Raw genomic sequence first — 57,269 nt, 5'->3', positions numbered from 1 at the left:
AGCCTGAGAGCCAGTCCGTGTGTCAGGCGACGAAGCCCCGACCAGATTCTGCTGCGAATGAACTGGTCTCGTTACCGAGACAGAACCCGACCCAGGTCTCGACTCCTGGATCCAAACTGAGATCCGGAGTGCTGCTTCTGCATCTCACCAGTCGAGTTTCGGGAAGAGAGAAGGGCGGTGCGCGACTTCGCCAGCCGCGCACCGCAGTCGTCAGTTTCCGAACCGGGCTAGCAAAGCGGTCACCGCATCCTTGCCTAACTGGTTAGCGGCCAAGGGACTGTCGCCGGTGAGCAGGTTGCGATCGCTGGTGGTCGTGCCTGCCATGTCGTCATTGATGATTTCGACGCCTTCTTTCTTCAGAGCCTCTCCCAGACGCCAGGGCATCTCACCGGGCAGGTAGCCGATGTCGAGGTTCGCTCCGAAGTCTAATGAGTCCGGGAAGGCGGTGATCTTGTGCCCCGAGAAGGGGTTGGAGTCGCGGCCGATGCTCCCGGCCAGGAGAGAGGCGGGGCCATGGCATAGGGTGATGATGAGTTTGTCGTTGTTCAGGAAGTGATCCAGTGCGGTCTGGACATCTTTGTCGAATGGGATGACGTTCATCGCGCCATGGCCACCTGGAATGAAGATGGCTGCGTATTCGTCCAGTCCACTTGAGATCACATTGGCCCTGAGTTGCACAGGTGACGAGCGTTTCGTGCCATTTGGAGGCTCTTCCGGTTTCAGAGTGCGTTGACCCGGGCCGATAGCTGCCCGGAGTGGAGCAGACAGCGCAGCACGTAGTGCTCGAAGTTCCTGAAGCCCAGACCAATGCCCCGCAGATGCTCGAGGCGTCCGTTGATCGCTTCGACCGGCCCATTCGACGCACCTCCACGGTCGAAGAACGCCAGCACCTGAGCCTGCTTCCGCCACAACGTCCTCCCCAGCTGAGCAAGCTCCTCAAGCCCTTTCGGCAGGCCTCTGCGCAGACTCTCGATCACTGCCTGCATGAGACGCCTGCCCGTCTTCCGATCGGGATGCTCGTACGCATCGATGACGTCCTGGTAGACCAGGTACGTCACTTCCAACGCGACGTGGTCATCATGCTCGGCCCACAACCGCTCCAGCCGGTCTGTTGCCCGCTTGTTCAGCAGGGATCGGCGGGTCAGCAGAGTCCGTCGCCCCCGGTACAGGAGATCCTTCTTCCGGCCACGATGTCCATGGATCTGTTGCTGCAAGCGTTGCCTGCAGGCAGTGAGCTTCTGCCCGGCCAGCTGCACGACGTGGAACGGGTCCATCACCGGCGTCGATTCCGGCAGCGACTCCATAGTCGCCGTGTGGTAGCCGGCGAACCCGTCCATCGTGACGACTTCGACTCCGGCACGGAATGCTGGGGAGCGCTCGTTCAGCCATGTGGTCACGACTCTGGCGGAGCGTCCAGCTTTCACATCCAGCAGACGTGCTCGACCGGTTCCGTCGATGAGCGGGGTCAGGTCGACGAAGATCGTCGCGAAAGAGTCTTCGCCTTGTCCGCGCACGTGTTTCTAGCAGTGCTCATCGATGCCCAGGACCCGGACGCCCGACAGATGGTCAGGATCTGCATAGACCAGCGACTTCGCCGCGTTGATGGCCAAGTGGTTGACGAGGTCCCAGCCGAGTCCGAGTGCCTTGCTGATCGCTTGGATGCTCATCTGATCGTGGATGAGGCGTTTGAGGATCCAGGTCGTGGCGCGTTTCGTGGTTTTCGCCCCGGGCTCGGCGGCTTCGAGTGGGTGCTGGAAGATCGAACGCCGGCACTGGGGGTGAACGCACTGATAGCGCGGCAGTCGTACGTGCAAACGGGTCGGGTGGCCGGTGATGGGAACGTCTGTCAGGTGACGGATGACGTGATCACGCAGTCGTCCTTCCGCCCCGCAGTCAGGGCAGAATCCCGCCGGTTCTCGTGGTGTGGCTTCGATGACGGTGACGTCGTCATCGGTGATGTGCGCGCCGGTGATGTGGATGCCGAGTTCGAGGGTGCGGCAGATGACATCGGCTACAGGACACGACTGGGCTGAGGAGGTAGATTGCATGGCAGGGCCTTGGGTGTGAGGGATCTTGGAGAATTTCCATCATCACCCAAGGCCCGCCTCTCATTCATCACCGACACACTGGGTGCAGAGACCCTGCTACGCACTCTGAAACCGGAAGAGCCGGCCGAACTCATCCGGAACAAGGGTGCCTGGAAAGGCATTGATGATGTCGAGCTCGCCGCGGCGGAGCGGGTGCACTGGTTCAACACGTACCGGCCTCACCGGAGCACTTGGTGTAGCGACTCCCTCTGCGTTCCGATCAGACTTTTTCAGTGCGCTGCCGCGGGCTGCGTAGCTCGTGCACGAGCCGATGGGGATGAACCCTGAGTGGTGGACACGCTGAGTCTGGCCCATAATGGGCCGGAGAATGCGAGTAGAAACCATGCCAATGAAGAAGTACTCCGATGAGTTCAAAGCCGACGCCGTCGCGCTGTACGAGACTCATCCCGATATGTCTTATTCCCAAGTCGCGGCCGATCTTGGCATCTCCCGTGGCGCGATCAAGTCGTGGGTGTTCCAAGCACGGAAGGAAGCCGGCAAGGTGTCCACGAGCTCGCCTGATCGGCCCGAGACACCCGAGGAAGAGCTGGCTCGCCTGCGGGTCGAGAACGATTCGTTGCGGGCCGATAAGCGGTCTCTGCGGTCGGATGTGGAGCGGCTGGAAGAAGAGCGAGCGATCCTGCGGAAAGCCACGAAATATTTCGCGGCAGAGACGACCTGGTGATCCGTTTCCAGTTCGTTGACGACCATCGAAACACCCATGAGGTGAAGCGGATGTGTTCCGTGCTGGGTATCCAGCGCTCAAGCTTTTACAAGTGGCGTGCCTCCCGGCCGGCACGGGCGGCCAGGCAGGCTGCTGATGATGCTCTGTGCGAGCGGATTGAGCACCACTTCGAATTCTGGGACCACACGTACGGGTACCGACGGATCACGGCCGAACTCGCCGATGACCCGCACGTGGACGAGCCGGTCAACCGTAAGCGGGTTGCCCGCCTGATGCGGAACAACGGCATGGTCGGTATCCACTTGCGTAAGCCGAAGACTACGACGATCTCGGACCCAGATGTGAGTATTCGGTGGTGTGAGCGCCACTGACTATTGTGGTTGAGCGCCACCCGATATTGCCTTTCAGCGCCACCGGGTCGTGGCGGTGAGCGCCAGGCCGTCACCCGACGCTCACCGACAATTGGTCACTGCGTGGCTGTACTGATGTGTTCGCGCATGTTCATCTCCCCAGTCGTGATCCAGATCGTGTTGTGAACGATACGATCCATGATCGCATCCGCGTGGACACCGGACCCGAGTCGTTGATGCCAGTCCTTCTTCGCATACTGGGTGCAGAACACCGTCGATGTCGTATCGTAACGACGTTCAAGGAGCTCGAGCAGCATCGAACGGACATCGTCATCGGGTTCGTCGAGCAACCATTCATCGATGACTAACAGCGTGAACGCCGAGTATTTGCGTAACCATTTCTCCCGACCGCCCGGCTTGTCCTGCGCAGTGGCCCACGATTCTTCAAGATCGGGCATGCGAATGTAGTAGGCACGGTAGCGATGCTGACAGGCCTGCTTCGCCAGCGCCGACCCCAGATACGACTTGCCAGACCCGGTGAACCCCTGGAACACAACGTTTTGCTGCCGGGTGATGAACGAGGCGGTTCCGAGTTGAGCGATGACGTCACGGTCGAGGCCGCGCTGGTCGATCAGCGCGATCCGACGCAGATCCGCATCGGGATATCGCAGTCCAGCCCGGCGGATGAGCCCCTCGACTTTCGCATGGGTGAACGCAGCATGAGCGTCATCGACAGCGAGCTGGATGCGCTCTTCGAATGGCATTCCCAGGGTGAGAGCGTCGTCTTGGGCATCGAGTGCGCTCAGCAGGCTTGTTGACCCCATTTCACGCAGTTTCCGTTTCGTTTCGTCATCGAGACGAGTCATCGTTGTCCTCCTGCGTAGTAGTCTGGCCCACGAACGAAACCGACCGTGGGCGTTGGTCCAGCAGCGGGCAGCCCGGACGGTTCAGGGCTTCGTCTGCGCTTGCTGGAAGGCGTGTCTTGCCCACTGTCGAGAATCGGCCGCAAATGCGCATACCGTGGTGATCGAATCCGACCCGATAACGCGATACCAGCGGCGGCTTCGACTCGTTTAGGAGAGAAGCGGCGCGACAGGCGCAGCACTGCCAGTGCCGCGTTCAGTCCCTGTTCCTCAACGGGCACGGACTCGAAGATCCGGTTGATCACCGTCGTCGTGTCTTGTCCGATACGAGCTGCCCATTCCCGCACGCGAGGCCCGTCCCATTGTTGATACCTCTCACCATGGGGCAGGTCGCCATCGTGTGTGTGATGGGTGTTGATGACTCCTGCCAGCGGAAGCAGGTGACTCGAAAGCCGCGTGTGCCCGTCGAAGATCTCGACTGTCGTTTCCGTGATCCGTAAGTCGACGCTGGAACCGACATGCGCATAGGGCACGGAGTAGAAGTTCTTCTCGAACACCACGTGCCCGTCTTTGCGGACTTTCCTCCCATAGATCCAGCGGCTGATCTCATAAGCAACCGCCGGCAACGGCCGCAGCAGGGGCCGTTCCTCGGCGTCGAAGACCGATGCCCGTGATCCAGGGCGTTTCTGAAACGGTTGGGCGTTGTAGGCCCGCATTCGTTCATAGATCGCCTCACGTAGCTGAGGCAGTGTTCGAAAGGTCTGTCCGCGCAGTGCCGCGATGACCTGGGTGGCGATATTGCCGACCGTGTTTTCAACACTGGCCTTGTCCTTGGGTTTCCTGACTCGGCCCGGCAGGACGGCTGCCGAATAGTGTGCAGCCAGCTCACGATAGGCATCATTGAGGATGATCTCTCCTTCCCGAGGATGGGAGATCACGCCGGTCTTGAGGTTGTCGGGCACGATCCGGGGCACGCTGCCGCCGAACCAGTCGAACATCGCTATATGCGCCCGCAGCCAGGTGTCCTGCTTCATATCCAGGGCCGGTTCAACAAACGCGTAGCGCGAGAACGGCAGGCAACCGACGAAGAGAAAGACTTTCGTGTGTGTCCCCGCGACCGGGTCGGTAAGCGTCATCGTTTTGCCCGACCAGTCGACTTCGACGCTTTGGCCGGCCTTGTGTCCGACTCGAGAGGCCAGGCCGGAAACGAGCACATGGTGCTGGTAGGTCTTGCAGAAGCGGTCATAGCCCATCGCCGGCGAGTCTGTGGTGGCGCAGGCGTCACGGTACTCGCTATGCAATAGTTTCAGCGTGACCCCGACGCGCGCGAGTTCGCGGTGGACTTCACTCCAATCAGGTTGGGCGTAGACACTCTCATGCTGGCCACGGCCAGGAAACAATCGAGCGTAGACATCGGCATCCGGCATCCCGGCTGCCTCGTCGTAGGACAGCCCCACGGCGTCAGCGGCAGCGATGACGGCGTCGACGGAATGTCTCGACATGCCCTGAGCGGCAATCTGGCGGCGAGAGAGTCCTTCAGATCGGAGGCGAAGCACCAACTTCGCTTTAATTTTGCGTACCATTCGTTTTGCTCCTTCTACCGCGTGAGTGGCCACGCGGTAGAAGGAGCCTAGAAACAGGTGGCGCTGAAGTCGAATATTCGGGGGCGCTCACGACGCCGGTCGACACCCAAGACAGGTGGCGCTCAAAGACGAGCGCAGTGGCGCCCAAGAAGCCGAATATTCAGCGACCATGGTCGTCAATATACGTCCTCGTCGTTTCAGGCGATGTGTCGTCGGTTCGGGGTGGTCCAGTCGATGGGCAGGGTCGGGTCGAGTGCTGATAATGCCCTGGCGGAGTCGGTCAACGCGGCGTTGAAGCGGGAGACGCTGCAAGGAGCGAAGCGGTGGGTCTCGGACCTCGAGTGTCGTCGTGAGGTGTTTCGGTGGTTGGTTCGATACAACTCGAGGCGGAGACATTCGAGTCTGGGTTATCGAGCACCGGTTGACTTCGAGGTCGATTACACATTTATGATGGGCATTGCCGCCTGATAGTACACATTGATGTGTCCACTTCCAGGGGTTCACGCCCGATGATTAGAGAACTCTCCATCAAACCTGGTGCTTGAGAGCCTAAAGTTTCGTCAATCGTTCAACCGCCAACCTGAGGTCAGTCATTGGACGGGGCCTTTGCGCGAAACGGTTGTTCGGGACCGAGCGCGCTGTTGCTGCATATATCGGTCAAAGGTGTCCCTCCATTGCGGACAGAGGCTGTAACCAGAATGGAGTACTTCCTCCACCGCGAGTTCGGTGGGGAACCCGAACGTGTCATACAAGGTGAAGATATCCTTCCCAGTCATCCCCGTTGGGCCTCGTCGGTGGAGTTCCTCCAAGCCCTTGCGAAGCGTGCGCAGGAACACGCGTTCTTCCTTCTCCAAAACCGTCATGATCGTCTTGTGCTGCGTGTCTAGTTCCGGATAATTGTCATTGTAGAGGACGGTGATTACCGAAACTGTGGTGGGCAGAAAGAGCTTTTGAATTCCGATTGCCTGCCCATACCGGATCGCCCGACGTACCAGTCGGCGCAGCACATACCCGCGTTCTTTGTTCGCCGGCCGCACCCCGGCCACGATCATGAACACTGCTGCACGCAGGTGGTCGGCAATCACACGCATGCCAACTGTCGCGTCCCGGTATGAGCGGCCGCTGAGCTTCTCCAAGTGTTCGATGATAGGGCGAAGGACACTGATTTGGAATATGTCCGGGTCGTCGTTCGCAGCCGCAGTGATCCTTTCCAAGCCGCCACCAAAGTCGACATTGCGGTGAGTCAGCTGGGTGAAGGTGCCGTCGGGTTGGCGTTGATATTGCATAAACACCTGGTTCCCGATCTCCATGAATCGACCACTTTCGCTAGCCGGATGTGGCAGACCATGGGTCGGGTCGTGGTGCTCAGGGCCGAAGTCGAAGAATACTTCACTGTCGGGCCCACAAGGGTCCCCAACCGGAGTGCCAGCCAGCCCCTTACCTCGGCTCCACCAGTTTTCCTCGTCGCCATAGAAGAAGATGCGTTCCCCGGGACTGATGCCACGGGCGTCCCCGTCGGATTGGGTCCCGATCACCGCGACCTGGGCTTCAATTCCGGCGTCGGCGAACACTTGCTTCCAGATCTGCGCCGCTTCCTCGTCACGTGGGACACGTGCCGAAACATCGCCGCCGAACACGGTGACATACAAACGGTGGGGATCCAACCCGACAATGCGGGTCAAGAAATCGAAGAACCAGCGGATCTGCTGCTCTTTGAAGTAGTCACCGAGGCTCCAATTCCCTAGCATTTCGAAGAACGAAGTGTGTCGATTGTCGCCGACTTCAACCATGTCCTGTGCCCGTACTGCTGGTTGGCAGTTCGCCAGCCGCAGACCCGAAGGGTGCGGCTCACCCAGTAGGTATGGCATTAACGGTTGCATGCCGCTGCCGGTAAACAAGGTGGTGCCATCTTCTTCCGCCACGAGGCCACTGCGTGGAATGACGGTATGACCGCGTCCCTGGTAGTAGTCAAGGAAAGCAGTGCGGATATGCTGTGCGCGCAAAGGCATAGGTGATCGCTTCCTGAAGTAGTTGAATAGGCAATTGCTCGGATCGAAAGGTTCTGCCCGCCGTGCGATCAAGTTCGGGACCGCCACTACCGGGACAGATCCGGCCCGAGGAGTGGCGAGGACTATCGACGGCCTCCTGGCTACAAAGGTCTTCAACGGCGGTGGGGAGTACCAGCTCGTCAGAGCCAGAATCTACCTTCACCCGCGCGGGTGGGCGTAAACGAGCTCGGTGAACCGTTGCACGTAGTTCTGGAGGAACTCCACAGTCGTCTCAGCAGCGATAGCCCCGTCCTCATCAAACAAGCTCGGCGACTGGCCGAGAAACACTTCCGGTTGGCCAGGGGTAGGCATGTCGAAGTAGGACAGGGCCAGGCGGAGGTTCTTCTGGGAGCTGTAGCCGCCCATGCGTCCGACGGAATGGCTGATGATCCCGGCCGGGAGGTTCTTCCACGCGACGTCGCTGTTGGGCTTGGAGCCGATGTCGATGGCGTTCTTCAGGCAGGCTGGGATAGTGCGGTTGTTCTCAGCGGTCACGAATAACACACCGTCGGAGGCTTTAATAGTCTCCCTGAAGTGCGTGTACGCCTCTGGGGTTGGTTTGTCGGAGACGTCGGGGTCGTCATAGTCGAAGTCGTAGAGCGGCAGGTCGCGGATTTCGACGATCTGCACGTTGTAGCCCTCGGGGAAGTATGTGATGGTCTCGTGGGCGATCTTGCGCGTGTAGGAGCCGCGGCGCAGGCTGCCGACGATCACGGAGATGTTCTTGGTCATGTGGTGCCTTTCGTTTGGGAACAGGTTGGTCGGTCGACGGGTCTCAGAAGTCCCAGTCGGCGTCGCTGGTGTCTTCGCCCTTCCCGATGACGTAGGAGGATCCGGACCCGGAGAAGAAGTCGTGGTTTTCATCAGCGCTCGGTGCCAGGGCGGCGAGGATTTCCGGATTGACTTCGGTCTCTCCCGGGCTGAAACGTGCAGGGTAGCCGAGGTTCATCAGTGCCTTGTTCGCGTTGTAGCGTACGAACACTGCCACGTCGTCCATCAGCCCCAGCGGCTCGTACAGTTCACCTGAGTAGGCGAGCTCTAGCTCGTAGAGGTCTTCAAGCAGCTCGTAGGTGAACTCGTGCATCTCGTTCTGCCGTTCAGATGCCTGATTCTCGATGCCGCGCTGATATTTGTAGCCGGAGTAGTAGCCGTGCACGGCCTTATCCCGCAGGATGAGGCGGATCATGTCTGCGGTGTTGGTCAGTGTGGCGTGCACGGAGAAATGCAATGGCAGGTAGAACCCTGCGTAGAGCAGCAGTGAGGACAGCAGAGTAGAGGAGACCTTCCGTTTGAGCGGGTCGTTGCCGTAGTAGTGTTTCAGTACCTTTTTGCACCGCTGCTGAAGCAGGTCGTTGTTTACGGCCCACCGGTAGGCGTCGTCGATCTCCGGAGTGCTCGTCAGGGTGGAGAACACCGAAGAGTAGGACCGGGCGTGCACCGACTGCATGAACGCGATGTTGGTGTAGACGGCCTCTTCGTGTTCGGTGCGAGCATCCTGGATCTGACAGATCTCGCCGACGGTGGCCTGCACCGTGTCAAGCATCGTCAGCCCCGTGAAGACCCGCATAGTGAGAGTTCGTTCCTTCTCGGTGAGCCGGCCCCAGGCGGGGATGTCGTTGGACAGCGGCACCTTCTCGGGCAGCCAGAAGTTCGCGGTGAGCCGGTTCCACACCTCGAGGTCCTTCTCGTCGCCGACGCGGTTCCAATTGATCGGTCGCAGCCGGGCCGCGGGGTCGTGGCGGTAGGCGGGCGGGGTCACCGAGGTCTCGGCGAGCGAGCGGGTGGGGTTAGTGGTCGTCATGCGGGTTCCTTAGGTATGGGCTGGATTGGGTCAGAGTGTGCAGGAGACGCAGTTCTCGATCTCGGTACCTTCGAGTGCTGGTTGGCGCAGTCGGATGTAGTAGAGGGTTTTGATGCCTTTGCGCCACGCGTAGATCTGCGCGCGGTTGATGTCGCGAGTCGTGGCAGTGTCGCGGAAGAACAGGGTGAGCGAGAGCCCCTGGTCGACGTGTCGGGTTGCTGCGGCGTAGGTGTCGATGATCTTCTCGTAGCCGATCTCGTAGGCGTCTTGATAGAAGCCGACGTTGTCATCACTCATGTGCGGGGCCGGGTAGTAGACGCGGCCGAGCTTGCCCTCCTTGCGGATCTCGATCTTCGCCGCGACCGGATGGATCGAAGCGGTCGCGTTGTTCACATACGAGATCGACCCGGTGGGCGGGACGGCCTGCAGGTAGGCGTTGTAGATGCCGTGCTGTTTCACCGACTCGCGCAGCCGTTCCCAGTCCTCGCGGGAAGGGATGGTCACGCCTGCGTCTGCGAATAGTTCGCGCACCCGCTGAGTGGCGGGTTGCCAGTCATGTTGGGTGTATTTGTCGAAGTAGGAGCCGTCGGCGTAGGTCGAGTCCTCGAATCCGGCGAAGGTCTGCCCGCGCTCAATCGCGATTTGATTCGATGCGCGGATCGCGTGATAGGTGATGGTAAGGAAGTAGATGTCAGTGAAGTCAATGCCTTCTTCGCTGCCGTAGTGGATGCGCTGGGAGGCGAGGTAGCCGTGCAGGTTCATCTGGCCCAGTCCGATTGCGTGGCTGGTCTCGTTCCCGTTCGCCACGGACGGGACGGCATCGACGTTAGTCTGGTCGGAGACACTGGTCAGTGCCCGCACCGCGGTCTCCACGGTCGACCCCAGGTTCGAGGAGTTCATGGCCTGAGCGATGTTGAGTGAGCCGAGGTTGCAGGAGATGTCTTGGCCGATTTCCTGGTACCCGATAGCGGAGTCGTAGGTCGAAGGCGTGTTGGTCTGCAGGATCTCGGAGCAGAGGTTGGACATGTTGATGTGACCTGCCAGCGGATTGGCACGGTTGACGGTGTCTTCGAAGAGCACATAGGGGTATCCGGACTCGAATTGGAGCTCAGCGAGGGTCTTGAAGAACTCCCGGGCGCTGACCGCGTTCTTTCGAATCCGCGGGTTCGCCACGAGCTCGTCATAGTGGTCGCTCACCGACAGGTCTGACAACGGCGTACCGTATTCGCGCTGCACGTCGTAGGGGCTGAAGAGGTGCATGTCCCGGTTCTCCTTGGCCAGTTGGAAGGTCACATCCGGGATGACTACGCCCAGGGAGAGGGTCTTGATGCGGATTTTCTCGTCGGCGTTCTCTCGCTTGGTGTCGAGGAAGCGCAGGATGTCGGGGTGGTGGGCATGCAGGTAGACCGCGCCTGCGCCCTGCCTCGCGCCAAGCTGATTGGCGTAGGAGAACGAGTCCTCGAGGATCTTCATCACCGGCACCACGCCGGAGGCCTGGTTCTCGATTCGTTTGATCGGAGCACCGACCTCACGCAGGTTCGACAGCAACAGCGCCACGCCCCCGCCACGCTTGGACAGCTGCAAGGCGGAGTTCACGCTGCGACCGATGGACTCTAAGTTGTCCTCCACCCGCAGCAGGAAGCAGGAGACCAGCTCTCCGCGCTGGGCCTTCCCCGCGTTGAGGAAAGTCGGCGTCGCAGGCTGGAAGCGACCGGAGAGCATCTCGTCGACCAGCCCGGTGGCCAGTTGCTCGTCGCCCTGACCGAGGTAGAGCGCGGTAGCGACCACCCGTTCTTCGAACCCTTCAAGATAGGTGGTGCCGTCGAAGGTTTTCAGAGCATACGAGGTGAAGAATTTGAAGGCTCCCAAGAAAGTGGCGAACTGGTGCCCCACGGAATGGGCGCGCTCGTGCAGTGCGCATAGAAATTCCGGGGTGTAGGCTGCCAGGAATTCGGACTCGTAGTAATCGTGGTCCACTAGCCACTCCAGGCGCTCGGCCGCCGAGGAGAAGACCTTGGTGTTCGGGACCACATGCTGGCGGAGGTACTCGGCGGCGGCCTGACGGTCCTTGTCGAACTGGATCGAGCCGTCGGAGGCGAACAGGTTCAGTTCGGCATTGAGCGCGTGGTAGTCCTTCCGCGCTCCGATGCCGGTGCGCACGGGAACCTCTGAGGCGATGGTGGTCATGCGGTTGTCCTCTCGTTGTTGACCTGGTCCCAGAAGCGGGACAGGCCGGTGTTGACGGTGTCGATGTCGCGCTGGGTTCCCAGCAGCTCGAAGCGGTAGAGCTCCGGCACGCGGCACTTGCGCGCGATGATGGGCCCGGCCAGGCAGTAATGCTCGCCGAAGTTCGTGTTCCCCGCGGTGATCACCCCGCGCAGCAGAGCGCGGTTGGCCGGGTCGTTCAGGAAGGCGATCACCTGCTTCGGAACCGCACCCGCCTGTTCCCCGCCGCCGTAGGTCGGCACGACCAAGACGAAGGGGCATGCCACCCGAATCATGCCCTCCAAGCGTGGGCGCAACGGTATGCGTACGGCAGGACGGTCGAGCTTATCGACGAATCGACGGGTGTTCTCCGAGACGCTGGAGAAATACACCAGGTCCGGCGATTCACCCTCGTGCAGCTCTCGGATCGGATAGGTCGTCTGTGGCCGCGGTCCATGCACCACTACAGCCCTCCTAGAACTAGAAACTCTTTTTGCCAAGCCTTCTGCGCGTACCTCAGTTGAGGCTTCTGAGGTTTCCCTGCCGTGCTTTTCGTAATTCGGTACACCGATACTATAGATTCGGCGTACCAAACTTCAAGCGCGACTCAGTGTCCGGTGCCCCAACCGAAAGGATTGATGATGAACGAGAGTGCACAACCGCAGGGCACCTGGATCGAAGCGATCACCGTGTTCGAGGAACTTCGCGCTGGCAACACCGATGGCGCTCTTGAAGTAGTGAGAACGTGCTCAGACGTCGAGCGGATGCTCGGATACCTCTTTCGTCTGACGTCCCTGTTTCTCAGGAGCGCACGCTCGGAGGACATCGACCACTTCATAGAAGCCGCACACCGGGCGGAACATCCACCTACTCTCAGGTATCGATGAACGGGGCCGCCGGCGCCGGTTGCGATACTGCGCGATTTGAAGTCCGTCATATAAACGCTGAAAGCCCACTCTGTCGCAGTCTGAGCTTTTGAGAACATGAATCGAGAAATGAGTGATGGGAATGCAAATCAATTTGAAGTCGAAACTCGCTCTGATCTCTGCCTCGGCGCTAGCCCTGACAAGTTGCGGTGCTGGGAACGCGGAGTCGTCGTCGACCGAAGGTAAGCCTCAGGTGTTGACGACGTTCACCGTCCTTGCCGATATTGCCGACAACGTAGCCGGCGAACACCTGGAGGTGGAATCGATCACCAAAGTCGGTGCCGAGATCCATGGATATGAACCCACTCCCAAGGATGTGGCCAAGGCGTCAGAAGCCGACTTGATTCTTGACAATGGGCTGAATCTGGAGGCATGGTTCGAGCAATTCGTCGAACAGACCGACGCCCCGCATGAAGTCGTTTCCGAGGGTGTCGAACCAATCGACATTTCCGAGGACGCCTATGCGGGCAAGCCGAATCCCCACGCATGGATGAGCCCTGTCAACGTCCAAATCTATGTCGACAACATGGTCGATGCTTTCAGCGAGCTGGATCCAGATCACGCCGCCGACTTTCAGTCCAATGGAGAGTCGTACAAAGACGAACTTCAAACCGTTCAGGATGACCTTGTCGGTGAGCTGTCGACACTGCCAGACAAAGAACGAGCCCTCGTCACGTGTGAGGGCGCTTTCTCCTACCTCGCCCGGGACGCGGATCTCGACGAGCGCTACATCTGGCCTGTGAATGCGGAGCAGGAGGCAACCCCGCAGCAGATTTCCTCCACTATCGAGTTCGTCAAGGACAATGACGTTCCCGCAGTATTCTGTGAGTCCACCGTCTCGGACAAACCAATGCGACAAGTCGTTGACGCCACCGGCGCGGAGTTTGGCGGGACACTGTATGTCGACTCGCTTTCAGAAGCGGACGGACCTGTGCCAACATACCTTGAGCTCATTAAGCACGACGCTGACACCATCACTGAAGCTCTGACGGGTGGGAACAAGTGACTTCAGCAATCCGTGCTGACGGTGTCACAGTGCAATACGGCGACGTCAGGGCACTGGAGGATGTCAGTCTCGGAGTGGAGTTCGGTTCCGTGACAGGTCTGATCGGAATGAACGGGTCGGGGAAGTCCACTCTGTTCAAAACGATCATGGGACTGACCCGCCCGGTTCAAGGCACCGTATCGATCAACGGCAGGACACCGACGCAAGCACGCAAAGAAGGCTTGCTGGGATACGTGCCACAAAGTGAGGATGTTGACTGGACGTTCCCCGTCAGCGTCCGCGATGTCGTCATGATGGGCCGCTACGCGCATCAAGGATTCACTCGAAAGCCCACGTCGGCGGATCGTCAAGTGGTCGAACAGGCACTAGAACGCGTCGGGCTCCAGATGGGGTGTCATGATTTGAGTAGACAGCAGAACCCGATGAAAGGAAACTGCTGCACATGACTACCAACCAATCCCCGCGGCGGCCCCGCAGAGAGTTCACCTCGGAGTTCAAGGCCGACGCCGTCGCGATGGTCACCGACCTCGGGAAGTCCCGAGCCGAAGTCGCCCGCGACCTCGACATCAACGAGTCGACGCTGGGCCGGTGGGTCGCGAAGGCCACTGGCACTGAAGGAACCGGCTCCGGATCAGCTCGACGCGCTCCCGACGCCAACAGTGATGACCCGGCCGAGATGGCCAAGGAAATCGCTCGTTTGAAGCAGGAGAACGCGTTCTTGAAAAAAGCCGCGGCCTTCTTCGCGAAGGAACAGCCGTGAGCGCGAAGTACGAGCTGATCCACACCGAAGAAGGCGCCTTCCCCGTCACCTTGATGACCCAGATTCTGGGAATTGAGCGCACCGGCTACTATGCGTGGAAGAACCGGCAGGACACCGAACCGGACCCTGAGTCCAGGCGTGGTCGCCGCCAGATCGTCGCCGACCGGGTCTACGCCCTGTGGTTGGCGTCGAACAAGGTCTACGGCATTCGCCGGATCCACAAGGATCTCGCAGCCGAAGGGATCACCGTTTCGCTGGGGTTGGTCGCTGCGATCATGCGCGAGCTCGGGATCGCGGGTGTCCAACCCCGGGCAACGAAGCGAACCACGATCCCTGCCGCCGATGCCCAGGACAGGGCGGATCTGGTGCGGCGGGAGTTCAACCCGCCGGTACCCACGACGCATCTGGTCAGCGACATCACTTATCTGAAGACGGGTGAGGGGTGGTTGTTCCTGGCCACGGTCATCGATCTCACGACCCGGATGGTGGTGGGGTGGGCGACGGCGAAGCATATGCGCACGAGTCTGATCATCGATGCTCTTAAGGTCGCCTACCAGGGCGGATACGTTGCCGAGGGCGCAATAGCGCATTCGGATCGAGGCAGCCAGTACACCTCTGCGGAGTATGCGGAAGTCGCACGATTGATGCAGGTTCGCTTGTCAGTGGGCAGGACTGGGGTGTGTTGGGACAACGCGGTCGCGGAGGCGTTTTTCGCTTCGTTGAAGAATGAGATGTTCCATCGTCAGCGATTCGCTACTCGCGCAAGGGCACGGCTGGCGGTCGCGGAGTATATCGAGGTGTTCTACAACCGGAAGAGGCGTCACTCGGCGTTGGGCTATGAGATCCCTGCCCGGGCGATGGAGTCGTTCTTCGATCGCACCGAGACGGAATCATCGGCAGCCGACCGGGCTGCTTGAGGAAATAGTGTTCTCCTGTCGAAACAACTTGACACAGTCCAAGACCTTCGGTTCTCGACAGATCGGACAGTTGTCTGGTGGGCAGAAGAAACGCACATTTGTCGCTCGTGGACTTGCGCAAGGAGCCAACGTGCTATTGCTTGATGAACCCTTCGCTGGGGTAGATAAGAGCAGCGAATCGACCATCGTTCAACTGCTGCGTGAACTCGCCGATGAGGGGCACTGCGTGCTCATCTCCACTCACGATCTGCATGCTCTGCCACAACTGGCTGATGAGGCAATCCTTTTGCTGCAGTCAATCCTCTTTCAAGGTCCTGTCGCCGATGCTCTGCGCCCCGAGAACCTCTCACTGGCATTTGGTCTCGACATTCGAAGGGCAGAAGAATCCGAATGAACCTCTACAGTCTCGTCATCGAACCACTCCACTACGAATTCATGATCAGAGCACTGACCACCACAGTGCTCGCTGCAATCGTCTGCGCACTCTTATCGTGCTGGCTGATCCTGGTCGGCTGGTCTCTGATGGGTGACGCTGTTTCGCACGCAGTTCTTCCCGGGGTCGTCATTGCCTACATCGCAGGGATCCCCTTCGCCGCCGGTGCGCTGGTTTTCGGATTCATCGCAGTCGCAGCGATCGGCATTCTTCGAGGAACTAGTCGGATCAAGGAAGACGCTGCCATCGGCATCGTCTTTACGACCCTGTTTGCCCTGGGGCTAGTGCTGATCTCGACGACGCCGAGTCACACCGACCTCAATCACATCATCTTCGGCAACATCCTCGGCGTTTCGACTTCGGACCTTCGACAGATTGCGCTGCTTGCTGTCATCGCGTTCGCCGTCCTGATTGCCAAGCGCCGCGACCTGACTCTGTACGCATTTGATCCGACTCACGCTTACGCAATCGGCCTGTCGCCGCGGGTTCTCGGAGCGCTGCTGCTTGCACTCCTTGCTCTGACGACAGTGGTAGCACTTCAGGTTGTCGGTGTCATCCTGGTCGTGGCGATGCTCATCATTCCAGGAGCGACCGCCCACCTTCTCACCGATAGATTCAATCGAATGCTCCTCATCGCGCCCATCATGTCGGCGTTGTCCTCGGTGCTAGGGATCTACCTGAGTTACTGGTTGGATGCCTCATCTGGCGGTCTAGTTGTGCTTGTCCAAGGTGTCGTCTTCACCGGTGTTTACCTGTTCAGCCCCAGCCACGGGCTGATCGCCAAGTCGCGGCAACATCGCCGGACCAACGACCAGTGGAAGCGGCACTCGGCAGAGGCTCAAGTTCCGTGATCGACGAGTACCTCCGCGGTCTCTGGGAGCTGGAGGAGTCGAAAAACAAGTCCATGACCCGGGCCCAGCTTGCCGAGACTCTGCAACGCAGTCGGCCTGCAGTGACTCAGTACCTTCGAGTCCTCGCCAGTCACAATTTGGTCAGGCAGGAGCATTATGGGCCACTTTCATTGACCGAGGCCGGCGCGTGCAGGGCGCTGTCGGCTGTGCGCGCAGAAAGAATTTGCCGCTGCCACCTCTTTACGATTCTCAGTGTTCCATGGCACGGAACCTGTCAACCTTTTTGGGTCACTTGCTGAGCTTCGTCGTTGAGTTTGCTGGCGGGGTCTTCTCGTCCTGGTCGGGCGGGTTGATCCAGGCTGTGGTGGGCAATGCCGGCGGGACTGGGTGGTGGCGGACGAACCGCTCGGGGTGGGCCATATAGGCCTTCTCGAGGACGCTGGCGCGGTGGTCCCGGATCTCGGCGGCGTAGCCGTGGTGGACGTCGATCGGGGTGTGCATGCCGATCCCGGAGTGGCGGTGGACGGTGTTGTACCAGCGGTAGAACTTGCTGCAGAACGCTCTGGCGTCCTCGATCGAGCCGAACTTCTCGGGGAACTCGGGCCGATACTTCAACGTCTTGAACTGCGACTCTGAGTACGGGTTGTCGTTGGAGCAGTGGGGGCGGGAATGCGTCTTGGTCACGCCCAGGTCGGCCAGCAGGAACGCGACCGGTTTCGAGGCCATCGAGGAGCCGTTGTCCGCGTGGATGGTCAGCTGATCACGGTCCACGTCCTGCTTGGCGATGGTCTCGCCCAGCAGCTTTTCGGCCAGCGCCGCCGACTCGGCGGGGGCGACCATCCATCCCACCGTGTAGCGGGAGAAGATATCGATGATCGAGTACAGGTAGTAGTACGTCCACTTCACCGGACCGTGGAGCTTCGTGATATCCCACGACCACACCTGATTCGGGCCCTCAGCTGCGAGTTCGGGCTTGACCCGGGGCGGGTGCGTGGCCTGGCGGCGTCGCTCACGGACCTCGCCGCGGCGGCGTAGCAGGCGATACATCGTCGAGACCGAGCACAGGTAGACACCCTCATCGAGCAGGACCGCGTGAATCTCGGCCGGGGCCATGTCCACGAACCGCTGCGAGTGCAAGACCGCGAAGACCTCGGCCTCCTCGGCTTCGGTCAGGGCCCGCGGCTGCCGGGCCGGCTCGCGGCGCTGACGCGGCGGTGCCGGGGACTGGCGATGGCGGCGGTAGTGGGTGGCCCGAGACCGTCCCACCGCCCGGCAGGCTGCTTTGGTGCCCACCAGCTCGGTGAGCTCGGTGATCGTCTCGTCGATCATCGCTTCTCGGGCTTGTCGTTGCTGCTGGTCGAGAACTGGTCCAGCAGCGCTGAGAGTTTTCCCTGGACCTCGATCACCGCCTCGGCCTTGTCCAGATCCGACCGCAACCGCTCATTTTCCTTCCGCAACCGCGCGGCTTCCTTCTGGGCTGCTGTGGCCGGTGCCGCGCCCCCGGAGCGACCCAGTGCCTCTTTGGCTCCGCGGTCGCGCTGGTCTCGCCAGGCGCTGATCAGCGAGGTATACAAGCCCTCCCGGCGCAGCAACGCGCCTCTGCCTTCGCGGTCCGCATTCTCGTACTCTGCCAGGATCTCGGCCTTGTACTTCGCGCTGTAGCGACGCCGGCAGGCCTTGGGCGGGACCTGCGGGTCAGGGACTTCATCCATACCCCCAGAATGCCTCGACTCGATCGGAGTTGTCATCGTTGTGTTCATCGCGGGGATACCTCCTCCCGCCCTCTACGACACCAAACCGGACCATCCGGGTGTCTCATCTAAGGCTGACACAGAGGGGCACCGCGTATTGAAAGAGGCATCGGTGATGGCAATGGCACTGAGCTCCGATGTCGTGGAGACGATGGCTGCTCTTGCCTGCAGCCCCGAGCTCGATCCCTATGGCAACCGAATACCAACAAAGGTAGACGATCTGCGACCGGGAGACGGCGAACCTCTCGCCGCTCTCCCGACTGCTCACCTACTTCAAGTTTCGAGAATTGGACGCGCCCCTGAGCATCTACTCTTCGAACTGGAGCGGAAGAACATCCTTCCGGGCACCCACATCACCCTCGAGAAACACCCTGATGGCCAGAGCAGTCTCACATTGGAGCCAGACGATAACGTTGTAGTCCTCAGCGACGATGCCTCCGAGTATGTCTACGCAACTTCAACAATTCAGTAGCGCCGTTCTTACGACAACTCACGCAGCAGAGCACGGGGATACCCACATGGCGTCGCTGGCCGTGCGCCCGAGCGTCACGCCAGCTCCATTGCCTCCCTCAAGGTGAATCACAATAGAATCAGAGAATGGAGGACCCGCTTCGGTGCTGAAATACGATCCGACATGAATGCCGTACTCAGCCAGAAACTGCAAAAGGTTGGGATCGGAATCCGAAATCCGCTCGACACGGACTCGGCTTCCCGTTCCGACGTGTGTCAATGGGATCGCAGCCGGGCGATCAATGGTTCCGTCTGCAGCTGGAATGGGGTCTCCGTGAGGGTCGCGATCGGGGTGGTCGAGATGTTCGGCGATACGGTCGACCATGAAGTCTGACACCGCATGTTCGAGGGTCTCGGCTTCGTTATGCACCTGGTCCCAGGTGTATCCGAGGACCTCGACGAGGAAGGTCTCGATGAGGCGGTGACGACGGACCATCGCAAGGGCATAGACTCGACCTTGTGCCGTCAGAGCAATTGACCCGTACGGCGTGTGCGCGACGAGCCCCTCGTCCGAGAGTTTGCGAATCGCGTCGGATGTCGTTGACTGCCTGACCCCAACCTTCTGGGCAAGCGCGGTGGTCGTGACGGGAGCATCAGACCACTCGCCCAAACTCCAAAGTGCTTTCAGATAGTTTTGGGCGCTGTCAGAGAGTTCAGTGACGGACATGGTCGAAGATTACCAAACTGTTCTGTCCGTCCGATCGTCAGCCCGTTTGCTTGGGTTCTTCACAGTTTTTGCGTTCAGGTTCGTGCATCACGAGCGTTGCTATCGATGACGCCGGGGACAAGGTCAGGCTGTCTGTCAGATTCGTCCTTGTTCTCATCCTCTTCGCCCGCGCCCGCCTTCTTCCCAGTTTGGTAGTCATCGGCGGCCTGACGGATCGAGTCGAATTTGGCGTAGAACCCGTCGCCGGGACAGCTTGTTTGGCCAACGTCGCGATGTCCGACAATCGCTTTCATCTCCTCCCCGGCTAGTGATGTCGAGCCACCCGCTTTCACCCCGCTCAAGGACAGCTTCCACCCGACCACCTCCGCGACCGCATCAAGAGTGCGCTGGGGCGGTGCCTTCTTGTCATAGTCGCCGAGCACGGAAATGCCGAACGATCCTGTGTTGTACCCGGCGGCGTGAGCGCCGACTACGGCCTTCTTTACCCCGCCTGCGCGCCCCTCCCAGAGTCTTCCGTATTTGTCGACGAGCATGTTGTAGCCGATGTCCGACCACCCTCGACCCGTGATGTGAAACGACTGGATCCCTCGTAGAATCGCAGGCACATCCTCTGCGGCATAGTCGTTGTTGCCATCGGTGTGATGGATCACTGCGGCGGAGACTGAGTCCGCGATCGTGGGAGAATTTCGTACCAGTTTTTCGCTCGCACCCCAGTCTTTACGGGTAGCGACTTCGGGCTGGACAACAGAGTTCTTCGCCACGTTGGCCGCCGATGCTGCGCATAGTGGACAGGTGCATCCGCCCGTCCGTGTGCAAGGTGGTACCGAGGCGTGGTCAATTGAGTGGGCATGCTGCGACACCTCCCGATCAACCGATTCCGAACTCTTGGGCGCATTCTCTGCCACCAGTTCTGAATCGCCGGGGTGCCTCTTCGAAGCGACACTGACGACCTTGGCATCGGCTGGACTGCCGCCGTCACCGAGAACACGCAACTGAATACTGTCTGTATCAGTGGTGTAGTAGGGGTCCGTGCCGCGCGAGCCCTCCCCGGCATCCGAAGCATGCAGGTGCTGCCACCCGGACCAGCGGCCATTCGTGTGAGTTCTGATCTCGAACTCGACCCGAACGTCGTCGTCGAATGCGATTCCTACGACATTCGGTGACGCTGACGGCAGATCGATGACATCGGACAATGCCGAAATCGTGATTCCGTCCGTAGTTTCAGCGGCACCTGATCCCGTTGGCGCTGCAAGGTCCCCATCCTTACGATCATCGGACACATGAGGGCTCTCGGTCGACGATGGGCTCGTCACGGCTTGGTCCTGTGCATGAGCGACAACGGCGCTGGTGAAATGAGCCGAAGTATCACGAAGGCTCTGCGGAGCGCGCAGCAACGGCGGCAGGGATGTGGTCTTCGTCCGCGTGACTGACCTCGTCGTCGACGATGCGTCCCTGGCCCCTGCCGAAAGTGCCCCGGTTGCGCTGATTCCAGACAGCGGAGACTCAGAGACTTCAGGATCGCCGGAGTGCAGCGACGCGGAGGCGGGTGGAAGGCCGATGTTCACCGCCAACGCCAGGGATCCGGCTGCCGAAAGTGTGAGTAGCTTCGTATGCATGAAGGTCCTTCTCGGGGGAAGTTCGTGAAAGGCATGTTCAGGGTATCGGCTTAACGAACAAAAGTCTATGTTCAGTAGATTACACGTTGCAGGAACAGTGCACTACGGTGCGCAGTCAAGCGACACGACAGTGTCGCACGACATCGACAGACGTATTTCGGAGTAGCCGAGGGGTTCGTTCACGAGCGCTGGGTGGGATGGTGTCGACGAGACTCGTTGAGGGCACTATCGAGTTTGATTCTGGAAATCGGTCGTCGGCCTCGGAGCGTGACCTCGACTGAAGAGGCCCGCCGAGTTGAAGTTGTTCAATGATTTCAGATGCCGGGGCCGCGTTCATGGTCTTCATGGGTATTGTCGCAACATGTTCGATCGATCACGGGTTTCGCCTCGAGCTTGGCTGGCTCTCGGGCCAACGATCGTTACGATGCGAGCCGATTAGTGCTTCGGATCCCGAGACGAACTAGGGCGCGTTGATCAAGTGGTGTCGTGTTCGTGCGGGCGAGTCTTGGGTGGTGGCGCGACGCGAGATCTCGGACGAGGTGTGGGCTGTGATGGAGCCGTTGATGCCGACGGCGTCGGGGCGTTCTCGGCCGTGGTCGGATCACCGGCTCGCGGTCGAGGGGATGGCGTGGAAATACCGCACGGGTGCGCCTTGGCGGGATGTGCCGGAGCGGTTCGGGAAGTGGAACTCGATCTACAAGCGGTTTGCCCGGTGGTCTGAGGATGGCACCTGGGAGAAGCTGCTGGCTGAGGTGCAGAAGCAGGCAGACGCGGCCGGGAAGGTCGACTGGGTTGTGTCGATCGATTCCACGATCGCGCGCGTGCATCAGCACGGCGCGACACTGAAGCGGGACGAGGGGGCTCTCTCGAATCACAAGGATCCGTGGATCGAACCGCCTGACCACGCTATTGGGCGCTCTCGTGGCGGGTTGACCACCAAGCTGCATCTCGTCGCCGATGGGCGCGGCAGGCCGCTGGGGATGGTGATCACGGGAGGGAACGTCAACGACACCACGATGATGACCGCCGTGCTCGAGGACATCTGCGTCCCTCGCGCCGGCAAGGGCAGGCCTCGAACCCGGCCGGAGCGTGTCCTCGCGGACAAGGGCTATCCGTCGAAGGCGAACCGAGCATGGCTGCGCGCCCGGGGCATCGCCGCCACGATCCCCGAACGCGACGACCAGATCGCTCACCGCCGCAGGAAGCCTGGCCGCCCCATCGACTTCGGCCACCAGCAGCAAGAACGCTACAAGGGTCGCAACGTCGTCGAGCGGTGCTTCAATCGCCTCAAGCAGTGGCGCGGGATCGCGATGCGCTCAGACAAGCTGGCCCGCAACTACCGCGCCGGCATCAGCCTCGCTACCACGCTGATCTGGATCAAGACCGAGGTCATTAGCCTGCCAAGCGGGTGGTAGCCGATGCCCTGTGAGAATTTCGCTTGAGGCGTGCAGCGGTCTTGTTGACCCGCCCTGCGTTGTGCCCCAGAGTATGCACAGTAACCGCCTTCAACCCGTCATAGGAAATCCCGACGAACGCGGCATGATCCAAGGTTCCCCCGTCATGCCAGTATTGTTCTCCGTCATCCCCCCACCCGAATGGTTTTTCCCCAGGCGTTTGCTGTGCGCGGGTAATGGCGTACCGTTCGAGCGCATCGAAGGTGCCGTGGAGGCCTCCCGCGCCGACGAATGGACCAGAAAGCTTCCACTGCCTGCACGCGCGGCCAGTCCAGGTATGGAGGACGGGAACACTATTTGGATCTGGGTCTATCGAGACGTCCGTGACTCCGAGCGGGGTAAAGACGTGTCGCTCCGCGAGCGTCCACCAGTCGTTCCCGGTGGCCACCTCAAGCAGACGCGTGAGGACCGCGTATCCAAGATTCGAGTACTCGAACGAGCCCACAGGGCCGCGCAGTTGCTCTGATATGTCAGGCAAAACGTCGGAGTCGAAGCGCTCAGTGGTGTACTTCGCGTAAGGATCGCGAGCATCGGCCGTAGTCTTGATCATTCCCTTGGGCAGCCTCGGTAGCCCCGAGGTGTGTTCCGCAAGACTGCGAACATCCACTTCCCTCGGGAGTCCTGTCTCCGGCAGAAACTCGCTCACGGGCGATGACAAACTGATCGAGCCCTCACGGTCAAGAAGCTCTGCAATCCGGGCAGTGACAGTCTTTGTGACAGATCCCCACTCAAGCATCGGATCCCCCTGGTGCAACGACCCGGTCTGCTCCACCTCGATGCGCCCAGCGTTCCGGAAGCGGTAAGCCTCGCTCTTCGTGCGCACTATCCAGCTCATGACGCCAAGCCTATCTGCGCAGCTCAAAGAGGTCGAAGTAAATGTTCACCGGGCTTTCGCGGAGCGCGGTCAAGGTGCTCCAGCTCACTCAGTAAGATCCGGCGCCAACCCCGAGCAACTGTCCATCGGAACCTGTCGGACTTGTTCAACGCGCCCTAGGGCGTGTCTCCTTTATTGACGATTCCAGGACTGACACGGTGGGTTCATGACGACAAATCAACGACACCGAGTATTCACTGATGAGCAGTGGGAGAAAATCGAACCACTGTTGCCCTCAAACGTCGGCAAAAGAGCCCGACCGTTTGAGAACAACCGTCGAATCGTCGAAGGAATCGTCTACCGATACCGGGCCGGCACCGCCTGGCGCGACTTGCCACGCGAGCACTTCGGCCCCTGGCAGACAGTATGGAAACGCCACCGCCGCTACGCCGCCGACGGCACCTGGGACCGTGTGCTGGCCCACGTGCTTTCTGATGCCGATGCTGCCGGTGACATCGATTGGAACGTCTCCGTCGATGGCACCATCAACCGTGCCCACCAGCATGCAACGAACACGACACGCCCTGACCAAGACACAGGGGGCTACGTCGAATTACAAGAATTCTCCCGATTCGGAGTGTGAGCCGGCCGGGCACGGCATCGGTCGCTCGCGTGGTGGGCTGACGACGAAGATCCACCATGCCGTCGACGGTAAGGGTCGGCCTTTGGCGGTGGTGGTCACCGGCGGGCAACGTCACGACGGGGTGATTCTGCCGCAGGTCCTGGCTGATATTCGAGTGCCCCGGGCTGGTGGTGGGCGTGCTCGCACATGCCCGGACTCCGTTCTGGCGGATCGTGCCTATGGGTCCAGAGGCAACCGCGATTACCTGCGTTCGCGTGGAATCCGCACAGTGATCCCGGAGAAGAAAGACCAGATCGCGACTCGAAAGAAGCGCGGTAGCAAAGGTGGGCGACCGCCGGCGTTCGATGCCGCCGCGTATCGGAACCGCAATGTCGTCGAGCGTTCGTTTGCCTACGTCAAGCAATGGCGAGGGCTAGCGACGAGATACGACAAGCTCGCCATCACCTATCGAGCGGCAGTCGTGCTCAGCGCGATCCTGACATGGCTCCGCCGATAAAGGAGACATGCCCTAGCCACATTCGGGATGTTGTTCCGGTCCGATACAGAATTCAACAAAGGTGGGGCCAGCAGGCAACCGACTCAGTATATATTTCGCTACTGGGGTGGATTGCCGAACTCAACGGTCAAACTCAATTTTGGGCCGAGTAGCCCACAAATGGCCGCGAGATGGCTTCTTGACCAGAAAGCTCCACGACGTTACATTAGGGTGCCGAAGTAGCAGCCACCTCAGGACATTCTCTATTTCGTGGACCAATGTTGGACAGTCAACGCTCCGGTCTATCGGCCAGAAGGTGGTCCGAACCATCGCTTAAGATGATCGTAAAGAACTGACTGGTCAATGCCGGACCATGCGACGTAGCCGTCCGGTCGAATCAACATCGATGGCATTGTGGTCGTCTGGACTGTTTGGATGTAGTCGACCCGCTGGCTCCACGGTGCAGCGCTGCTGACGAGCGTTCCTCCAGTAGTATCGACGAGAATCGGTCGTGCAGAACGCAAGAGTTCGGCCAGTCGGACTTTGTGTCCGTCGCAGAGCGTCAGTTCGATCGTCGGCGCGAACCAGCCTGCCAGTTCTCCGTCTCCCATATTGTAACGAACGTCAGATCCAGCAATCAGGTCCGCGATGAGCTGAAGATTGTCTTTGTTGTTGAGAAGCTCGCTGAAGAGTTCTCGAAGCGCGGTGACGTCGGAGCCCGGGGACATTAGAGCCGTTTGTGCTTGAGTTTGCATGAAGACTCTGTCTCCCAACGGTCTACGCTCAGACTCGTATGTGCTGAGTAGATCTTTGGGTGCCCAGCCGTCGATGTCGGCGGCAATCTTCCACGCCAGATTCGCGGCATCCTGAAGAGCAAGATTCAAACCGGGTCCGCGGAACCTGTCAACCTTTTTGGGTCACTTGCTGAGCTTCGTCGTTGAGTTTGCTGGCGGGGTCTTCTCGTCCTGGTCGGGCGGGTTGATCCAGGCTGTGGTGGGCAATGCCGGCGGGACTGGGTGGTGGCGGACGAACCGCTCGGGGTGGGCCATATAGGCCTTCTCGAGGACGCTGGCGCGGTGGTCCCGGATCTCGGCGGCGTAGCCGTGGTGGACGTCGATCGGGGTGTGCATGCCGATCCCGGAGTGGCGGTGGACGGTGTTGTACCAGCGGTAGAACTTGCTGCAGAACGCTCTGGCGTCCTCGATCGAGCCGAACTTCTCGGGGAACTCGGGCCGATACTTCAACGTCTTGAACTGCGACTCTGAGTACGGGTTGTCGTTGGAGCAGTGGGGGCGGGAATGCGTCTTGGTCACGCCCAGGTCGGCCAGCAGGAACGCGACCGGTTTCGAGGCCATCGAGGAGCCGTTGTCCGCGTGGATGGTCAGCTGATCACGGTCCACGTCCTGCTTGGCGATGGTCTCGCCCAGCAGCTTTTCGGCCAGCGCCGCCGACTCGGCGGGGGCGACCATCCATCCCACCGTGTAGCGGGAGAAGATATCGATGATCGAGTACAGGTAGTAGTACGTCCACTTCACCGGACCGTGGAGCTTCGTGATATCCCACGACCACACCTGATTCGGGCCCTCAGCTGCGAGTTCGGGCTTGACCCGGGGCGGGTGCGTGGCCTGGCGGCGTCGCTCACGGACCTCGCCGCGGCGGCGTAGCAGGCGATACATCGTCGAGACCGAGCACAGGTAGACACCCTCATCGAGCAGGACCGCGTGAATCTCGGCCGGGGCCATGTCCACGAACCGCTGCGAGTGCAAGACCGCGAAGACCTCGGCCTCCTCGGCTTCGGTCAGGGCCCGCGGCTGCCGGGCCGGCTCGCGGCGCTGACGCGGCGGTGCCGGGGACTGGCGATGGCGGCGGTAGTGGGTGGCCCGAGACCGTCCCACCGCCCGGCAGGCTGCTTTGGTGCCCACCAGCTCGGTGAGCTCGGTGATCGTCTCGTCGATCATCGCTTCTCGGGCTTGTCGTTGCTGCTGGTCGAGAACTGGTCCAGCAGCGCTGAGAGTTTTCCCTGGACCTCGATCACCGCCTCGGCCTTGTCCAGATCCGACCGCAACCGCTCATTTTCCTTCCGCAACCGCGCGGCTTCCTTCTGGGCTGCTGTGGCCGGTGCCGCGCCCCCGGAGCGACCCAGTGCCTCTTTGGCTCCGCGGTCGCGCTGGTCTCGCCAGGCGCTGATCAGCGAGGTATACAAGCCCTCCCGGCGCAGCAACGCGCCTCTGCCTTCGCGGTCCGCATTCTCGTACTCTGCCAGGATCTCGGCCTTGTACTTCGCGCTGTAGCGACGCCGGCAGGCCTTGGGCGGGACCTGCGGGTCAGGGACTTCATCCATACCCCCAGAATGCCTCGACTCGATCGGAGTTGTCATCGTTGTGTTCATCGCGGGGATACCTCCTCCCGCCCTCTACGACACCAAACCGGACCATCCGGGTGTCTCATCTAAGGCTGACACAGAGGGCCGCCTGCAGCGGAGTGCACATGGGCAGAGTCGCCAACGAGGAAGACACGGCGGTCGCGGTACCGTTCGGCCAAGCGAGTATTGCGTCCACTGAGCCGACGCAGCAGAGTTGGGCGGCCAATCGGTGGAGGTGTCAGTTTCACTGGCGCGCCAATGACTCTTTCGATGCTGTTTTCCATCTCAGCCATGGACATGCGTGTACCAGTTCCCGGGCAATTGCCGTCAGGTTCCTCTTCCCATTCCATGGTGTGTACTACAGGATTCTGTGGGTCCAGCATGGCGATCGTGAATACGCCCTGCTCTGTTCTGTAGAAGGTTCCCGGAATTCTCCCAAGTCCAGCTACATCTACCTCGCCTCCATCGACCGGAATGAACTGGTTGGACGGAGCGATCAACGCGGTGCGATCGACTATATGGCGGTCAGTATGACCGGGGAATCCAATCCCGGATTCCTTCCGTACGTTGCTCCTGGCCCCGTCGCTGCCGATCAGGTAGTCAGCGGTGATAATCGATTCGGTCCCAGCTTCTAGATCCGACAGGGTGACTTCGACATGGTCATCCGCCTGCGTAAACGACTTCATTTCGATGCCTCGGCGGATCTCGATGCCTAGTTCCTCGGCACGAACGTTCAACATTTGTTCAAAATCTCGTTGATTAATTGGCAACAAATGCATGGGGTTATCGTCGGCCAGCATATGCAGTGGAAGGGGCATTGCGCCGAAGAAGAACCCTGGAGCAGCTTCTGGAATCGATGTACCGCTGGCTCGTTCGAACAATCCACGGTGATCAAGCAAACGAACGACTTGTCCGGTCAAACCGTGTGCTTTGTCGTCTTGGCTGATGCTAGTGAGTCGTTCTATCACGAGTGGTTTTGCACCTGCGAGTTTGAGTTCGCATGCAACGAACACGCCGACTGGGCCACCGCCGACGATTATGACATCAAACATAGAGTTCCTTCTGGATTGGGTGAATAATGTGTGGCTCAGAGAGTGTGATCTAGACCCGCTCCCAGTTGTCGAAAGGACTCGGACAACTGGGAGAGGAGCGGCTGGGGCTCTTCTAGTCCGAGCCAGTGTTCCAACGTGGTTAATAGAGTTGATAGTGCCGCGTTTGCAACGAGGCAGGGGCGTGGATCGGTCGTGGTTGACACGCCGATCCGACGTGCTATTGCTGCGCCGAGCGTTGCAGTAGCAGCCCGAGCTCCGCGGTCGACCGCGGACTGCATTTCTGGGTCAGAGAGTATTTGAAGAAGTTCGTCGCGCTCGGACTGCGACGGAGATGTGTGTTTCGATTCCGTCTTGTACGGTTCGAGAATCACGTGCGTCACTGCTGTCCATATTGGTTCACTGGCCGGTCGGATTGACAAAGCGTCCGCCGCGGCTTGGGTGCGCGAGACATGGCGATCGGCAATAGCATCCTCCTTGCTGGAGAAATAGTTGCCGAATGTTCGCCGAGACACGCCCACACGGTTGACAATATCGACGACCCTCACATTGCTCAGGCCCCGTTCTCGAGCAAGAAGCACAGTCGTGAGGCTCAGGCTATTTCGCAGTGCAAGTCTCTTACTCTCCCTCAGCCCTGTTGTCATGACGTCAGCTTAGAATAATATTGCCTATCAGGCAATATTGCGCATTGGGCATGCAATGAAACTATGAAAAATGGGGGCAACAGGTTCTTGCACGGTTCAGAAGAATAGACTCTTGGTCGCCGGGGGCGGTCTGCAGAATGGTGTGCCATGAGCACGATCATGGCGTCAGAGACGATGCCCGCTATCTATTGAATAGATCGACCTGATCAGTTCTCACAGGTCTCGATCGTCGATGTCATGGCCTTGCGATCTGCCGGTGTCACAGGTAGTTCGTACTTGTCGGCGACGAATGCGTACCTGGCAACGAATGTGCAGTCGTAGGCGGGGTTGCCTGAGTCGGTGGGCATCCACTCTTCGGGGCCGAGGTCGGACTTCGACTGGTTGGCCGGACCATCGACAGCGATGAGGTTGTCGGGATCATTCGCGATTGCTTCGCGCTTGTCCTGGGACCAATCTTTGGCGCCCATGCGATAGGTGTACCCGAGTGCGACGATGTGTTCGATCTGAACCTCTGAGGAGGTGGACGGGCCGCGAGTGAATTCGATGGTCTCACCGGTGTAGGGGTCATCAAGTGTGCCGGTGGCTACTTGGCAATCATCGTCGTGGGAATAGGTGACGTCGTCGAAGTCTCGGTTGAGGATGTCGTTTCGCGTGTCGCCACAGAACGATGGGTCTGACGAATCATCACCGGTCAGCCAGGTTCCGTACTGCGGGACACGATCGTAGCCGTCCATCGATGAGGCTTCCTTGGTCTCCAGTGATGCGATAAGGGCGGTGGCCTTCTGCCGGTCCACGGTGCCGATGGTGGCTGTACCATCCGATCCGATGAGGTCGTTGAGTTCGACAGAGACTGAAGGGCCGGCCGGTGCGGCTTCATCGGCGGCCTTCGTGGAGTCAGTGTCGACGACGTTCGTGTAGAGGAAGAATGCGGCGATGGCCGCGGCGACGAGGGTGAAGATTGCTTTTCTCATACTGGCCACTGACGTGGGGAGACTGAATGGGTCCCCACGTCAGCGGCCAGTGATGCCTGGAGAACCTGTTGACGAACATGATTGTCTAGAGGAAAACGAAAGGGGCATGTGATGGTCAGCGTCACCACCGAACTCAGTGACGATCAGGCATTGGGGCTGATTGGGGTGTCATGATTTGAGTAGACAGCAGAACCCGATGAAAGGAAACTGCTGCACATGACTACCAGCCAATCCCCGCGGCGGCCCCGCAGAGAGTTCACCTCGGAGTTCAAGGCCGACGCCGTCGCGATGGTCACCGACCTCGGGAAGTCCCGAGCCGAAGTCGCCCGCGACCTCGACATCAACGAGTCGACGCTGGGCCGGTGGGTCGCGAAGGCCACTGGCACTGAAGGAACCGGCTCCGGATCAGCTCGACGCGCTCCCGACGCCAACAGTGATGACCCGGCCGAGATGGCCAAGGAAATCGCTCGTTTGAAGCAGGAGAACGCGTTCTTGAAAAAAGCCGCGGCCTTCTTCGCGAAGGAACAGCCGTGAGCGCGAAGTACGAGCTGATCCACACCGAAGAAGGCGCCTTCCCCGTCACCTTGATGACCCAGATTCTGGGAATTGAGCGCACCGGCTACTATGCGTGGAAGAACCGGCAGGACACCGAACCGGACCCTGAGTCCAGGCGTGGTCGCCGCCAGATCGTCGCCGACCGGGTCTACGCCCTGTGGTTGGCGTCGAACAAGGTCTACGGCATTCGCCGGATCCACAAGGATCTCGCAGCCGAAGGGATCACCGTTTCGCTGGGGTTGGTCGCTGCGATCATGCGCGAGCTCGGGATCGCGGGTGTCCAACCCCGGGCAACGAAGCGAACCACGATCCCTGCCGCCGATGCCCAGGACAGGGCGGATCTGGTGCGGCGGGAGTTCAACCCGCCGGTACCCACGACGCATCTGGTCAGCGACATCACTTATCTGAAGACGGGTGAGGGGTGGTTGTTCCTGGCCACGGTCATCGATCTCACGACCCGGATGGTGGTGGGGTGGGCGACGGCGAAGCATATGCGCACGAGTCTGATCATCGATGCTCTTAAGGTCGCCTACCAGGGCGGATACGTTGCCGAGGGCGCAATAGCGCATTCGGATCGAGGCAGCCAGTACACCTCTGCGGAGTATGCGGAAGTCGCACGATTGATGCAGGTTCGCTTGTCAGTGGGCAGGACTGGGGTGTGTTGGGACAACGCGGTCGCGGAGGCGTTTTTCGCTTCGTTGAAGAATGAGATGTTCCATCGTCAGCGATTCGCTACTCGCGCAAGGGCACGGCTGGCGGTCGCGGAGTATATCGAGGTGTTCTACAACCGGAAGAGGCGTCACTCGGCGTTGGGCTATGAGATCCCTGCCCGGGCGATGGAGTCGTTCTTCGATCGCACCGAGACGGAATCATCGGCAGCCGACCGGGCTGCTTGAGGAAATAGTGTTCTCCTGTCGAAACAACTTGACACAGTCCATTGTCTGGGACTGCGATGATCAGATGACTGCGGTCATGTTCCCACTTTGTGCCCATCGCCGCCGCGATGTCTGTGGACCGATAGCGCCAGAACTCCTTCAAAGATATGACCGCGTAGTCGAGCTCCTGCTGAAGCAGTGACTCGACCTCCCAGAGGTAGTTCAGCGCCCACAAGAGCGAGTTCGGATCGTCATGGTTGGCGTCGCGTGTCTGCCTCTCGGCGAAGCTCAACAGCAGATCGAGTCGTTTCCAAATATTGCGTCCCCCATCGTTCTGGGGTTCAGGATCCGTGTTGTCAAAGTTCTCAGTCACTGAATTTCCTCCTCCGGCGGGTGGTTGTGAGGTTGCGGCCCCAGTTGCCGCAGTTGTTTGTCGACGGCCGCATCGATTGGTTGCTCGGCCAGCGCGAACGCTGGATGAGGCCCTCATTCGGAGTCGGCGTCTTCTTGCATCGTCGAATACCAGTCATCGACGTCTTCGCGAGAGAAGCGAAGGTGGCGACCGATCTTATGTGCTGTCGGTCCGAACCCTTCGACGCGCCACTTGTAAATCGTCTGCTTCGGGATCCGCAGCTCGGCAGCAAGATCTTCCGCCGTCAGCCACCGTGTATCGCTCGTCGATGCTGTCACGGTCACCATCTCCTCGTGTTGCAGCGTTTGAAAACTATCGATGCAACAATCTTATCAGAGGATTGCACTGATTGCCGATGATTGGTGAAATTGCTAGGCTGGGTTCCATGAATTTCGCTGACCGACGCCCCGTACCAGTCGTGACCCCCGCCGAGAATGAAGGTTTGGTTGATGGCGATTGGGGGAAGGCAATAGGTCGCGCCGAAGGGCAGGCGGACCTTTGGCACCGCATCGATGCTTCCGGCGTGCCGTTTCCGCTTTGGGTGCGTGTTGCGCAGTCTGAGCACGGGGACTTTGTAATCACGGGAATGCTGCTTGGTGATCCGGAAGGGGGCCAGGCAATCGGCACCGGCGGCCTCTCCAAAATCGCGATCAATGACATCCTGTCGGCGATTGATGATGCTGACCGGTCAGGTGTCGGCGACTTTCGGGAGTATTCTCCGGAGTTCAACGGGCGGGTCCCGAGGCCCGGCGGTCAAGTGCTTGGTGACGACACCATCTATGAGGCGGCCACCGTGGCAACTCTGGTGAAGTGGTACGGCAAGGGACGCCCGGTGATCTCAACGACGGCTGAAGCGCTCAACGTCTCGCGAGCTACAGCCTCCCGACGCATCCAGCGTGCCCGCGACATGGGCTTGCTCGATCAAGCTGCCGAAGTCCTCGCAGGTGGGGATGGAGCGGCAAACGCCAAGATGGCTGAAGAGTACGGAATAGTCGAGCATACGGTGCACCTTGAAGACACCGACGATGGTGATGGGAATGCCTAGACCGCGTCTGGAGCTCGGAACGTGGGGCAGGATTACCCGAAAAGAGATTGCTGAGAATAGGTGGCGTGCGCGGGCACGGTTTCGTGATTTCACCGGTAAGACGAAGCAGCGTGAAGCCTATGGTGCGTCTGGGGCCAAAGCTGAGCGCAACCTCCTCAGGGCTCTGCGCAGCGAGGTTGATTCCGCGGGCGACTCGATAGCCGGAAGCACCACAGTGACCGCGCTGTCGAAGTTGTGGCTAGCCGACCCGGACCTCACTGAGAACTGCACGGCTCAGACCGTTGAGCGTTACACGGACAGCCTGAATAGGCATGTATTGCCGGCTCTGGGCGAATACATGCTCATGGAAGTGACTGTGTCCAGGGTTGATCGCTTCCTCCGGAATCTTGCAGTAGTGACGCCGGGGAACGCGAAGACCGCGAGGTCAGTGCTCAACGGCATGTTCAAGCTTGCGGTTCGTCACGACGCTGTCCGGTCGAATCCGGTGCGGGACGTACGTCTTCCTTCGAAGCCGAAGAAGCCCGTCGCGGCAATGAGTGTCGATGAGGTCGGGGCGCTTCGTGAGGGGTTGCGCGCCTGGCAAGACGGGGTGGGTTACCGCGGACCGCGGCGGGGGAGTGATTTGCTCGATGTCGTCGATGTGATGTTGGCAACCGGGCTTCGAATCTCCGAAGTTCTTGCGCTGCGATGGGGTGATGTCGACCTCGGGGACCAGCCAACCTTGACGGTCTCGGGCACGCTGGTTTACCTCAAGAAGAAAGGGCTTCTCCGGCAATCGCATACAAAGACCTCGAGTGGGTTCCGGATTCTCACTCTGCCTGCGTTTGCCGTGGAGGTGCTGCTTCGCCGCAGTGTCGAGGCGATTCCCACTGAATCGAACGCGGTTTTTCCATCCGGCAAAGGCACCTGGAAATGGCCGAACAACTATCGGCGAACGCTGAGAGCTGCGCTCAAGGATATCGAAAGTGACGGCCAGATCTCGCCGCATGTATTCCGGAAGTCCGTAGCCACACTCATCGACGCCGAAGCGACTCTCGAAGCGGCTGCTGCTGTGCTTGGTCACTCGGGTACAGCAGTCACTGCGAAGCACTATGTGAAGAAGGCGACCGCGGCTCCCGACATGTCGGAGATCCTCGATCGATTCGGCAAGAACCGAAACGAAAAAGATGGGTAACCGTGGGGTTCTCGACTCCTTATCGGAATCAGCTCATCCGCTTGGAAAGCATCATTGCAGGTCAGATGCATTTTGTAGGGTCCCCCCACTGGGATTCGAACCCAGACTGAATCGATTTTAAGTCGACTGCCTCTGCCGATTGGGCTATAGGGGGGAATGCTCAGAACACACTTTATCGGCAAACCGATGCCACCGCGATCTGAGACATTCCGCGCACGGCCCGAGGCCGCGGCTAGCCTGAACCAATGACGATGAACGGACCGAGCCGGCAGGCCTGGGTGATCCTCATCATCGGTGTCCTCACGCAGATGGCGGCGACGATCGCGATTGCGGGGCCGGCATTCCTCATCCCGTATATGCACTCCGACCTCGGGTTCACACTCACCCAAGCCGGGACGGTGGCCGCCGCCCCGAGTTTCGGTCTCATCCTCACCCTCATCGCGTGGGGTGCCTTCGCCGATCGCTACGGGGAGCGGTTGGCCATGACCCTGGGCATCGGACTGACCGCAGTGTTCTCGGCCGCCGCGGTCCTCGTCGTCGACTCACCGATCTGGATGGTCCTCGTCATCGCCGCCTCCGGCGCTGCTGCCGCGTCGGTGAATTCGGCCAGCGGCCGTGTCGTCACGGGCTGGTTCCCCCGCCACCGCCGCGGGCTGGCCATGGGGATCCGGCAGATGTCCCAGCCCTTGGGCACGAGCGTCGCGGCCGTGACCATCCCACCGATCGCCGCGGCCGGCGGCTTCCCCGCCTACCTCTGGTACGTCGCGGCCGTCACCGGTGCGCTCGCGCTCATCTGCTTCGCCCTCGTGCGGAACCCGCCCCAGCAGGAACCCACCCGCACCGAGGTGGCCGTCCTCGACCGCGCCACTGAACCAGGCAGCCCCGCCCCAGCCGGACCGGTCGTGTCTCGGAGTGACCCCGACCGGCCGGGGGCCGCCTCGGCGGGGGAGGGCAGCGGGGACTCCGCCTCGATGCTCAATCCCTACCGCAGCGATTCTTTCCTGTGGCGTATCCATGCGGTTTCGGCCCTCCTCGTCGTCCCGCAGTTCGCGTTCTCCACCTACGGTCTCGTGTGGCTCATCGCCGTCCACGACATCGGTGCGGGAACCGCGGGCGCGGTGGTCGCGACCGCGCAGATCGTCGGAGCCCTGGGGCGCATGCTCGTCGGCGGACTCTCGGACCGCGTCGGCTCGCGTGTCGGGCTCATGCGCATCGTCGCGATCGCCGCTGTCGTCTGTGTCGCGGCGATCGCCGTCCTCTCGCTCAAGGAGCTGCCCGTCGCCGCGGCCATCGTGTTCATCCTCGCCTCGGCGGTGTCGGTGGCCGATAACGGGCTCGCCTTCGCCTCGGTCGCCGAGGCGGCCGGCCCCCGCTGGTCGGGCAAGGCGATGGGTGCACAGAACACGGGACAGTTCGTCATGTCGGCGCTGCTGGGCCCCGGTTTCGGCGCACTCGTCACCGTCTTCGGCTACCCGCTGTCCTTCGGGCTCATCGCGCTCGCACCCCTGCTGGGCATCGGTATCATCCCCAGACGGGACATCGATCGCATAACCTGATATTCACCTCGCCGCGTTAGCGTGCACGAGGCACGACACCGTGGCGCCATCGGAAGGGAAGGACCTCGTGAACAACCTGTTCCAAGAGAATCTGCGGGAGTACATCGACAAACTCCGCCTCGAAGGCTACGCTGTTGAGGACAGTCAGACCACGGATCCTCACCTCATCGACCCGATGGGCCGCGCCGTCGAAACCTGGCGTGAAGGGTACCCGTACGGGGAGCAGATGGATCGTGAGACGTACGAACTCGAGAAATACCGACTGCAGGTCGAGCTGCTGAAATTCCAGTACTGGGGCCAGGACACCGGCGCCAAACACGTCATCGTCTTCGAAGGCCGGGACGCCGCTGGCAAGGGCGGGACGATCAAACGCTTCACCGAACACCTCAACCCGCGTGCCGCCCGCGTCGTGGCGCTGAACAAGCCCTCGGACCGGGAGGCCGGACAGTGGTACTTCCAGCGCTACATCTCCCACCTGCCCACGAACGGGGAGATCGTCATGTTCGACCGCTCCTGGTACAACCGGGCCAACGTCGAACGCGTCATGGGCTTCTGCACCGATGACGAATACGAGACGTTCATGGACCAGGCTCCTGTGTTCGAGAAGATGCTCATCGACTCCGGCGTCCACGTCACGAAATTCTGGTTCTCCGTGACCCAGCGGGAGCAGCGGACCCGGTTCGCGATCCGACAGATCGACCCGGTCAGGCGGTGGAAGCTCTCACCCATGGACCTCGAATCCCTCGACCGATGGGACGACTACACAGAAGCGAAGGAGGAGACATTCCGCCGCACGGACACCGATCATGCCCCGTGGATCACGATCAAGAGCAACGACAAGAAGCGCGCTCGACTCAATGCGATGCGCTACTTCCTCAACCAGTTCGACTACGAAGACAAGGACACCTCGGTCGTCTTCGAGGCCGATCCGCTGCTCGTCCGCCGCGGACGTGACGCCGTCGACGACTAGTCCCCGACGTCGATGACTGGTCCCGGACAGAGACTCGGCCGGGTGGAAGGGGAAAGACCACCCGGCCGGAACCGTGGAGCGGGACTCTCACCCGCACTGTCGCTTGTCGACGCTCATCTGCAGCCGACCATCTGAGTCTGAGGCCCGTCCGTCGCCGGTCACCTGCCGCAGCCGTGTCCGGCTCACCAGCAGAGACTCACGCGTCTGCGGCCTCCTTGCGTGCCCTGCGCAGAGCACGGCGCTTCTTGTGCCCGGTGAAGCTGGTGAAGAAGAGGATGATCGCCAGGAGGACGAACAGTCCGCCGCCGACGATTCCCGCATCGACCCAGAACTGCGGCGGGAACAGCCTGATCAGCGAGTCATCGGCGTAGAATTCCCACGTGCCGTCGGCGAAGAAGACCTTGTGGAATCCGCGGAAGAAACTGTCCCAGCCGAGTACGGCGACGACAGCGACGGCGGCCATGGCGATGATGCTGAAGATCGATCCCAGGCGCACTCCGGCGTGAATGCCCATCCCGTTGCGACGGCACATGTAGATGCCGAAGAGGACGGATCCGATGATCCCGACCAACGCCACGAGGTAGAGCAGAGAGATGAGGCCCTTGACGTCGGCCATATGGCTGAGCTCATCGGAGATGAAGACCGGCTCACCATTGGGCATGACGACATCGGCGAGGTAGCGCCGAGAGTCGAAGTTGTGCAGGTAGTCGACGACATACGTCCCGTAGTGCTCACGGTCGGCGGAACCGAAGCCGAACTGATCGGCCGGGAACCCGGGGCGGAAGTATTCGATCTTGAGGAAGATGCCCGAGGCGACGAAGCGGACCGCCAACGCCAAGAGGACGAAGGGGGTGGCGAGCATGATCCAGATCGTGCCGATGACGTCGAGGACCGAGCGGCGGCGTTCGGGCACTTCGGGATCCCGCGCATCGGTCGACGTCGCCGCCTTCGACACGGCGGCCCAATCCGCTTCGCTCATCACCGCGGTGCGTGCGTTCTCCGGAACCTCACGTGTGGTGCCGGTGTCGGTTGATGTCGCCGAGGCGGTGCTCGACGATGCGGTGCGATCAGTCGCCCGCGTGTTCGTCGTCGGCTGAGAGTGCGGATTCGCGGAATGGGCGGGAGCCACCCTCACCGGGCCCGTCGAGGGCTTGGCGTCCGCGGAATGCTTGGGGGCATCCTCGGCGATGGGATCCGTGATCGGATCGAACGCCTCGGTGTCGGTCGAGGGATCATTGGCCGCCTCCAGAGGGGCCTGCGACTGCTTCTCGGCAGCACTGGCAGACCCTGAACTCATCCGCCTGCTCAGGAGGTCTTCGGTCTCGTTCTTCTCGTCTCTGGACACACCCCCATTGTCAGCGACCCGAGGGGCTGAGCGGGGCAGGACACGCCACGGCGGCCGATTTCACCGCAGCCGGGCGTATTCCCGGGCGGACGAACCTCAACCCAGCAGGGCGGCGATGATGACGAGGGCGGGCACCGCTAGGACGGTGGTGATGAACACTGCGTCGCGCATGAGCGCCTCGGACTGCCGGTACTGCATCGAGTAGATGTAGACGTTCTGCGCGGTCGGCAGGGCCGAAGTCACGACGATCGCGAACAGGTCGACTCCCTCGTAGCCGAGCAGAGGACCGCCGATGACCCAGGCGATGAGCGGTTGACCGACGAGTTTGGCGACGGTGATGTATGTCAGTTGCGAGCGCGTGCCCTTGACGGGCAGGGCCCACCCGTCCTTGAGGGAGATGCCGAAGGCCAGCAGCGCTCCGGGTACGGCAGTGGCGCCGATCATGTCGATGGGTTCGAAGATGAACCGCGGCAGTTCGAAGCCCGTCGCCGAGGCGGCCACACCGGCTGCGGCGCCGAGGACGATCGGGTTTCTCAGCACTTGGAGGACCGTGGTGTACCAGTGGGAGTCGACCTGCTTCTTCCCCGCCCCGTCGAGGACAGCCATGCCGATCGGTGCGAGCACGAGCAGTTGGAAGAGCAGGACGGGAGCGACGTAGCCGATGTCGTGGAGGACGTAGGCGGCGATCGGGATGCCGAGGTTGCCGATGTTGACGTAGCTGGTCGCCCAGGCGGAGAACATCGCCTCACCGGTGCTGCGTCGGCGAATCCAGCGGGTGAGGACGAAGAGGAGGAGACCGACGATGATGGCCGAACCGCCGGTGGCGAACAGAGCCGTGTTGAAGATCAGCCCGAGGTCGGTGTCGGCGACGGTGACATAGAGCAGCGTCGGGGTGCCCGCGTAGAAGACGAGCTTCGCGATGACCTGCTGGCCGTGGGGTCCGAGGACGCCGGACCGTCCGAGGACGAATCCGGTGAGAATGACTCCGGCGATGACGGCGAAACCTTCGAACACAGCCAGCATGGGCTACTCGGGGTCCTCGCTTCCTGCGACCCGGTGGTCGGTCGTTGAGTCGGTCGGTCAGTCGGTGTGCCGGTCGATCGAGCTGTGCTCGGCGGCCGGCGTGTCAGTCAGTCCGCCTCGGCGATATCGGACACGAGGTAGGACGCGGCCGCACTGACGGCTCCGACGGCGAGCACTGACGGCCAGGCGCCGATCTTCTTCGCCAAGGGATGCGAGGCACCGAAGCCGCCGAGGTAGGTCAGGGCGAGCCCGGTCGCTGCCGGCCACCCCTTCTTCACATACCAGGAGCGGGCGGCATAGGCACCGGCCGCAGCGAGGACGACGCCGCCGAGCGGACGGATCCCGGTCTCGCGGGCGGTGAGGAAGCCGCCGATGAGACCGACGGCGACGAGTGGGGCGGTGGAGACTTCGCGTGCATCCTTCATGTGCTCAAGTCTATGCAGGTGGATCTGCGACCCGAACTGCGGTCTCACAACGAGGAACACCGGATCGATCGGAGACGGTCACGCTGCGTCGCGATGATGCGGATGCAGTCGGGCGAGCCTCGCGAGGGTACGGGCCCAGTCGAGCGAGTCTGCTGGTCGGCGCCAGGGCGGGCCCGCGGCTCAGCTCAGGGAGATCTTGATGACCGAGGCGATGCTCAGCGCCGCGATGAGGCACACCGCGGTGGTGAGGAATGCCACGGCCCACGGGGTGGGACGACCGCGCTCGGATCGGATCGAGACGGAACCCAGCCGGTAGCGCCTGACCTGCATGGCGATCGCTACGATCGCCAGGCCCATGCAGATGACGAAGATCGCCACCGACCAGCCTTGGAAGACATTGACGAACCGCATGAAGACGAGGCTCACGACCGTCATCGTCAGGCTTGTGCGCAGCCACGACTGCGTGGTGCGCTCCGGTTGCAGTGCCGGGTCGGAGTGCGGCTGCGGACGGGGCGGTCGGGAGGCCATCACAGCAGACCGGCGACGACCAGGACGAGCAGACCGGCACCCAGCGCCGTGGCGAGGCTGACGATGGGGATGATGAGCGGCAGCGGCAGAGAGGTCTTGCGCCGCATCGCCGATTCGATGCGGTGCCACCGGAAAGCGGCGCCGGCGGCGAGGACGAAGCCGATGACCATGAGTACGATCGACAAGGTGGCGCGCAGCGTGGTCGAGAAGATCTCCGAGGTGAAGGCCTCGACCGCGATTCCGCCGCCGATGAAGGCCAGAGCGGTGCGGATCCAGGACAGGAAGGTCCGTTCGTTGGCCAGGGTGAAACGGGGGTCCGGGTCGACTCCGTCCGGGAAGACCCGGCGGGCGATGCGGCTGCGGGAGTCCTCGGCAGAATTATGGTCACTCACACTTCGAGGATAGCGGTAGACCGTGTGCGGTGGGTATGGACGGCTGCCGACATGAGCGACGATGCCGCGATGAAGCCCGTGCTGCGGAGCATCGCCGACCGGTTTCGAGCCGGGGCAGGGGCAGACCAACCGCAGGGGCAGAGCAGCTGACGACCGTGCCCGGCTCCGCACCGCCTCGGCGGGGATGACGCTAAGCTGGGAGACGCAATGGCAGAAGAGAACCCGTCCCCGTCGACCACGCCAACGGACACGAACCCTCAGCAGCCGCCTCGGCGCCGGAACACCGGACGTGGGCGCTCGCAGCAGCGACGCAAGTCCACGGCCGCACACCACCAGCAGCGCCGGGCTCGGCTCAGGGACGCCCGCACGGCACACCCGGTCACCGTCACCTACCCCGAAGACCTGCCCGTCACCGCCGCGAGACACGAAATCGCCGAGGCGGTCCGGGACAACCAGGTCGTCATCATCGCCGGCGAGACAGGTTCGGGCAAGACCACGCAGCTGCCGAAGATCTGCCTCGACCTCGGACTCGGCGTCGACGGACTCATCGGACACACCCAGCCGCGGCGGATCGCTGCCCGGACCGTGGCGGAACGCATCGCCGACGAGCTCGACGAAGAACTCGGCAACACCATCGGCTACCAGGTGCGCTTCACCGCGCAGGTCGCCGACTCCACCCGGGTGAAGGTGATGACCGACGGCATTCTGCTCTCCGAACTCTCCCGCGACAGGCTGCTGCGCGACTACGAAGTCATCATCATCGACGAGGCGCACGAACGCAGCCTCAACATCGACTTCCTCCTCGGCTACCTCAAGGAGGTCCTCCACCGGCGCCCCGACCTCAAGGTCATCATCACCTCGGCGACGATCGACCCGGAATCGTTCTCCGCCCATTTCGATGACGCTCCGATCATCTCTGTCGAGGGTCGGACCTACCCCGTGGAAGTCCGCTACCGTCCGCTCGGGGATGACCCGGCCGCTGGCGATGATGACCTGGAGGGGCCCGGCGATTCCGGCAACTACGCGACGGGAGTCGAGGAGCAGACCGAAGGCATCATCTCCGCCGTCGACGAGCTCGCCGCCGAAGCCCCCGGCGACATCCTCGTCTTCCTCTCCGGCGAGCGCGAGATCCGCGATACCGCCGAGGCGCTCGAAGACCACCTGCGCAGTCGTCCGAAAATGAGCAGCTGGGAGGTCGTGCCGCTGTTCGCCCGTCTCTCTGCCGGGGAACAGCAGAAGGTCTTCCAACCGCATTCGCGTCCTCGCATCGTGCTGGCCACCAACGTTGCTGAGACCTCGCTGACGGTGCCCGGCATCAAATTCGTCATCGATGTCGGCACCGCCCGCATCTCCCGGTACTCCAACCGCACCCGGGTGCAGCGGCTGCCGATCGAGCGGATCTCCCAAGCCAGTGCCAACCAGCGCAAGGGCCGGTCGGGGCGGACGAGCGAAGGCATCTGCATCCGGCTGTACTCGGAAGAGGACTTCGAATCCCGACCTGAGTTCACTGATCCGGAGATCCTGCGCACGAACCTCGCCAGCGTCATCTTGCAGATGGCGTCGCTCGGTTTCGCCTCCAGCGACCAGGAGATCCTCGACTTCCCGTTCCTCACCCCTCCGGAGGCCCGAGCCGTCCGTGACGGCCGAACGATGCTCACCGAGCTCGGGGCCCTGACCAGCGACAGCACGGGCAGAATCCACGTCACCGAGATCGGTCGGAAACTCACCGTGCTCCCGATCGACCCCCGACTGGCCCGGATGGTCATCGCCGGTGCGCAAGCCGGATGTGGGGGAGAGGTCACCGTCATCGTCGCCGCTCTGTCCATCCAGGACCCGCGAGAACGTCCCGCGGAGGTGCGTGCCGCCGCCGATGAGAAACACGCCCGGTTCACCCATCGCGGCAGCGACTTCCTGTCCTACCTCAACCTGTGGAACTACCTGCAGAGCCTGCAGGCCGACATGGGGTCGTCGAAGTTCCGCCGCCGGTGCAAGACCGAGTTCCTCAACTTCGTGCGCATCCGCGAATGGCAGGACCTCGTGGGACAGCTGCGTTCGCTGCTCGGCTCGGCGGGGATCCGCATCGAGAAGTCCGTCTGGCAGCCGACGGACGATGAGTCGCAGGCTGACCCGGCCGGCCGCCCGTCCGGCCGGGGCTCTGCGGGCTCTGGGTCGGGCAAGATCGGATTCGCCGAGCTCAGTGCGGCCAAACGCAGTGCCAAGAAGCAGGGGCTCACCGGCTCTGCCGGGGCGACCGGCAAACAGGTGGCCGCCGTGAAGCTCGACCCGCATGCCGCTGCGATCCACCGGTCCCTGCTCACCGGGCTGCTGACGATGATCGGCTCCCGTTCCGAACGTCACAAGGACTATCAGGGTGCTCGCGGCACCCGCTTCGCGATCTTCCCGGGGTCGGGACTGTTCAAGGTCAACCCGGACTTCGTCATGGCCGCCGAACTCGTCGAGACCTCCCGCCTGTGGGCCCGCACGGTCGCGGCGATCGACCCGGACTGGGTTGTTGAGGCCGCCGGTGATCTGGTGACCCGACAGCATTCGGATCCGCACTGGTCGACGAAGGCCGGTGCCTCGATGGTCTATGAGAAGATCTCGCTCTACGGAGTCACACTCGTCAATGACCGCCGCGTCGGATACGGGCAGTTCGACCGGGAAGCCGCCCGCGATATGTTCATCCGCAAGGGACTCATCGAAGGCGACTGGCACGAACGCTTCGGGTTCCTCGACCACAATGCCGCAGTCATCGACGACGCCGAAGAACTGGCTTCGCGCACACGCAACCGCCGCGTGCTCGACCAGGACGATGCCCTCTTCGAATTCTTCGATGAACGGATTCCGGAGGGGATCACCTCGGCGGCGGACTTCCGATCGTGGTGGAAGAAGCAGAAGCGACGGGACTCCCACCTGCTCGACCTCACCACCTCGGTGCTGCTCAGCGATGACAGCGAAGAGCTCACCGCCTCGGTGGCCTCGGATTTCCCGATGGAATGGGAACTGGCCGACGGCACCCGGGCCAAGCTGCGCTATTCCTTCGACCCCGGAAGCACCGACGACGGGGTGACCGTCGAAATCCCCGCCGAGGCGGTTCCCGCCGTCGACGTCGAAGACTTCAGCTGGCAGGTGCCGGGGCTGCGCGAAGAACTCGTCGCCGCCTATATCCGGTCGCTGCCGAAGAACAAACGCCGCTACTTCGTTCCCGCGCCCGACGTGGCCCGCGAGATTCTGCCGGCGCTGACCCCATACCAAGGGAGTCTGCCGGAAGTGCTCGCCGCGCATCTGAGCGAGCGTGCCGGCGGGGGAGGCCTGCACGATCTGGTGCCGATCACGGTCACTGCCGCCGACTTCGACCGCTCGCGGATCCCCGCTCATCTGCGGCTGACGTTCCGTGTCGTCGACGGGACGAAGACCGTCGGGCTCGGTGAAGATCTCGCCGCACTGAGCACTCGAGCCAAACCGCAGGTGCGCAAGGCGCGGCAGAAGCAGACCTCGTTCACACCGAAGACCGGGCAGACGGAGTGGTCGTTCGGCGAACTCGGTGACCCGGACCAGGCAGCGGCCGGTGCCGTCCCCGGACTGGCCGATCGGTCGAAATCCGTCGACCTCGTGGCCTTCGACACCGCACTCGAAGCCCGGATCGCCACCCGAGAAGCGCTCATCACACTGCTGTCACTGCACACCGGTGACACGCTCAAATACCTCCAGGACGGGCTGACGACCGAGGAGAAGCTCATCCTCGCCGGTCACCAGAAGTCCGCAGACGAACTGCTCACCAGCCTCGTCCGCGTCGGAATCCGCGGACTCGTGGCTGACAGGCTGGGTCCGGCGGAGTCCTCGTGGGTGTCCACGGCGGAGCAATTCGCGCGACTGCGCACGGACGTTCACGCCCAGCTGCCGCTGAGCTGCGTCGAGCTGCTGTCGTCGCTGCTGAAGGCGCTCAACGCGGCAACCGAGCTCGACAAGCTCGTGTCGAAGGCCTCCTCGTTGACGATCCTGTCCAACCTCGCCGATGTGAAGGCATGGAGAGGATCGCGGACGAGCGCGGCGGCAGTGGCGGCGATGACTCCGCAGATGCTGCGCGAGCTGCCCCGCTGGGTGCAGGCCGAAGTGGTGCGCATCGGCGGAATGCAGGATTCACCGATCCGTGACAAGCAGCTCATGGACCGCGTGACCGGCTGCGGCGATGATGTGGTCAAGAAGATCGGCAACCGCTTCCCGCCGCTGGCGAAGGCCGAGTGGTCGCAGCTCGTCGTGTCTCTCCCCGCTGCGTGGGTCGAGGTCGTCACGATGCTCGAAGAGCTGCGAGTCTCACTGTTCGCGAATTCGCTGGGCACCGCACACCCGGTGTCGGAGAAGCGCATCGCGAAGGCTCTCGCCCAGCTCTGACACCGGCCGTCAGCTGGAGGAGGTGCCGCTGGGAGTGCGGAGTGCCCGCAGCGGTGAGGAACGGCGGTCAGGCGGTGGGCCGGCGGTCGGGCGGCGGGACGGCGGACAGACAGAGGGACTGCGGTCAGGCCGCCGGATGGACCAGCCAGTCGACAGCAGCCCACATCGGAACGACAGCAGCGGCGAGGAACGCGGCGACCGCCCACCAGGTGCGCCATTTCCAGGTGCGGCGACGGGTGCCGATGAAGAGGAACCCGATCCAGAAGACCACGCAGAACGCTCCGGAGAGACTGAGCAGCACGAGGCCGGCGGCCTCCCACCCGGAGGTGCCGATATCGAAGATGTACTTCGTCACCTGGGCGATCTGAAGCGAGAACATGATGGCGAACGCAAGCAGCGGTGCACCGAGCACGCCCGCGACGATCAGCGGTAGGGCCTTGAGCCAGCGTTCCTTCGGTTCCGAACGGCCGGCATATTCAACGAATTCCTCAGACATCGCCACCAGCATATGGGCAGAATCCGACAAGACGCTGGACGCTCCGCCCTTCCGCGAACCTCAGCCCCGGCCACTGTGACTGAACGGACACGCCGGACGGAGAAGAAGAACGATAGGATATTTTGGTGACTTCTGGCCAGTATTCCGACAAGGACATCCGACACGAGGCGGCCCGCCGCCGCACGTTCGCTGTCATCTCCCACCCCGACGCGGGCAAATCGACGACCACCGAGGCGCTCGCCCTGCACGCACGCGCCATCGGGCAGGCGGGAGCCACCCACGGCAAGGCCGGCCGCCGCGCCACAGTCTCCGACTGGATGCAGATGGAGCAGGACCGCGGCATCTCGATCTCCTCGGCAGCGCTGCAGTTCGAGTACCGCGATGCCGTGTTCAACCTCGTCGACACCCCCGGTCACGCCGACTTCTCCGAAGACACCTATCGGGTGCTCTCGGCCGTCGACTGCGCCGTCATGCTCATCGACGCGGCGAAAGGCCTCGAGACGCAGACGATGAAGCTCTTCGAGGTCTGCGCTCACCGCAACATTCCGATCATCACCGTCGTCAACAAGTGGGACCGACCGGGCCTCGACGCGCTCGAGCTCATGGACGAAGTCCAGCAGCGCACCGGCCTCCTGCCCACCCCGATCACCTGGCCCGTCGGTCAGTCGGGAGACTTCCGCGGTGTCCTCGACCGGACCACCGGCGAATACACGAAGTACACCCGAACCGACGGCGGTGCGACCATCGCCGGTGAGGAGAGCTTCCCCGCCGACGCCGCCGCGGAGCTCGAAGGCGATGCCTGGGCCACGGCCGTCGACGAATCGGATCTGCTGGAGATGGAGGACCAGAACCACGACCAGGAGACGTTCCTTGCCGGCAAGACGACCCCGGTGATGTTCGCTTCCGCAGTCCTCAACTTCGGCATCCACAAACTCCTCGACATGCTCGTCGACTTCGCCCCCGCCGCCGAGGCACGCCTGGACAGAGATGACGAGCCCCGTCCCGTGGACGCCCCGTTCTCCGGGTTCGTCTTCAAGGTCCAAGCCGGAATGGACTCGAACCACCGTGACCGGCTCGCCTATATCCGCGTCTGCTCCGGAGTGTTCGAACGCGGGAGCGTCCTCACCCATGCGAGCACCGGCAAACCCTTCGCCACGAAGTATGCGCAGCAGGTCTTCGGCCGCGACCGTGACGTCGTCGACGAGGCCTTCCCCGGTGACGTCGTCGGCCTCGTCAACGCCTCCGCCCTCCGTGTGGGAGATTCGCTCTACCTCGACAAGAAGGTCGAATTCCCAGGGATCCCGACGTTCTCTCCCGAGCACTTCATGGTCATCCGGGCCAAGGATTCCTCGAAGTACAAACAGTTCCGCCGCGGCATCGAACAGCTCGACCACGAAGGCGTCATCCAGGTGCTGCGTTCGGAGCTGCGCGGAGATCAGGCGCCGGTGCTCGGTGCGGTCGGCCCCATGCAGTTCGAAGTCGCCGAAGACCGGATGACAAATGAGTTCAACGCCCCGTGCACCCTCGAACGGCTCAATTTCTCGCTGGCCCGTCGCACCACACCAGAATGCGTGCCGACTCTGGCCCGGGAACGCTCGGTCGAGGTGCTGCACCGTTCGGACGGAGAGCTGCTCGCACTGTTCTCCGACCGGTGGCGGCTGCAGGGTGTGCAGAAGAATCACCCGGACCTGGTCCTCGAACCGCTGGTCGTCAGCTGAGACGACGGCTGCCGCGATCGGATGCCGATGCTCGGCATTTTGACGGGGTCACTATTATGGATGGGCGGGCCCGCAATCATGAGGACCTGCTTGGGGAAACCGTCCGTGGGACCAGTCCTGCCGCCCGGTGAGACCCGAAAAGACAAAGGAGAGATGTGGCAACGAAATCGATACGAGTCGCGATTGCCGGATTGGGCAACTGCGCCTCCTCCCTGATCCAAGGTGTGGAGTACTACCGGAACGCGGCCCCGGGGACGAAGGTGCCCGGCCTCATGCACGTGGAGTTCGGGGACTATCACGTCGGTGACATCGATTTCGTTGCCGCCTTCGACGTCGACGGTAAGAAGGTCGGCGTCGACATCGCCGAGGCGATCACCGCCAGCGAGAACAACACCATCAAACTCACCGATGTGGAACCGACCGGCATCGAGGTGCTGCGCGGACCGACCCTCGACGGGCTCGGGGAGTACTACCGCGACACGATCGTCGAATCCGATCGTGACCCGGCCGACGTGGTCAAGGCACTCAAGGACGCCGAAGCGGACGTGCTCGTGTGCTACCTGCCCGTCGGTTCCCAGCAGGCAGTCGAGTTCTACGCTCAGGCCGCCATCGACGCGAAGGTCGCCTTCGTCAACGCCCTGCCCGTCTTCATCGCCGGAACCAAGGAGTGGGACGAGAAGTTCCGTGCCGCGGGCGTCCCGATCGTCGGCGACGACATCAAATCCCAGATCGGCGCGACCATCACCCACCGGGTGATGGCGAAGCTGTTCGAAGACCGCGGCGTCGTCCTCGACCGCACCTACCAGCTCAACGTCGGCGGCAACATGGACTTCAAGAACATGCTCGAGCGGCAGCGCCTCGAGTCGAAGAAGATCTCGAAGACCCAGGCCGTGACCTCGAACACCTCGGCGCAGCTGTCCGACCGTGACGTCCACATCGGACCCAGCGACTACGTCGAATGGCTCGACGACCGCAAGTGGGCCTTCGTCCGTCTCGAGGGCCGCAACTTCGGCGACGCGCCGGTGTCCCTGGAGTACAAACTCGAGGTGTGGGATTCCCCGAACTCCGCCGGCGTCATCATCGATGCCGTGCGTGCCGCGAAGATCGGCCTCGACCGCGGCATCGGCGGAGCTCTCATCTCCGCATCCTCCTACTTCATGAAGTCGCCCCCGGAACAGCAGGACGACGACGCCGCCCACGAAGCGGTCGAAGCGTTCATCCGCGGAGACCTCGAACGCTGATATCGCCGAGGCGGCCCCACCCGTTCGCGGGTGCTCAGTCGCCATTCGGCCGATGAGGGCGCCGATCGCAGATCCTGCGATCGGCGCCCTCCGCCATTCCTCCCCGCCTCGGTGAGGGCTCACCCGCCGCGGTACGGACACGGGGCACCGACCCTGTATCCGGAATATGAGATCGACGAGACGCAACGACGTTTGTCCAGGACACTTGTCTCCTCGAAGTGATCGCACTCACATGTGCCTCACTGGCCAGCACCGACCGGTGCCACCGAGACCGAGGAGACCCGATGTCGAGTACCCCCGCCGCCGACGAGAAGAAGAGCGGCAAGTCCGAGCTCAACTGGCTCATGCGCCTGCTCGTCATCATCGAGAAGGCCGGCAACAAGCTGCCGCACCCGTTCTGGCTGTTCCTGTCCCTGGCCGTCATCGTCATGATCCTCTCGGCGATCTTCTCGGCCTCAGGACTCAGCGCCGTCAACCCGGCCACGGACGAGAAGGTGACGGTGACGAACCTCTTCGCCACCGATTCGCTGCGCGAGATCGTCGCAGGCGCCACGAACAACTTCGTCACCTTCCCACCGCTCGGGCTCGTGCTCATCGTGCTCATCGGCGTAGCCGTGGCCGAACAGTCCGGGCTCATCCCGGCGATGCTGCGCGGAACGATCGCCGGGGCCTCCCCGAAGTGGATCACCTTCATCGTCGCCTTGGCAGGAACCGCCTCGTCGATCGCCTCCGACGCCTCGTACATGATCATGATCCCGCTCGGCGGGCTCGCGTTCAAAGCCGTCGGCCGCAACCCCCTGCTCGGCTGCCTCGTCGCCTACGCGGCGACTTCGGGCGGATATTCGGCCGCACCGATGGTCAACTCGCTCGACACGATCCTCGGCGGCCTGTCGACTTCGGCCGCGCAGATCATCGACGCCGACTACACGGTCAGCCCGGTCGCGAACTTCTACTTCAACTTCGTATCGATGTTCGTCGTCGCCGCGGCCGTGACACTGGTGACCGAGCTCCTCCTGTCCAAACGAGCCGACCAGATCGAACTCGACGATGAGACCGAAGACGACAGCTTCGACGTCAAGATGGAACTCGACGGCAACGAGAAGCGCGGCATGGTCATCGCCGTCATCAGCATCATCGTCTGCGCCGGTGTGCTCTTCGCTCTCGCCTGGCCGGCCGGGTCGTTCCTCCGCGACGAAGCCGGCGGCTTCGGCCCGGAATCGGGTCTGATGGCCGGAATCGCCGCGATCATCGGCTTCGGCTTCTTCATCGTCGGCATCGTCTACGGCTACGCGACCGGATCGATCAAGCGCACCGCCGACATTCCCGAGATGATGAGCAAGGGGCTGCTGCCCTTCGTGCCCGTCATCGTCCTGTTCTTCGCCGCCAGCCAGTTCCTCGCCCTGTTCAAGATGTCCAACCTCGGCGAGATCCTGGCGATCAAGGGTGCCGAGATCTTCGGAGCCCTCAACACGGGACCATTCATCATCCTGCTCGGCGGTTGGCTGCTCGTGGCCGTCGGCGCCCTCTTCCTCACCTCCGGTTCGGGACTGTGGACGCTCATGGCCCCCGTGCTCGTGCCGATGTTCATGCTCCTGTCGATCGCCCCGGAGACCACTCAGGCGCTCTACCGCATCGGCGACTCGACGACGAACATCATCTCCCCGATGAGCCCCTACTTCGTCGTGGTCCTCGGGTTCGTACAGCGGTACAAGAAGGACGCCGGCATCGGCACAGTGCTCTCCTTCACGATCCCGCTGTCGTTCGCGATGTTCATCCTGTGGGGACTGCTGTTCTTCATCTGGTGGGCGACCGGCATTCCCTGGGGTCCGGGAGCGGCCACTCACTATCACATGGGCTGAGCCCGAACACGGGAATTCTGCAGCCGCTGCGAGCGTTGCTCGCCACAGGATCACGATCATGCAACGTCGGGCGACGCGGGCTGGAATCCACAGTTCCCGTCCAGACCGTCCCGTTAGACTGTGACCGTGAAACATCGTCAGTGCAGCCTCTCGGCTGTGCACATTCTGCTCAGATCGAAAGGATCTCGACCGTGAGTAACCCCATGATGAACCGGGCTATCAATCAGGGAGCCCAGGCCGGCCGCAATCAGCCGGTCATGTCCGACCAGGAACTCAACGACCTGTTCAACAAGCCGGCCGCCGAGAATCGCAACGCCGGACCCCAGGTCGCCGACCGGGCGATGACCTACGACGACGTGATGATGAAGACCGGTGTGCTCTTCGCCATCCTCGTCGCCGGAGCCGCCGTCGGCTGGTTCGTGCCGGCCCTGGCGTTCCCTGCGATGCTCATCGCCCTCGTCCTCGGACTCGTCAATGCCTTCAAGAGGGAACCGAACAAGGGCCTGATCATCGGCTATGCCGCATTCGAGGGTGTCTTCCTCGGCGGGATCTCCTCGTTGTTCGAGAACATGTACCCCGGCATCGTCATCCAGGCTGTGCTCGCCACGCTCTGTGTCTTCGGTGTGATGCTTGCACTGTTCAAGTTCAAGGGCGTGCGCTACGGCTCGAAGATGAAGAAGTTCCTGCTCATCGCCGTCGGCGGTTACGCGATCTTCTCGATCATCAACCTCGGCGTCTCGCTGTTCACCGGCACCGGCGGTGCCCGCAGCATGCCGATCCATATCATGGGAATGGAATTCCCACTCGGCGTCATCATCGGCATCCTCGCCACGGTGCTCGCCGCGATGACGCTGATCATGGACTTCCAGATGATCGAAGAGGGCGTCAAGCACAAGATTCCGGAGAAGTACTCCTGGATGTGCGCGTTCTCCCTCATGGTCACCCTGGTGTGGCTCTACATCGAGATTCTGCGCCTCATCTCCTACTTCAGAGACTGAGTCGACGCCGACCGCAGGAACCTCACGCATGCGGTTGAGAGCTGACTGACCGAAGGGCGGATTCCCCGATGGGGGATCCGCCCTTCGGCGTCCCGCCGGGGCAGAAGGACTATCATGAACGCATGACCACGGCAGCGGCAGAGCTCGAGACCGAGGTGCGCCGACTGCGCATCCGCATCATCTCTCTGACGAGCACTCAACTCGACGAGGCGGCCCCACCGGCCGCGAGCCGTCGCGAAGCCATCCGCTCCGCTCTCACCGAATTCTCTGCCCTCGGATCGCAGGCACGCCCGGTCCCGCGGCTGGGCGACCAGAACCTCGCCGATCAGGTCGTCGTGCTCCTCGAACATGGTCTGCACTCGTCCGCGGATCTGCCGGAAGCGGCCCGCGATGAACGGATTCGCGCCCTCACCGAGGCAGCCGTGCGTCTGCGTCGCCGGCTCGCCTGAGGACGCAGCAGCAGGGGAGAGACTGCAAACGGACGCTTCGGTACCCAGGACAAACTCGCCCTCATCGTCGGCATCGCCTCAGGCGGTGCCGGGTTCGGGGCGCTCATCGGCTGGATGGGTGCGCGCCGGCCCGACGGGAGTCGAACTCGACGTTTCCGGCCTGACGCCCCGCGAACGATGATTTCTACCGCATCGATGCCGCTCTCATCCCGCCGTCGATCGACGCAGAGGATTGGCAGCTGCGCATCCACGGCGCCGTGACTTGTCTCCACGACCGCCGATTCACCGTGGAATGACAGCTCCTGCCTGTTCCCAGCATGTGAACTCGAACCCCCGGCGCGGTCGAGACGGGGCAATGTTGTAACCTCACTCACAGGTTCTCGATTCCCTGCGTCACAACGAGGTGGTCAATGTGTTCGGTCTTCCGACGGCGACGGTCGTCATCATCTTCGGCATCCCCGCGATCTGGGTGATCTACACCCTCGTCTTCGTAGTCCTCTCCCGAGGCTGGAAAGCCGAGGACGTCGCCGAGGACGCGGCACTGGCCAACACTCGGGCGAGCGCGAAGGGCGGATCTGCGACCGACGGCGGAGCCGCCTCGGCGGGAGAGAACGGGGGACTGGCATGAATATCGAAACATGGTTCCTCGTCATCTACTTCGTCGCGATGGCCGGCATCGGAGTGTGGACGCTCAAGATCGGGTCGAAGGGCAGTGAAGGCTACCTGCTCGGCGGTCGCAGTCTGGGGCCAGCGGTGACCGCTCTTCGTCTGCAGTCCTCGTCGATGTCGGGCTACATGTTCCTCGGTGCGGGGTCGCTTGCGTACACGAAGGGCTACTTCTCACTCTGGTACGCGATGGGCGACATCGGCGGCGGTGTGCTCAATCTGTCGATCCTCGGCCGGCGGATGCGCAAACTCTCCCAGATACTGGGCTCGCTGACTTCGATCGAATACCTCGAACACCGGTACCCGTCGAAGTGGATCCGCGCGATCGCGGCCCCGGTGGCGCTGTTCTGCATCTTCTTCTACGTGATGAGCCAGTTCATCGCCGGCGGTCGCGGCCTCGAGATGGTCACCGGGATCCCCTACGCCTGGGCGCTGCTCATCGCCGTCGGCGTCATCGTCTTCTACACCTTCCTCGGCGGATACCTGGCCGTGGCCTATACGGACTTCGTGCAGGCGATCATCATGCTCATCGGCATGGTCTGGATCCTCATCGCCACCCTCCAGGCGGTGGGCGGATGGACCGCAGGAAACGAGGAGGTCGGACGGATCAACCCGAATCTGCTGACCATGTGGGGTCCCGATGGAATCGAATCCGTGCAGTGGGGAGTCATCGTCGGCGCTGTCCTCGTCTTCTCCATCGGCTACATGGGCTGGCCGCACGTCAACGTCAGCCACATGGCGATGAAGCGGCCCTCGGTCGCCCGGACGGCGAGCATGTACGCCACGGGCTTCAACCTCCTGTTCATCCCCGCGCCCTACATCGTCGGCGTCATGGCGCTCATCCTCCTGCCGACCTTGGACAATCCGGAGCTCGCGGTCTTCCAGGTCGCCGACTCCGTGCTGCCGGACTTCGCCGTGGGCATCGTCATGGCCGGCATCATGGCCGCGATCATGTCCACCGCCGATGCGCTGCTGCTCCAGTCGGGCACGATCGCCAGCCAGGACCTGTTCCAGCGCTTCGTCAAGAAGGACATGTCCGATCAGCAGTCCGTGTGGGTCTCCCGGTTCACCGTGCTCGTGCTCGCGATCATCGGCTATCTTGTGGCCGTGAACGATCCGCCGGCCGTCGCCGAGGTGGTCATCTTCTCCACCACGGTGCTCGGCGCCGCATTCGTCCCCGTCTACATCGCCGCCGCATGGTGGAAGAAGGCGAACGTGCCCGGAGCGATCTCCTCGATGATTCTCGGTACCGTGTCCTCCGTCGTATGGCAGCTGACCGGTCTCGTCGATGTCACCGGCGTCGACCCGATGGGCGTCGGGATCGTGTGCTCGACCCTTGCCCTCATCTTCGTGTCCCTGGCCACGCAGAAATCGCATCCTGTCCCGGCACACGTCGTTGCGGCACTGAAGGAGACCGACAAGATCGGTGCCATCCCCGCACATATGCTCACCGGCCAGAACGATGCGCTCGCCGCGCAGGTGCCCAAGGATGCGTGAGCACCCGGACAGTTTGCCCGGCGGGGGAGAGAAGCCTGAGCTGATCGTCCCGGAATCGGCGTTGAGACTGGCGCCGAACATCACCGCCGCCGAGGCGCGCGCAGTGTTCGAGCGCAAGCTGCCCCATGCGACCGCCGAGGTCCGAAAGGTCCTCCACCCCTTCTGGTGGACGGTGCTCAGCGCCCGCACGCGCAGCATCTTCCGGCGAGCCGAACGGTCGTGGTCTGCCGCCCCTGTTCCAGCGGAGACGAGTCCCAGGCAGCGAATGAACGTCCTGGTCAATGCCTATTCAGGCAAGGGGTACCTCGCGGACTTCGTTCCTCGGGGTGAGACGGTGGCCGTGGCAGAGTGGCTGGATTCCTTCGAATCCTCCGACCAGGCAGGCCCACAACCCGGTCCCGACGATGTGAGGCGAACAGCGCGCTCGTTGGTGCGCACGAAAGTCCTGAAAACGGTGAAACTGGGCATGAGACTGACCATCGAGGAGGCGGCCGCACCCAGCGGAATCCTCAAACCCAACTGGGTGGTCACCGGGGGCAACGACAAATACTCGGCGACGATCCTTGTCGACGGCCTCGACTCCTCCCACTACATCGTGCGGGTGGAGAAGCTGACTTCGGGGTGAGTGCGTCCCCGCGGGGACGCACCGATGGGCCAGCCTCAGTTCTTCGCGTCAGAGATGCAGAGCGCATGGCCGGCGGGATCGATGAGGACCACCCAGGTCTCGCCTGCCTAGGAGCGAAGCACTGGCCCGCGGCGTTTGGCGATGCCGAATCCGGTGTACCCGAGGATGATGGCAAAGGCGAAACCGACGTAGCAGAACACCGCCCACGGGGCGTAGTCGAGAACGGAGACACCCAGCACACCGGCCATGTAGACGCCTGCCGAGGACCAGGGAATGAGTGGAACGACGACCGTGCCGGAGTCCTCGAGCGTGCGTGAGAGGTTCTTCGCGTCCAAACCCCGATCAGCATAGGCCTTTTTGAACAGTTCCCCCGGGACGATGATCGACAGATAGGAATTGCCGGTCACAACGGCCATCGTGATGCATGAGAGGACCGTGGAGAGGACGAGATCACCTGTGCGCTTCACGAACCTCAGCAGGGATCGGATGATGGTCTCGAGAGCACCGGACTTGGACATGATGCCGGCGAAGGCGAAAGCACTGAACGCGATGAGGATGACACCGGTCATCGACGCCATGCCGCCCTGGGACACCAACTCGACGACCTGAGGGTCCAGATTCTTCAGGGTCGAGGACCCGACCTCGAGCATGTCCGGGGTGAACCCGTCGACGGTGGAGGCGAAGATCGATTCGAGACTGACCTTCTGAAAGATCGCCGCGAGGACCCCGGCAACCAGTGAGGAACCGATGATCGTCGGAAGAGTGGGCAGTTTGAGAACCGCTCCGCCGCGGAACCTGTCAACCTTTTTGGGTCACTTGCTGAGCTTCGTCGTTGAGTTTGCTGGCGGGGTCTTCTCGTCCTGGTCGGGCGGGTTGATCCAGGCTGTGGTGGGCAATGCCGGCGGGACTGGGTGGTGGCGGACGAACCGCTCGGGGTGGGCCATATAGGCCTTCTCGAGGACGCTGGCGCGGTGGTCCCGGATCTCGGCGGCGTAGCCGTGGTGGACGTCGATCGGGGTGTGCATGCCGATCCCGGAGTGGCGGTGGACGGTGTTGTACCAGCGGTAGAACTTGCTGCAGAACGCTCTGGCGTCCTCGATCGAGCCGAACTTCTCGGGGAACTCGGGCCGATACTTCAACGTCTTGAACTGCGACTCTGAGTACGGGTTGTCGTTGGAGCAGTGGGGGCGGGAATGCGTCTTGGTCACGCCCAGGTCGGCCAGCAGGAACGCGACCGGTTTCGAGGCCATCGAGGAGCCGTTGTCCGCGTGGATGGTCAGCTGATCACGGTCCACGTCCTGCTTGGCGATGGTCTCGCCCAGCAGCTTTTCGGCCAGCGCCGCCGACTCGGCGGGGGCGACCATCCATCCCACCGTGTAGCGGGAGAAGATATCGATGATCGAGTACAGGTAGTAGTACGTCCACTTCACCGGACCGTGGAGCTTCGTGATATCCCACGACCACACCTGATTCGGGCCCTCAGCTGCGAGTTCGGGCTTGACCCGGGGCGGGTGCGTGGCCTGGCGGCGTCGCTCACGGACCTCGCCGCGGCGGCGTAGCAGGCGATACATCGTCGAGACCGAGCACAGGTAGACACCCTCATCGAGCAGGACCGCGTGAATCTCGGCCGGGGCCATGTCCACGAACCGCTGCGAGTGCAAGACCGCGAAGACCTCGGCCTCCTCGGCTTCGGTCAGGGCCCGCGGCTGCCGGGCCGGCTCGCGGCGCTGACGCGGCGGTGCCGGGGACTGGCGATGGCGGCGGTAGTGGGTGGCCCGAGACCGTCCCACCGCCCGGCAGGCTGCTTTGGTGCCCACCAGCTCGGTGAGCTCGGTGATCGTCTCGTCGATCATCGCTTCTCGGGCTTGTCGTTGCTGCTGGTCGAGAACTGGTCCAGCAGCGCTGAGAGTTTTCCCTGGACCTCGATCACCGCCTCGGCCTTGTCCAGATCCGACCGCAACCGCTCATTTTCCTTCCGCAACCGCGCGGCTTCCTTCTGGGCTGCTGTGGCCGGTGCCGCGCCCCCGGAGCGACCCAGTGCCTCTTTGGCTCCGCGGTCGCGCTGGTCTCGCCAGGCGCTGATCAGCGAGGTATACAAGCCCTCCCGGCGCAGCAACGCGCCTCTGCCTTCGCGGTCCGCATTCTCGTACTCTGCCAGGATCTCGGCCTTGTACTTCGCGCTGTAGCGACGCCGGCAGGCCTTGGGCGGGACCTGCGGGTCAGGGACTTCATCCATACCCCCAGAATGCCTCGACTCGATCGGAGTTGTCATCGTTGTGTTCATCGCGGGGATACCTCCTCCCGCCCTCTACGACACCAAACCGGACCATCCGGGTGTCTCATCTAAGGCTGACACAGAGGGCCGAGGACGATGAGCATCGGCAGAAGCAGGAGGACATTGAAGGAGAAGAGACTGTCCAAGGTTCCCGTGACGGCAGTGATCTGATCCGAATCGGTTCCACCGGACTGCTGATTGATGCCGACGAACAGATAGAGCGCCAGCGCCACGACCGTGGCCGGGATCGTGGTGTAGAGCATGTGCCGAATGTGCTCCCACAAGGTGGTGCCGGCAGCGATCGGAGCCAGGTTCGTCGTATCCGAGAGCGGCGAGAGTTTGTCACCGAAGTACGCACCGGCGACGATCGTTCCGGCGGTCGCCGCCAGTGGTGCGTCCAAGCCCGCGGCGATTCCCATGAGGGCGACGCCCACGGTTCCCGCCGAGCCCCACGACGTGCCGGTGATGACCGAGACGATCGCGGAGATGACGAAGGCGATGAGCACGATGAACTGTGCGCTGATGAGGCCCAAGCCGTAATAGATCATCATCGGAATGGTGCCGGCGATCATCCAGGTGCCGATGAGAATGCCGATGGAGATGAGCACGAGCAGCGCCGGCATCGCAGTATCGAGCTTCTCCCTGATCCCCAGGAGCATCTCTTCCCAGCCCAGCCCCATCCGCAGAGCCACCAGGCCGGCGATGATCGCAGAGAGGATCAGAAGCGGTTCGGGCGCGAGTCCGAGAACGCCGTAGCCCACAGCCAGCAGCACGAGCATCGCGACCAGGGGCACCAGTGACCAGCCCAAGGACGGGGGCTTCTCCTCGATGTCGTCGGGGAAAGTCGTCGTGTCGTGCTTGTGGCTCATTCGAAGGTTCCTCGGATCTGCGGGGCGCCGTTGCGAACGACCTCTCGCCCCCGGGCAAAGGCGAGCTGAATGGTGTGGCTGCCATCGGTGAGGAGGATGTCGGCATCCGCTCCGATACGCAGGCGTCCCTTGTGCTCGAGGCCGAGGACATCTGCCGTATTGGAGGTGACGAGGGAGATGGCCTGAGACAGGTCGAGACCGGGCAGGTCGGCACACGCCCACACCTGCTCATACAGAGTCGTCTGCTTGGCAACATCCATGCCGATGAGCCGTCCGTCGGAGTCGAACTCCGGCAGGCTGCCGTTGGCATCGGAGGAGAGAGTGAGACGGCTGAGGTCCCCGCCGAGATCGATGTAGCGTTGCAGAGACTGCGTCGTCGTCGACGAGGCCGTCATATCGACCATGGCGCCCTT

At 62.1% G+C, this 57,269-nt stretch carries 53 protein-coding genes, 1 tRNA gene and 3 pseudogenes (2 of these 57 only partly in view); 27 read left to right on the top strand and 30 right to left on the bottom strand.

All coding sequences use genetic code 11. From position 1 onward, the window contains the following. Window positions 1–7, top strand: the final stretch of a protein-coding gene (locus ACQE2J_RS14035) for a heavy metal translocating P-type ATPase (RefSeq protein ID WP_135542691.1). Its footprint begins 2,294 nt before the window's first position; the window shows 7 of its 2,301 coding nt (coding positions 2,295–2,301); its start codon lies off the left edge, out of view; it ends in the stop codon at window positions 5–7. Between the two features lie 203 nt (window positions 8–210). Here the strand turns inward: ACQE2J_RS14035 and ACQE2J_RS14030 are convergent, their stop codons facing one another. Then, entirely contained in the window at window positions 211–678 is a 468-nt protein-coding gene (locus tag ACQE2J_RS14030; protein ID WP_240690148.1) for a DJ-1/PfpI family protein, read from the bottom strand. Window positions 679–719: 41 nt separating this feature from the next. Continuing rightward, window positions 720–2,048 (bottom strand): annotated as a pseudogene (locus ACQE2J_RS14025) (ISL3 family transposase). A gap of 388 nt (window positions 2,049–2,436) precedes the next feature. On the opposite strand from ACQE2J_RS14025, the gene ACQE2J_RS14020 reads away from it, so the two are divergent. Together ACQE2J_RS14020 and ACQE2J_RS14015 are read left to right on the top strand one after the other, a co-directional pair. Then, a complete protein-coding gene (locus ACQE2J_RS14020; RefSeq protein WP_167854519.1) occupies window positions 2,437–2,772 on the top strand; it encodes a transposase in 336 nt (111 codons plus the stop codon). Further along, window positions 2,769–3,143 (top strand): IS3 family transposase, encoded by a 375-nt coding sequence (locus tag ACQE2J_RS14015; protein ID WP_426936502.1) that lies wholly within the window; start codon window positions 2,769–2,771, stop codon window positions 3,141–3,143. The genes ACQE2J_RS14020 and ACQE2J_RS14015 overlap by 4 nt, the downstream gene beginning before the upstream one ends. A gap of 95 nt (window positions 3,144–3,238) precedes the next feature. Here the strand turns inward: ACQE2J_RS14015 and ACQE2J_RS14010 are convergent, their stop codons facing one another. Continuing rightward, a complete protein-coding gene (locus tag ACQE2J_RS14010; RefSeq protein ID WP_101555552.1) occupies window positions 3,239–3,988 on the bottom strand; it encodes an ATP-binding protein in 750 nt (249 codons plus the stop codon). Then, a complete protein-coding gene (gene istA, locus ACQE2J_RS14005) occupies window positions 3,985–5,568 on the bottom strand; it encodes an IS21 family transposase (protein WP_426936501.1) in 1,584 nt (527 codons plus the stop codon). The genes ACQE2J_RS14010 and istA overlap by 4 nt, the downstream gene beginning before the upstream one ends. Window positions 5,569–5,730: 162 nt before the next feature. On the opposite strand from istA, the pseudogene ACQE2J_RS14000 reads away from it, so the two are divergent. Continuing rightward, window positions 5,731–6,036 (top strand): annotated as a pseudogene (locus tag ACQE2J_RS14000) (transposase); the annotation flags it as partial. A 122-nt stretch (window positions 6,037–6,158) separates the two neighbouring features. Here the strand turns inward: ACQE2J_RS14000 and ACQE2J_RS13995 are convergent. The 5 genes from ACQE2J_RS13995 to nrdI form a co-directional block, all read right to left on the bottom strand. After that, window positions 6,159–7,577 (bottom strand): alanine--tRNA ligase-related protein, encoded by a 1,419-nt coding sequence (locus ACQE2J_RS13995; protein ID WP_205683413.1) that lies wholly within the window; start codon window positions 7,575–7,577, stop codon window positions 6,159–6,161. A 198-nt stretch (window positions 7,578–7,775) separates the two neighbouring features. After that, window positions 7,776–8,348: an NADPH-dependent FMN reductase gene (locus ACQE2J_RS13990; protein WP_135542737.1), complete on the bottom strand. Its 573-nt coding sequence runs from the start codon at window positions 8,346–8,348 to the stop codon at window positions 7,776–7,778. A 43-nt stretch (window positions 8,349–8,391) separates the two neighbouring features. Then, entirely contained in the window at window positions 8,392–9,417 is a 1,026-nt protein-coding gene (gene nrdF, locus ACQE2J_RS13985; RefSeq protein WP_135542735.1) for a class 1b ribonucleoside-diphosphate reductase subunit beta, read from the bottom strand. A 30-nt stretch (window positions 9,418–9,447) separates the two neighbouring features. Continuing rightward, a complete protein-coding gene (gene nrdE, locus ACQE2J_RS13980) occupies window positions 9,448–11,604 on the bottom strand; it encodes a class 1b ribonucleoside-diphosphate reductase subunit alpha (protein ID WP_135542733.1) in 2,157 nt (718 codons plus the stop codon). Continuing rightward, window positions 11,601–12,041 carry a class Ib ribonucleoside-diphosphate reductase assembly flavoprotein NrdI gene (nrdI, locus tag ACQE2J_RS13975; protein WP_426937522.1) on the bottom strand — a complete coding sequence of 147 codons (441 nt, stop codon included), beginning with the start codon at window positions 12,039–12,041 and terminating at the stop codon, window positions 11,601–11,603. Before nrdI ends, nrdE begins: the two co-directional genes overlap by 4 nt. A gap of 589 nt (window positions 12,042–12,630) precedes the next feature. On the opposite strand from nrdI, the gene ACQE2J_RS13970 reads away from it, so the two are divergent. From ACQE2J_RS13970 to ACQE2J_RS13945, 6 genes and pseudogenes are all read left to right on the top strand, one after another. Then, window positions 12,631–13,554 (top strand): metal ABC transporter substrate-binding protein, encoded by a 924-nt coding sequence (locus ACQE2J_RS13970; RefSeq protein WP_135542741.1) that lies wholly within the window; start codon window positions 12,631–12,633, stop codon window positions 13,552–13,554. Continuing rightward, a pseudogene (locus ACQE2J_RS13965) lies at window positions 13,551–13,937 on the top strand (metal ABC transporter ATP-binding protein); the annotation flags it as partial. The gene ACQE2J_RS13970 and the pseudogene ACQE2J_RS13965, both read left to right, overlap by 4 nt. Before the next feature lie 59 nt (window positions 13,938–13,996). Then, a protein-coding gene (locus ACQE2J_RS13960; RefSeq protein WP_425120641.1) for an IS3 family transposase occupies window positions 13,997–15,231 on the top strand; the annotation gives its coding sequence in 2 pieces (ribosomal slippage) (window positions 13,997–14,282 and window positions 14,282–15,231; 1,236 coding nt in all). After that, a complete protein-coding gene (locus ACQE2J_RS13955; protein WP_426936500.1) occupies window positions 15,152–15,625 on the top strand; it encodes an ATP-binding cassette domain-containing protein in 474 nt (157 codons plus the stop codon). Before ACQE2J_RS13960 ends, ACQE2J_RS13955 begins: the two co-directional genes overlap by 80 nt. Continuing rightward, window positions 15,622–16,515, top strand: a complete 894-nt coding sequence (locus tag ACQE2J_RS13950) for a metal ABC transporter permease (protein WP_009882354.1) — start codon at window positions 15,622–15,624, stop codon at window positions 16,513–16,515. The genes ACQE2J_RS13955 and ACQE2J_RS13950 overlap by 4 nt, the downstream gene beginning before the upstream one ends. Before the next feature lie 53 nt (window positions 16,516–16,568). Beyond that, window positions 16,569–16,814 (top strand): metal-dependent transcriptional regulator, encoded by a 246-nt coding sequence (locus ACQE2J_RS13945; RefSeq protein ID WP_426937521.1) that lies wholly within the window; start codon window positions 16,569–16,571, stop codon window positions 16,812–16,814. Here the strand turns inward: ACQE2J_RS13945 and ACQE2J_RS13940 are convergent. After that, window positions 16,804–18,263 (bottom strand): IS3 family transposase gene (locus ACQE2J_RS13940; RefSeq protein WP_425120636.1). Its coding sequence is split into 2 segments (ribosomal slippage): window positions 16,804–17,906 and window positions 17,906–18,263, totalling 1,461 coding nucleotides; the frame shifts between segments, so codons are not numbered across the junction. The genes ACQE2J_RS13945 and ACQE2J_RS13940 overlap by 11 nt on opposite strands. A 118-nt stretch (window positions 18,264–18,381) precedes the next feature. Here ACQE2J_RS13940 and ACQE2J_RS13935 point away from each other — a divergent pair. Continuing rightward, entirely contained in the window at window positions 18,382–18,738 is a 357-nt protein-coding gene (locus ACQE2J_RS13935) for a hypothetical protein (RefSeq protein WP_426936499.1), read from the top strand. Between the two features lie 18 nt (window positions 18,739–18,756). Here ACQE2J_RS13935 and ACQE2J_RS13930 read toward each other — a convergent pair whose 3' ends face one another. Together ACQE2J_RS13930 and ACQE2J_RS13925 are read right to left on the bottom strand one after the other, a co-directional pair. Next, entirely contained in the window at window positions 18,757–19,443 is a 687-nt protein-coding gene (locus tag ACQE2J_RS13930; RefSeq protein WP_029416765.1) for a metal-dependent transcriptional regulator, read from the bottom strand. Between the two features lie 74 nt (window positions 19,444–19,517). After that, a complete protein-coding gene (locus ACQE2J_RS13925; protein WP_167854514.1) occupies window positions 19,518–20,636 on the bottom strand; it encodes a peptidoglycan recognition protein family protein in 1,119 nt (372 codons plus the stop codon). 932 nt (window positions 20,637–21,568) lie between these two features. Between ACQE2J_RS13925 and ACQE2J_RS13920 the strand changes: the two genes are divergently transcribed. Further along, complete coding sequence (locus tag ACQE2J_RS13920) at window positions 21,569–22,474, top strand: IS5 family transposase (RefSeq protein WP_101602041.1); 906 nt, start codon at window positions 21,569–21,571, stop codon at window positions 22,472–22,474. Here ACQE2J_RS13920 and ACQE2J_RS13915 read toward each other — a convergent pair. After that, window positions 22,452–23,348 carry a serine hydrolase domain-containing protein gene (locus ACQE2J_RS13915; protein WP_114382993.1) on the bottom strand — a complete coding sequence of 299 codons (897 nt, stop codon included), beginning with the start codon at window positions 23,346–23,348 and terminating at the stop codon, window positions 22,452–22,454. The genes ACQE2J_RS13920 and ACQE2J_RS13915 overlap by 23 nt on opposite strands. 205 nt (window positions 23,349–23,553) lie before the next feature. Here ACQE2J_RS13915 and ACQE2J_RS13910 point away from each other — a divergent pair. Next, window positions 23,554–24,466 (top strand): IS5 family transposase gene (locus ACQE2J_RS13910; protein ID WP_240690162.1). Its coding sequence is split into 2 segments (ribosomal slippage): window positions 23,554–23,925 and window positions 23,927–24,466, totalling 912 coding nucleotides; the frame shifts between segments, so codons are not numbered across the junction. A gap of 281 nt (window positions 24,467–24,747) precedes the next feature. Here the strand turns inward: ACQE2J_RS13910 and ACQE2J_RS13905 are convergent. The 5 genes from ACQE2J_RS13905 to ACQE2J_RS13885 all read right to left on the bottom strand — a co-directional run bounded on the left by ACQE2J_RS13905 (window position 24,748) and on the right by ACQE2J_RS13885 (window position 29,471). Then, complete coding sequence (locus ACQE2J_RS13905) at window positions 24,748–25,329, bottom strand: FAD-dependent monooxygenase (protein WP_426936498.1); 582 nt, start codon at window positions 25,327–25,329, stop codon at window positions 24,748–24,750. A 33-nt stretch (window positions 25,330–25,362) separates the two neighbouring features. Continuing rightward, window positions 25,363–26,822 (bottom strand): IS3 family transposase gene (locus ACQE2J_RS13900; protein WP_425120636.1). Its coding sequence is split into 2 segments (ribosomal slippage): window positions 25,363–26,465 and window positions 26,465–26,822, totalling 1,461 coding nucleotides; the frame shifts between segments, so codons are not numbered across the junction. Window positions 26,823–26,893: 71 nt separating this feature from the next. Further along, window positions 26,894–27,859, bottom strand: coding sequence for an FAD-dependent monooxygenase (locus ACQE2J_RS13895; protein ID WP_426936497.1), 966 nt, complete (start codon window positions 27,857–27,859; stop codon window positions 26,894–26,896). A gap of 35 nt (window positions 27,860–27,894) precedes the next feature. After that, window positions 27,895–28,500, bottom strand: a complete 606-nt coding sequence (locus tag ACQE2J_RS13890) for a TetR family transcriptional regulator (protein ID WP_135542783.1) — start codon at window positions 28,498–28,500, stop codon at window positions 27,895–27,897. Between the two features lie 206 nt (window positions 28,501–28,706). Further along, the gene (locus ACQE2J_RS13885) at window positions 28,707–29,471 is read right to left on the bottom strand and encodes an HNH endonuclease family protein (RefSeq protein ID WP_135542781.1); all 765 of its coding nucleotides are present in this window, start codon (window positions 29,469–29,471) and stop codon (window positions 28,707–28,709) included. 216 nt (window positions 29,472–29,687) lie between these two features. Here ACQE2J_RS13885 and ACQE2J_RS13880 point away from each other — a divergent pair. Next, window positions 29,688–30,922 (top strand): IS3 family transposase gene (locus ACQE2J_RS13880; protein ID WP_426936496.1). Its coding sequence is split into 2 segments (ribosomal slippage): window positions 29,688–29,973 and window positions 29,973–30,922, totalling 1,236 coding nucleotides; the frame shifts between segments, so codons are not numbered across the junction. Window positions 30,923–31,387: 465 nt separating this feature from the next. On the opposite strand, the gene ACQE2J_RS13875 is transcribed toward ACQE2J_RS13880, so the two are convergent. After that, complete coding sequence (locus ACQE2J_RS13875; RefSeq protein WP_240689594.1) at window positions 31,388–31,591, bottom strand: helix-turn-helix domain-containing protein; 204 nt, start codon at window positions 31,589–31,591, stop codon at window positions 31,388–31,390. A 107-nt stretch (window positions 31,592–31,698) separates the two neighbouring features. Here ACQE2J_RS13875 and ACQE2J_RS13870 point away from each other — a divergent pair, with 107 nt between their 5' ends. After that, a complete protein-coding gene (locus tag ACQE2J_RS13870; protein WP_426936495.1) occupies window positions 31,699–32,358 on the top strand; it encodes a hypothetical protein in 660 nt (219 codons plus the stop codon). Next, window positions 32,324–33,532 (top strand): tyrosine-type recombinase/integrase, encoded by a 1,209-nt coding sequence (locus ACQE2J_RS13865; protein WP_135537925.1) that lies wholly within the window; start codon window positions 32,324–32,326, stop codon window positions 33,530–33,532. The genes ACQE2J_RS13870 and ACQE2J_RS13865 overlap by 35 nt, the downstream gene beginning before the upstream one ends. An 80-nt stretch (window positions 33,533–33,612) precedes the next feature. On the opposite strand, the gene ACQE2J_RS13860 is transcribed toward ACQE2J_RS13865, so the two are convergent. Beyond that, window positions 33,613–33,686 (bottom strand) — tRNA-Leu (locus tag ACQE2J_RS13860). 91 nt (window positions 33,687–33,777) lie between these two features. Here ACQE2J_RS13860 and ACQE2J_RS13855 point away from each other — a divergent pair. Together ACQE2J_RS13855 and ppk2 are read left to right on the top strand one after the other, a co-directional pair. Next, on the top strand, window positions 33,778–35,088 hold the full coding sequence (locus tag ACQE2J_RS13855; protein WP_135537927.1) for an MFS transporter: 1,311 nt from the start codon (window positions 33,778–33,780) through the stop codon (window positions 35,086–35,088). A gap of 67 nt (window positions 35,089–35,155) precedes the next feature. Continuing rightward, entirely contained in the window at window positions 35,156–36,058 is a 903-nt protein-coding gene (ppk2, locus tag ACQE2J_RS13850) for a polyphosphate kinase 2 (protein ID WP_135537929.1), read from the top strand. Window positions 36,059–36,254: 196 nt separating this feature from the next. Here ppk2 and ACQE2J_RS13845 read toward each other — a convergent pair whose 3' ends face one another. The 5 genes from ACQE2J_RS13845 to ACQE2J_RS13825 all read right to left on the bottom strand — a co-directional run bounded on the left by ACQE2J_RS13845 (window position 36,255) and on the right by ACQE2J_RS13825 (window position 39,771). Then, complete coding sequence (locus ACQE2J_RS13845) at window positions 36,255–37,403, bottom strand: TIGR01906 family membrane protein (protein ID WP_426936494.1); 1,149 nt, start codon at window positions 37,401–37,403, stop codon at window positions 36,255–36,257. Window positions 37,404–37,499: 96 nt separating this feature from the next. Then, a complete protein-coding gene (locus ACQE2J_RS13840) occupies window positions 37,500–38,426 on the bottom strand; it encodes an AEC family transporter (RefSeq protein ID WP_426936493.1) in 927 nt (308 codons plus the stop codon). A gap of 107 nt (window positions 38,427–38,533) precedes the next feature. Then, window positions 38,534–38,851 (bottom strand): hypothetical protein, encoded by a 318-nt coding sequence (locus ACQE2J_RS13835; RefSeq protein WP_135537935.1) that lies wholly within the window; start codon window positions 38,849–38,851, stop codon window positions 38,534–38,536. Window positions 38,852–39,031: 180 nt separating this feature from the next. Continuing rightward, a complete protein-coding gene (locus ACQE2J_RS13830; protein WP_135537937.1) occupies window positions 39,032–39,379 on the bottom strand; it encodes a YidH family protein in 348 nt (115 codons plus the stop codon). Continuing rightward, on the bottom strand, window positions 39,379–39,771 hold the full coding sequence (locus ACQE2J_RS13825) for a YidH family protein (RefSeq protein ID WP_135537939.1): 393 nt from the start codon (window positions 39,769–39,771) through the stop codon (window positions 39,379–39,381). The genes ACQE2J_RS13830 and ACQE2J_RS13825 overlap by 1 nt, the downstream gene beginning before the upstream one ends. Window positions 39,772–39,978: 207 nt before the next feature. Here ACQE2J_RS13825 and hrpA point away from each other — a divergent pair, with 207 nt between their 5' ends. After that, window positions 39,979–44,163 carry an ATP-dependent RNA helicase HrpA gene (hrpA, locus tag ACQE2J_RS13820; RefSeq protein ID WP_426936492.1) on the top strand — a complete coding sequence of 1,395 codons (4,185 nt, stop codon included), beginning with the start codon at window positions 39,979–39,981 and terminating at the stop codon, window positions 44,161–44,163. Between the two features lie 124 nt (window positions 44,164–44,287). Here the strand turns inward: hrpA and ACQE2J_RS13815 are convergent, their stop codons facing one another. Then, window positions 44,288–44,659 carry a hypothetical protein gene (locus ACQE2J_RS13815; RefSeq protein WP_426936491.1) on the bottom strand — a complete coding sequence of 124 codons (372 nt, stop codon included), beginning with the start codon at window positions 44,657–44,659 and terminating at the stop codon, window positions 44,288–44,290. A gap of 125 nt (window positions 44,660–44,784) precedes the next feature. Here ACQE2J_RS13815 and ACQE2J_RS13810 point away from each other — a divergent pair, with 125 nt between their 5' ends. From ACQE2J_RS13810 to ACQE2J_RS13775, 8 genes are all read left to right on the top strand, one after another. Further along, complete coding sequence (locus ACQE2J_RS13810) at window positions 44,785–46,377, top strand: peptide chain release factor 3 (RefSeq protein ID WP_426936490.1); 1,593 nt, start codon at window positions 44,785–44,787, stop codon at window positions 46,375–46,377. A 155-nt stretch (window positions 46,378–46,532) separates the two neighbouring features. Beyond that, a complete protein-coding gene (locus tag ACQE2J_RS13805) occupies window positions 46,533–47,618 on the top strand; it encodes an inositol-3-phosphate synthase (protein WP_135537947.1) in 1,086 nt (361 codons plus the stop codon). 284 nt (window positions 47,619–47,902) lie between these two features. Next, a complete protein-coding gene (locus ACQE2J_RS13800) occupies window positions 47,903–49,477 on the top strand; it encodes an AbgT family transporter (protein WP_426936489.1) in 1,575 nt (524 codons plus the stop codon). A gap of 203 nt (window positions 49,478–49,680) precedes the next feature. Beyond that, window positions 49,681–50,475 (top strand): Bax inhibitor-1/YccA family protein, encoded by a 795-nt coding sequence (locus ACQE2J_RS13795; RefSeq protein WP_426937520.1) that lies wholly within the window; start codon window positions 49,681–49,683, stop codon window positions 50,473–50,475. A gap of 122 nt (window positions 50,476–50,597) precedes the next feature. After that, window positions 50,598–50,924 carry a hypothetical protein gene (locus tag ACQE2J_RS13790; protein WP_426936488.1) on the top strand — a complete coding sequence of 109 codons (327 nt, stop codon included), beginning with the start codon at window positions 50,598–50,600 and terminating at the stop codon, window positions 50,922–50,924. A 412-nt stretch (window positions 50,925–51,336) separates the two neighbouring features. Continuing rightward, entirely contained in the window at window positions 51,337–51,552 is a 216-nt protein-coding gene (locus ACQE2J_RS13785; protein WP_135537953.1) for a hypothetical protein, read from the top strand. Beyond that, window positions 51,549–53,087: a sodium/proline symporter gene (locus ACQE2J_RS13780; protein WP_426936487.1), complete on the top strand. Its 1,539-nt coding sequence runs from the start codon at window positions 51,549–51,551 to the stop codon at window positions 53,085–53,087. Before ACQE2J_RS13785 ends, ACQE2J_RS13780 begins: the two co-directional genes overlap by 4 nt. Next, complete coding sequence (locus ACQE2J_RS13775; protein WP_426936486.1) at window positions 53,080–53,712, top strand: hypothetical protein; 633 nt, start codon at window positions 53,080–53,082, stop codon at window positions 53,710–53,712. Before ACQE2J_RS13780 ends, ACQE2J_RS13775 begins: the two co-directional genes overlap by 8 nt. Window positions 53,713–53,819: 107 nt before the next feature. On the opposite strand, the gene ACQE2J_RS13770 is transcribed toward ACQE2J_RS13775, so the two are convergent. The 4 genes from ACQE2J_RS13770 to iadA all read right to left on the bottom strand — a co-directional run. Next, window positions 53,820–54,482, bottom strand: coding sequence for a Na+/H+ antiporter NhaC family protein (locus tag ACQE2J_RS13770; RefSeq protein ID WP_426937519.1), 663 nt, complete (start codon window positions 54,480–54,482; stop codon window positions 53,820–53,822). A gap of 42 nt (window positions 54,483–54,524) precedes the next feature. Then, window positions 54,525–55,984, bottom strand: a protein-coding gene (locus ACQE2J_RS13765; RefSeq protein ID WP_425120636.1) for an IS3 family transposase whose coding sequence is annotated in 2 segments (ribosomal slippage) — window positions 54,525–55,627 and window positions 55,627–55,984 — 1,461 coding nt in all. Because the reading frame shifts where the segments join, the coding sequence is not laid out codon by codon here. Between the two features lie 71 nt (window positions 55,985–56,055). Continuing rightward, complete coding sequence (locus ACQE2J_RS13760; RefSeq protein ID WP_426936485.1) at window positions 56,056–56,856, bottom strand: Na+/H+ antiporter NhaC family protein; 801 nt, start codon at window positions 56,854–56,856, stop codon at window positions 56,056–56,058. Beyond that, window positions 56,853–57,269: the 3' portion of a beta-aspartyl-peptidase gene (iadA, locus tag ACQE2J_RS13755; RefSeq protein ID WP_135537960.1), read on the bottom strand. 726 nt of this gene lie beyond the right edge of the window; only the last 417 of its 1,143 coding nucleotides appear in the window; its start codon lies off the right edge, out of view — the gene reads right to left on this strand; it ends in the stop codon at window positions 56,853–56,855. Before iadA ends, ACQE2J_RS13760 begins: the two co-directional genes overlap by 4 nt.

The sequence above is a fragment of the Brevibacterium sp. LE-L genome (assembly GCF_050214925.1).
Lineage (GTDB): Bacteria > Actinomycetota > Actinomycetes > Actinomycetales > Brevibacteriaceae > Brevibacterium.
The sequence above is the reverse complement of the archived record's forward strand: the minus strand, read 5'-3'. Positions and strand labels throughout refer to the sequence as shown.

Excerpts from the sequence above, each read along its gene's own strand:
- ACQE2J_RS14020 (WP_167854519.1), top strand. The coding sequence starts at position 2,437 with ATGAAGAAGTACTCCGATGAGTTCAAAGCCGACGCCGTCGCGCTGTAC.
- ACQE2J_RS14010 (WP_101555552.1), bottom strand. The coding sequence starts at position 3,988 with ATGACTCGTCTCGATGACGAAACGAAACGGAAACTGCGTGAAATGGGG.
- istA (WP_426936501.1), bottom strand. The coding sequence starts at position 5,568 with ATGGTACGCAAAATTAAAGCGAAGTTGGTGCTTCGCCTCCGATCTGAA.
- ACQE2J_RS13995 (WP_205683413.1), bottom strand. The coding sequence starts at position 7,577 with ATGCCTTTGCGCGCACAGCATATCCGCACTGCTTTCCTTGACTACTAC.
- ACQE2J_RS13990 (WP_135542737.1), bottom strand. The coding sequence starts at position 8,348 with ATGACCAAGAACATCTCCGTGATCGTCGGCAGCCTGCGCCGCGGCTCC.
- nrdF (WP_135542735.1), bottom strand. The coding sequence starts at position 9,417 with ATGACGACCACTAACCCCACCCGCTCGCTCGCCGAGACCTCGGTGACC.
- nrdE (WP_135542733.1), bottom strand. The coding sequence starts at position 11,604 with ATGACCACCATCGCCTCAGAGGTTCCCGTGCGCACCGGCATCGGAGCG.
- ACQE2J_RS13970 (WP_135542741.1), top strand. The coding sequence starts at position 12,631 with ATGCAAATCAATTTGAAGTCGAAACTCGCTCTGATCTCTGCCTCGGCG.
- ACQE2J_RS13955 (WP_426936500.1), top strand. The coding sequence starts at position 15,152 with ATGAGATCCCTGCCCGGGCGATGGAGTCGTTCTTCGATCGCACCGAGA.
- ACQE2J_RS13950 (WP_009882354.1), top strand. The coding sequence starts at position 15,622 with ATGAACCTCTACAGTCTCGTCATCGAACCACTCCACTACGAATTCATG.
- ACQE2J_RS13945 (WP_426937521.1), top strand. The coding sequence starts at position 16,569 with ATGACCCGGGCCCAGCTTGCCGAGACTCTGCAACGCAGTCGGCCTGCA.
- ACQE2J_RS13935 (WP_426936499.1), top strand. The coding sequence starts at position 18,382 with ATGGCAATGGCACTGAGCTCCGATGTCGTGGAGACGATGGCTGCTCTT.
- ACQE2J_RS13930 (WP_029416765.1), bottom strand. The coding sequence starts at position 19,443 with ATGTCCGTCACTGAACTCTCTGACAGCGCCCAAAACTATCTGAAAGCA.
- ACQE2J_RS13915 (WP_114382993.1), bottom strand. The coding sequence starts at position 23,348 with ATGAGCTGGATAGTGCGCACGAAGAGCGAGGCTTACCGCTTCCGGAAC.
- ACQE2J_RS13895 (WP_426936497.1), bottom strand. The coding sequence starts at position 27,859 with ATGTTTGATGTCATAATCGTCGGCGGTGGCCCAGTCGGCGTGTTCGTT.
- ACQE2J_RS13890 (WP_135542783.1), bottom strand. The coding sequence starts at position 28,500 with ATGACAACAGGGCTGAGGGAGAGTAAGAGACTTGCACTGCGAAATAGC.
- ACQE2J_RS13885 (WP_135542781.1), bottom strand. The coding sequence starts at position 29,471 with ATGAGAAAAGCAATCTTCACCCTCGTCGCCGCGGCCATCGCCGCATTC.
- ACQE2J_RS13870 (WP_426936495.1), top strand. The coding sequence starts at position 31,699 with ATGAATTTCGCTGACCGACGCCCCGTACCAGTCGTGACCCCCGCCGAG.
- ACQE2J_RS13855 (WP_135537927.1), top strand. The coding sequence starts at position 33,778 with ATGACGATGAACGGACCGAGCCGGCAGGCCTGGGTGATCCTCATCATC.
- ACQE2J_RS13840 (WP_426936493.1), bottom strand. The coding sequence starts at position 38,426 with ATGCTGGCTGTGTTCGAAGGTTTCGCCGTCATCGCCGGAGTCATTCTC.
- ACQE2J_RS13835 (WP_135537935.1), bottom strand. The coding sequence starts at position 38,851 with ATGAAGGATGCACGCGAAGTCTCCACCGCCCCACTCGTCGCCGTCGGT.
- ACQE2J_RS13830 (WP_135537937.1), bottom strand. The coding sequence starts at position 39,379 with ATGGCCTCCCGACCGCCCCGTCCGCAGCCGCACTCCGACCCGGCACTG.
- hrpA (WP_426936492.1), top strand. The coding sequence starts at position 39,979 with ATGGCAGAAGAGAACCCGTCCCCGTCGACCACGCCAACGGACACGAAC.
- ACQE2J_RS13815 (WP_426936491.1), bottom strand. The coding sequence starts at position 44,659 with ATGTCTGAGGAATTCGTTGAATATGCCGGCCGTTCGGAACCGAAGGAA.
- ACQE2J_RS13800 (WP_426936489.1), top strand. The coding sequence starts at position 47,903 with ATGTCGAGTACCCCCGCCGCCGACGAGAAGAAGAGCGGCAAGTCCGAG.
- ACQE2J_RS13795 (WP_426937520.1), top strand. The coding sequence starts at position 49,681 with ATGATGAACCGGGCTATCAATCAGGGAGCCCAGGCCGGCCGCAATCAG.
- ACQE2J_RS13790 (WP_426936488.1), top strand. The coding sequence starts at position 50,598 with ATGACCACGGCAGCGGCAGAGCTCGAGACCGAGGTGCGCCGACTGCGC.
- ACQE2J_RS13780 (WP_426936487.1), top strand. The coding sequence starts at position 51,549 with ATGAATATCGAAACATGGTTCCTCGTCATCTACTTCGTCGCGATGGCC.
- ACQE2J_RS13775 (WP_426936486.1), top strand. The coding sequence starts at position 53,080 with ATGCGTGAGCACCCGGACAGTTTGCCCGGCGGGGGAGAGAAGCCTGAG.
- ACQE2J_RS13760 (WP_426936485.1), bottom strand. The coding sequence starts at position 56,856 with ATGAGCCACAAGCACGACACGACGACTTTCCCCGACGACATCGAGGAG.